The organism is Streptomyces sp. NPDC001410, from assembly GCF_042895235.1.
Classification (GTDB): domain Bacteria; phylum Actinomycetota; class Actinomycetes; order Streptomycetales; family Streptomycetaceae; genus Streptomyces.
Window position 1 is genome coordinate 168,079 of sequence record NZ_JBIAWE010000013.1, and the last position, 55,574, is coordinate 223,652.

Here is a 55,574-nt window from a genome sequence, read left to right on the forward strand (position 1 = left end):
CGGCCGTCGACGCCCTGGGCGCACCCGACGCCGAGTTCCAGGTCACCGAGCTGCCCGGCTTCCCGCCGCCGGCCGTCGAGGGGCACGGCGGCAAGATCCGCTCGTACTCCTTCGGTGACAAGCGCGCCCTGGTCTTCCTGGGCCGCACGCACTACTACGAGGGCCGCGGCGTGGCCGCCGTCGCGCACGGCGTCCGCACGGCCGTCGCCGCCGGCTGCAAGACCGTGGTCCTCACCAACGGCTGCGGCGGCCTGCGCGAGGGCATGCGCCCCGGCCAGCCGGTCCTGATCAGCGACCACATCAACCTGACGGCCACGTCCCCGATCGTCGGCGCCAACTTCGTCGACCTGACGGACCTCTACTCCCCCCGTCTGCGCGCCCTGTGCAAGGAGATCGACTCCTCCCTGGAGGAGGGCGTCTACGCGCAGTTCCCCGGCCCGCACTACGAGACCCCGGCCGAGATCCGCATGGCCCGTGTGATCGGCGCGGACCTGGTCGGCATGTCCACGGTCCTGGAGGCGATCGCCGCCCGTGAGGCCGGCGCCGAGGTGCTGGGTATCTCCCTGGTCACCAACCTCGCGGCGGGCATGACCGGCGAGCCCCTCAACCACGAGGAGGTCCTCCAGGCGGGCCGCGACTCGGCGGCGCGAATGGGACAGCTTCTGACGCAGGTGCTGGGCAGGCTGTAAACGCCGCTGAGCCCATCCGCCTGCTTTCCAACAGATTCGGGGGGCGGGTGGGAAACAGGGGTCTGGGGGCGGAGCCCCCAGTGGACGAGGCAAACACGGAGAGGTTGATCCCAAGGTGCACGACGATCTCATCGCCAAGGCCAGCGCATGGCTCGCCGAGGACCCGGACCCGGAGACCCGCGACGAACTGGCCAAGCTGATCGAGGCCGGGGACGTCACCGAACTCTCCGCCCGCTTCAGCGGCACCCTCCAGTTCGGCACGGCCGGCCTGCGAGGTGAACTCGGCGCCGGCCCGATGCGCATGAACCGCTCGGTGGTCATCCGCGCCGCCGCCGGCCTCGCCGCCTACCTGAAGAAGAACGGCCAGACCGGCGGCCTCGTCGTCATCGGCTACGACGCCCGCCACAAGTCCGCCGACTTCGCCCGGGACACCGCCGCCGTCATGACCGGCGCCGGCCTGCGCGCGGCCGTCCTCCCCCGTCCCCTGCCGACCCCCGTCCTGGCCTTCGCGATAAGGCACCTGGGCGCGGTCGCGGGCGTGGAGGTCACCGCCAGCCACAACCCGCCCCGGGACAACGGCTACAAGGTCTACCTCGGCGACGGCTCCCAGATCGTCCCGCCGGCGGACGCGGAGATCGCCGCCGAGATCGACGCGATCGTCTCGCTGAACGACGTCCCCCGCCCGGACACCGGCTGGGAGACCCTGGACGACGCGGTCCTGGACGCCTATCTGGCCCGTACGGACGCGGTCCTCGCCCCCGGCTCCCCCCGCACCGCCCGCACGGTCTACACGGCGATGCACGGTGTCGGCAAGGACGTTCTGCTGGCCGCGTTCGCCCGCGCCGGCTTCCCCGAGCCGGTGCTGGTCGCCGAGCAGGCCGACCCGGACCCGGACTTCCCGACGGTCGCCTTCCCCAACCCGGAGGAGCCGGGCGCGATGGACCTGGCGTTCGCGCAGGCCCGCGCGACCGACCCGGACCTGGTCATCGCCAACGACCCCGACGCCGACCGCTGCGCCGTGGCCGTCAAGGGCGGGGACGCCTGGCGGATGCTGCGCGGCGACGAGGTCGGCGCGCTGCTCGCCGCCCACCTGGTGGCCCGCGGCGCCACCGGCACCTTCGCGGAGTCGATCGTCTCCTCCTCCCTCCTCGGCCGCATCGCCGAGAAGGCGAACCTCCCGTACGAGGAGACCCTCACCGGCTTCAAGTGGATCGCCCGCGTGGACGGCCTGCGCTACGGCTACGAGGAGGCCCTCGGCTACTGCGTGGACCCGGAGGGCGTCCGGGACAAGGACGGCATCACCGCCGCGCTCCTGATCACCGAGCTGGCCTCGGCCCTCAAGGAGCAGGACCGCACCCTCCTCGACCTGCTGGACGACCTGGCCGTGGAGCACGGCCTGCACGCCACCGACCAGCTGTCGGTCCGCGTCCAGGACCTCTCCGTCATCTCGGACGCGATGCGCCGCCTGCGCGAGCAGCCCCCGACCGAGCTGGCGGGCCTGTCGATCACGCGGGCCGAGGACCTCACCAAGGGCACGGACAAGCTGCCGCCCACGGATGGCCTGCGCTACACGCTCGACGGCGCCCGGGTGATCGTCCGCCCGAGCGGCACCGAGCCGAAGCTGAAGTGCTACCTGGAGGTCGTGGTACCGGTCGCGGACCACGCCGGCCTTCCGGCAGCCCACACCCGCGCGGCCGAGCTGCTCGCGGCCATCAAGTGGGACCTGTCCGCCGCCGCCGGCATCTGAGTTCACCTACGACGTTCACCTGCGACGGAGGGGTGCCCCTGACTCCAGGGGCACCCCTCCGTCGTACGTGGGCACCGGCCTGCGGGAGGAGCACGATGGCCGCGGTCCACACCACGGCCGGCACCACCGCGAGCGGCCACAGCGGGCAGCCCCGGCCGCTCTCCTCGCTGCGCGGCGCGTACGCCGACCACTGGGTGAAGGCTGCCTGCCGACTGCCCAGCGTCAGCTCGGTGCCCACGCACTCGACCTTCCTCAGGTCGTCCCAGTTGTGCCGGATGCCGCGCAGCCCGTTGAACCACAGCCCCTCGCTGTCGTCTCACCGGCGCGCCCGCTCACCGTCCCAGGAAGGCCGGCCGTCGGGAAGGCGGGACTCGGGCAACGGCAGGGGCTGCCCAGGGCTGGGGTTCTTGGACTTCCAGACGGTCGGACGGCACGGCGGGTTGCGGTCCCGGCGGTTGCGCGCAGCGGTAGCCGATGATGACCCGTACGACTGTGAGTGGGCTGGGGGTCAGGCCCCGGCGGCCGCCCTCACCCGATCGCCAGCAGCACCGCCAGCAGCACCGCCCCGGCGGCCACGGGCGCGATCACCTCGTAGGCCCAGCGCACGGTCACCTCGCCCTGCGCCGACTTGGCCTGCCCGCGCCGCTCCTGGGCGGCGCGCAGGTCGTCCATGATCTGGTCGGTCTCGGCGCGGGTCGGCCCGTCGTGGCCGCCGAGGCCGCCGAAGAGGCCGAAGCCGCCGGGCCCTGGGCCCATGGAGCTCCCCTCGCCCTTGGCCGCCGCCTTTGCCCGGCTCTGCTGGCGCGCGGCCTTCTTACGGGCGCGCAGCGACACGGGGATGGCCCACAGCTGGTACTTGGTGCCGGAGTTGTCGATGACCTCGTTGGTGTAGCCGGAGCGCAGGGAGGCGACCTCCCCCCAGGGCAGGGTGATCACCCGGAAGGGGTTACGCACCCGCAGCCGGTCCTCGCCCGAGAAGACCGCCGGCCGCAGGGTGAAGGCGATCACCAGCGGGACGACCAGGATCAGCGCGGCGAGTGCGATCCAGGGGGTGCGCCCGGCGCCGCGGACCAGTGCGTCGAAGCCCAGCCAGGCGGCCAGCGCGAGCAGCAGCACACCGGCCATGAGCGCCATGGGCGAGCGGTAGGTCAGGTCCTTGGCGGTGGCCGACTGGTGGTCCGGGGTCGTCATGCTCCCGATTCTGCACGACGCCGCCGCAAGCGCAGCTACGCGCCCCCGTACCGGCGCTCATCCGTGATCGACAACCAGGCAATGAGCACCCGGGGCTATACAGCCGCTACGCGCGTAGATATGCTCGTCTGGTGACCATGCCCACTGCACCCACAGCACACGCTCTCGCTGACGTCACCGCGTCCGACAGCACGCTGCGCCGCTTCCTCCACGGGCTGCCCGGCGTCGACGCGGTCGGCCTGGAGGCGCGCGCCGCGTCTCTCGGCACCCGTTCCATCAAGACCACCGCGAAGGCGTACGCCATCGACCTCGCCATCTCGATGGTCGACCTGACGACGCTGGAAGGCGCGGACACCCCGGGCAAGGTCCGGGCGCTCGGCGCCAAGGCGGTCCACCCGGACCCGACGGACCGGACGACCCCGACCACGGCGGCCGTCTGCGTCTACCCCGACATGGTGGCCGTCGCCAAGGAGGCCGTCGCCGGTTCCGGCGTCAAGGTCGCCTCGGTCGCCACCGCCTTCCCGGCCGGCCGTGCCGCCCTCGACGTGAAGCTCGCCGACGTCCGTGACGCCGTCGCCGCGGGCGCCGACGAGATCGACATGGTCATCGACCGGGGCGCGTTCCTCGCGGGCAAGTACCTGAAGGTGTACGACGAGATCGTCGCCGTGAAGGAGGCCTGCGGTACGAGCGCCCGCCTGAAGGTCATCTTCGAGACCGGCGAGCTGTCCACGTACGACAACATCCGCCGGGCGAGCTGGCTGGGCATGCTGGCGGGCGCGGACTTCATCAAGACGTCCACCGGCAAGGTCGCCGTGAACGCGACCCCCGCCAACACCCTGCTGATGCTGGAGGCGGTGCGCGACTTCCGCGCCCAGACCGGCGTCCAGGTCGGCGTGAAGCCCGCCGGCGGCATCCGCACCACCAAGGACGCCATCAAGTTCCTGGTCCTGGTCAACGAGACCGCGGGCGAGGACTGGCTGGACAACCACTGGTTCCGCTTCGGCGCCTCCTCGCTCCTGAACGACCTGCTGATGCAGCGTCAGAAGCTGGCCACCGGCCGCTACTCCGGCCCCGACTACGTGACGGTGGACTGATCACCATGGCCAAGGAAAAGATGACCACCGCATTCGAGTACGCACCGGCGCCCGAGTCCCGCTCCGTCGTCGACATCGCCCCTTCCTACGGCCTGTTCATCGACGGCGAGTTCGTGGAGGCGGCCGACGGCAAGGTCTTCAAGACGGTCTCGCCGTCCACCGAGGAGGTCCTCTCCGAGGTCGCCCAGGCCGGCGAGGCGGACGTCGACCGTGCGGTGAAGGCCGCCCGCAAGGCGTTCGAGAAGTGGTCGGCGCTGCCGGGCTCCGAGCGCGCCAAGTACCTGTTCCGCATCGCCCGCATCATCCAGGAGCGCAGCCGCGAGCTGGCCGTCCTGGAGACGCTGGACAACGGCAAGCCGATCAAGGAGACCCGCGACGCGGACCTCCCGCTGGTCGCCGCGCACTTCTTCTACTACGCGGGCTGGGCGGACAAGCTCGACCACGCGGGCTTCGGCGCGAACCCGCGCCCGCTGGGCGTCGCGGGCCAGGTCATCCCCTGGAACTTCCCGCTGCTGATGCTGGCGTGGAAGATCGCCCCGGCATTGGCGACCGGCAACACGGTCGTCCTCAAGCCCGCCGAGACCACCCCGCTCTCCGCGCTGTTCTTCGCGGACATCTGCCGCCAGGCGGGCCTGCCCAAGGGTGTCGTCAACATCCTTCCGGGCTACGGCGACGCGGGCGCCGCGCTCGTCGGGCACCCGGACGTCAACAAGGTCGCCTTCACCGGCTCCACGGCCGTGGGCAAGGAGATCGCCCGCACGGTCGCGGGCACGAAGAAGAAGCTCACCCTCGAACTGGGCGGCAAGGGCGCCAACATCGTCTTCGACGACGCCCCGATCGACCAGGCCGTCGAGGGCATCGTCACGGGCATCTTCTTCAACCAGGGCCAGGTCTGCTGCGCGGGCAGCCGCCTCCTGGTCCAGGAGTCGATCCAGGACGAGCTGCTGGACTCCCTCAAGCGCCGCCTGTCGACCCTGCGTCTCGGCGACCCGCTGGACAAGAACACCGACATCGGCGCGATCAACTCCGCCGAGCAGCTCTCCCGCATCACCTCGCTCGTCGAGCAGGGCGAGGCGGAGGGCGCCGAGCGCTGGTCCCCCGCCTGCGAACTGCCGACCTCCGGCTACTGGTTCGCCCCGACGCTGTTCACGAACGTCACCCAGGCGCACACCATCGCCCGCGACGAGATCTTCGGCCCGGTGCTGTCGGTCCTGACCTTCCGCACGCCCGACGAGGCCGTCGCCAAGGCCAACAACACCCAGTACGGCCTCTCCGCCGGCATCTGGACCGAGAAGGGTTCCCGGATCCTGGCCGTCGCGAACAAGCTGCGCGCCGGCGTCGTCTGGTCCAACACGTTCAACAAGTTCGACCCGACCTCGCCGTTCGGCGGCTACAAGGAGTCGGGCTTCGGCCGCGAGGGCGGTCGTCACGGCCTGGAGGCGTACCTCGATGTCTGAGAAGACGGAAAAGACCGACGTGCGGCTGTCGGTCTTCAAGACCTACAAGCTGTACGTCGGCGGGAAGTTCCCGCGTTCCGAGAGCGGCCGGGTGTACGAGGTGACGGACTCCAAGGGCAACTGGCTGGCCAACGCTCCCCGGTCCTCCCGCAAGGACGCCCGTGACGCGGTCGTCGCCGCCCGCAAGGCGTTCGGCGGCTGGTCCGGCGCGACCGCGTACAACCGCGGCCAGATCCTCTACCGCATCGCGGAGATGCTGGAGGGCCGTCGCGAGCAGTTCGTCCGCGAGGTCGCCGACGCGGAGGGCCTGTCCAAGTCGAAGGCCGCCGCCCAGGTGGACGCCGCGATCGACCGCTGGGTCTGGTACGCCGGCTGGACCGACAAGATCGCCCAGGTCGTGGGCGGCGGGAACCCGGTGGCGGGCCCGTTCTTCAACCTCTCCTCGCCGGAGCCGACGGGCGTCGTGGTCGTCCTCGCCCCCCAGGAGTCCTCCTTCCTGGGCCTGGTGTCCGTGATCGCCCCGGTGATCGCGACCGGCAACACGGCGATCGTGATCGCGAGCGAGAAGTCCCCGCTCCCCGCTCTGTCGTTGGGCGAGGTGCTGGCCACCTCGGACCTGCCCGGCGGTGTGGTCAACGTCCTCTCCGGCGGTACGGCGGAGATCGCGGCCCCGCTGGCCGCGCACCAGGACGTCAACGCGATCGACCTCGCCGGCGCCGACGGCGTCCTGGCGAAGGAGCTGGAGATCGCCGCGGCCGACAACCTGAAGCGCGTCCTTCGTCCACAGCCTGTGGACGACTGGTCGGCAACTCCTGGCATCGACCGCATGACGGCGTTCCTGGAGACCAAGACGGTCTGGCACCCCACGGGCTCGCTGGGCGCGTCGGGTTCGTCGTACTGACGACCTGACGACCTGACGACCTGACGGCCCCGCAGAGCCGGAGAGCCGCGCCACCCCTCCGTCCGGGGGCGGCGCGGCTCTCCTCGTGCCGGTCGGAGTTCAGCCCAGCGGGGCGCCCGTACCGCCGCCCAGCAGACCGGTCACCAGACCCACGCCCGGCACCGCGCTCAGCGACTTGGCCTGCGCGACCGGACCCGTCAGCATCTGCGTGCCGACCGGCTTGAAGTCGGCGACCTGGGTGCCCACGCCGTTGTTCAGCGGGTCGACGCCGGTACCGGCGAGCGGGTTGGGCTTGAGGTCGGCGACCGGGCCGGTGACGTAGCCGACCGTCCCGGTGAGGGCCGTCAGGCCCGCGTCGGGGTCGACGTTGCCGAGCGAGGTGGGACGCCACGGCACGTCGAGGACCGGGGCGGCGGCCGCGTGCGCCGTCGCCGCGCCCGCGCCCAGGGCCGCGCCTGCGGTCGCGAGGGCGATCAGGGCGCGCCGCGCGGTGGGGTGCTGGGGGGAAGCGTGTCGGGCCATCGCTGGTGCCACCTTCTGGTGTGCAGGGTAATGAGGTCAGCACACAGGGTAGTTGAGGTGAGGGTCACGCTCAAAAGCCGACCCGCGGGGTCGGCAGGCGGCCCACCATGCGTCAAACTGGTGTTCCGTGAGCATTCATCCCCCGTCCCCCGCCCGCGTCGTGCTGCTGTGCGGCCCCTCGGGCTCGGGCAAGTCACTCGTCGCCGCCCGTTCCGGGCTCCCCGTCCTGCGCCTCGACGACTTCTACAAGGAGGGCGACGACCCGACGCTGCCGCTGGTGGACGGAAGTTCGGACATCGACTGGGACCACCCGGAGTCGTGGGACGCGGACGTCGCCGTCGAGGCCATCACCCGCCTGTGCGCCTCCGGGTCGACGCCGGTACCGGTGTACGACATCTCGCTGAGCGCCCGTAGCGGCGAGGAGACGCTGCACATCGGGCGCACCCCGCTGTTCATCGCGGAGGGCATCTTCGCCGCGGAGATCGTGGAACGCTGCCGTGAACTGGGCGTGCTGGCGGACGCGCTGTGCCTGACCCGCGGCCCGGCCACCACCTTCCGCCGGCGTTTCCTGCGCGACCTCAAGGAGGGCCGCAAGTCGGTCCCGTTCCTGCTGCGCCGCGGCTGGCGGCTGATGCGCGCGGAGCGGTCGATCGTGACCCGCCAGGTCGCGCTGGGCGCTCACCCCTGCGACCGGGACGAGGCGCTGGGCCGGCTGGCGGCCGCCGCCGCGGGGCGGCACGCGCGGCAGCAGACGGCGGCGTAACAGAACACGCGAGCACGCAAAGCGGGACTGGACGGACCCCCGGCCCTCCAGTCCCGCTTCTCGGTACTCCCCCGTGCTCCCCCCTGTTTCCCCGTTTCCCCCGTGGGCCCACCCCCCAGTGGTCCCCCGTTGGTCCCCCGTCGTTCCCCCCGAGCCTTCAGGCGACCAGTTCGCCGAAGGCGTCCTCCTCGTCACGGCCGAAGCTGAGGACCTCGTCCTCGCGCAGCCGGCGGAGCGACCGCCAGATGCTGGACTTCACCGTGCCGACACTGATGTCGAGGATCTCCGCGATCTCCGGGTCCGTGCGGCCCTCGTAGTAGCGCAGGACCAGCATGGTGCGCTGGAGTTCGGGCAGCCGGGCCAGCGCCTGCCACAGGACCGCGCGCAGCTCGGTGCCGCGCATCGCGTCCGTCTCGCCGACGGTCTCCGGCAGTTCCTCGGTCGGGTACTCGTTGAGCTTGCGGCGCCGCCAGGCGCTGATGTGCAGGTTGGTCATGGTGCGGCGCAGGTAGCCGCCGACCGCCGCCTTGTCGCTGATCCGGTCCCACGCCTTGTACGTCGAGAACAGCGCGCTCTGCAGCAGGTCCTCGGCCTCGAAGCGGTCACCGGTCAGGTGGTAGGCGGTGGCGTACAGGGAGGCGCGGCGCTCCTGGACGTAGGCGGTGAACTCCGCCTCGGTCAGCGAGCGGCGCTCCCCCGAGTCCTCCCTGTACGCGGATCCCCCGTGCGTTTCCCCCGTGTACGCGTCAACCACCGTCATGTAACCGGTGTGCTGACGCCCGGCGCCGCGAGCGCACCCCCGCCCGCTCACGGCGCCGGACTTCTCGGAACCCCGGTGCACGTCGTGCAGACGCGTGACCACTGCGCTGGTGCTGATGCTGTGCAGCGTGTTCATCTCGCGCTCCCCCGTCGTGGACTTCCGGTGTCCGGCTTGCTCGGCGTTACTTCCTTGCCTGTGCCGAAAAGCTTGCCGAGCGACCTTCATGGCCGTGTCCGCCGACTGTCACAGACCTGTCACAGGGGTCCGGCCCAGGGCCGTCACAGAGCGCGCACAGGAGGTGGCGGTAGGGAGAGCATGGTGTCGGCAGGTCGTACGGGAGCCCGTCCATGGGCCAGAATGAGCCCGTGCCTTCCCTGTTGCTGATCGAGGACGACGACGCCATCCGCACGGCCCTGGAGCTCTCACTGACGCGCCAGGGTCACCGGGTGGCCACCGCTGCCAGCGGTGAGGACGGTCTGAAGCTGCTGCGTGAGCAGCGACCGGATCTGATCGTGCTGGACGTGATGCTGCCCGGCATCGACGGGTTCGAGGTGTGCCGGCGCATCCGGCGCACCGACCAGCTGCCGATCATCCTGCTGACCGCCCGTAACGATGACATCGACGTGGTCGTGGGACTGGAGTCCGGCGCCGACGACTACGTCGTGAAACCGGTGCAGGGCCGCGTGCTGGACGCCCGGATCCGGGCCGTACTGCGCCGCGGCGAACGCGAGTCCAGCGACTCGGCGGCCTTCGGCAGCCTGGTCATCGACCGGTCCGCGATGACCGTCACCAAGAACGGCGAGGACCTGCAGCTCACGCCGACCGAGCTGAGACTGCTGCTGGAACTGAGCCGGCGGCCCGGTCAGGCGCTGTCCCGGCAGCAGCTGCTGCGGCTGGTGTGGGAGCACGACTACCTGGGCGACTCGCGCCTGGTGGACGCGTGTGTGCAGCGGCTGCGCGCCAAGGTGGAGGACGTGCCCTCGTCCCCGACCCTGATCCGTACCGTCCGTGGTGTCGGCTACCGCCTGGACGCTCCTCAGTGACCGATACGCAAGGGGGGCTGCGCGGCTGGGCCGCAGGGCGCAAGGGAAGTCTGTCGCGGCTGCGGTTCACCAGCCTCAGGCTGCGACTGGTCGTCGTCTTCGGTCTGGTCGCGCTCACCGCCGCGGTGTCGGCGTCGGGCATCGCGTACTGGCTGAACCGGGAGGCCGTGCTCACCCGCGCCCAGGACGCGGTGCTGCGCGACTTCCAGCAGGAGATGCAGAACCGGGCGGGCGCACTGCCGGTGCACCCCTCGCAGGACGAACTGCAGCACGTGGCGGGCCAGATGGCCGGCAGCAGCCAGCGCTTCAGCGTGCTGCTGGTCGCCCAGGACCCGAGCGGCGACACGGTGTACGGCAACTCGGGCGGCATCAACGGCTTCGCGCTGGAGGACGTGCCGAATTCGCTGCGCACCGCGGTGAACAAGCGGCAGCAGGTGACCGGCTCCAACGAGTCGCCGTACCACCTGTACTGGCAGCGGGTCGACAACCACGGCACGCCGTATCTGGTCGCCGGCACCCGGCTGATCGGCGGCGGTCCGACGGGCTACATGGCCAAGTCGCTGGAGCCGGAGGCCAAGGACCTCAACTCGCTGGCCTGGTCGCTGGGGATCGCGACGGGTCTCGCGCTGATCGGCTCGGCGCTGCTCGCGCAGGCCGCCGCCACGACCGTGCTGAAGCCGGTGCACCGGCTCGGGGTGGCCGCCCGGCGGCTCGGCGAGGGCCGGCTGGACACCCGGCTGAGGGTCTCGGGCACGGACGAACTCGCCGATCTGTCACGGACGTTCAACAACGCGGCCGAGGCGCTGGAGAAACGGGTCGCCGACATGGCTGCGCGGGACGACGCGTCCCGGCGCTTCGTGGCCGACATGTCCCACGAGCTGCGGACGCCGCTGACCGCCATCACCGCCGTCACGGAGGTGCTGGAGGAGGAGCTGGACGCGGACGCCGGGAGCATCGACCCGATGATCGAGCCGGCCGTGCGGCTGGTGGTCAGCGAGACACGGCGGCTGAACGACCTGGTCGAGAACCTGATGGAGGTCACCCGCTTCGACGCGGGCACCGCCCGACTGGTCCTGGACGACGTCGACATCGCCGACCAGATCACCGCCTGCATCGACGCCCGTGCCTGGCTGGACGCCGTGGAGCTGGACGCCGAGCGCGGCGCCCACGCCCGCCTCGACCCGCGCCGCCTGGACGTCATACTGGCCAACCTGATCGGCAACGCGCTCAAGCACGGCGGGTCGCCGGTGCGGGTGTCGGTGCGCATCGACGGGGAGGACCTGGTCATCGCGGTGCGCGACCACGGGCCCGGCATCCCCGAGGACGTCCTGCCGCACGTCTTCGACCGCTTCTACAAGGCCAGCGCCTCCCGGCCGCGTTCGGAGGGCAGCGGCCTGGGCCTGTCCATCGCCCTGGAGAACGCCCACATCCACGGCGGTGAGATCACCGCGGCCAACTCACCCGACGGGGGTGCGGTGTTCACGTTGCGGTTGCCGCGGGACGCCTCGCGGCTGACGGAGGAGAACGGCGAGGGCACCAAGGACGACGAGGTCGGGAATTCCGGGAAGGAGGGGTCATGAGAGCAGGGACCGTACGCAGCCTGCTGGCGGCGCCCCTCCTGGCCGCGCTGCTCACCGGGTGCGGGATCCGGCCCACCGAGGTGCCGACGGACTTCGGCGGGGCGCCCTCGCGGGTGCCGTGCACGCCGTCCGGGCCCGGTGTGTCGACGCAGTCCTCGCAAGGGGTGGCCGTGCAGGTCTTCCTGCTGTGCGGCTCGTCCCTGGTCGCCGTCGACCGGACCGTCCGGGTCCCGGAGGGCACCCCGGACGAGCGGCGCCGGGTGATCGTGGCGCAGGGCCTGCTGGACCAGCTCGCCGCGTCCCCGTCGGCCGGGCAGAAGGCGGCGGGCTACACGACGTACGTGCCGGGCGGCCTGAGCGTGACCGGGCCGGGCCGGAAGGACCCGGGCGACACGCTCAGGCTGAGCACCGCGCCGGAACAGCTCACCTCCTACGCCCTCGCCCAGCTCGTGTGCACGCTGTCCGACTCGGCGGCGACCGAGGGCGACGGTTCGGTCGTCCTGGGCGGCCCGGGCACCGCCCCGCTGCGCCGCTACGAGTGCACCGACGACGTCCGCAACCGCCCGGGAACGACCGAGCCGCCGTCCAGCGAGGTCACGGCGGGCTAGGTCCTGTCGGCCGCGCACGGGTGGGTGTGGCGGACACCTCATGTGCATCCGCGTGACGGATGCGGAACCGATCGTGCACAGGGGTGCGTCTTGGGGGGCGTGCAGCGTCATGGCTCCATCGGCGGCAGTGCCGCGATCCGCATCCGTGTGACAGGGGGTGTCCTCCTCGTCGCGCACCTCGGGCTCGTCGCCTGGCTGATGCTGCGCCCCCTGGACGTCCCCTGGGTGATGCCCGCCAACCTGCGCCCGCTGGCCGGTATCCGGGCCGATCTGGCGCTGGGCTGGCCCGAGGCCGCCAGACGCCTCGGCGAGGGGCTGGCGCTGCTCGCGCCGCTGGGTGTGCTGCTGCCGATGTCCGGCAGGCTCGACGTCTCCCCGCTCACCTCCCTGGTCCGTACGGCGGCCACGGGCGCCCTGATCTCGCTGGGCATAGCCCTGCTGCAGACGGGGGTGCCCGGCAGGGTCGTGGACGTCGACTCGCTGCTGCTGAACACCGTGGGCGTGATCCTGGCCCACTTGGCCGTGGTGCCGGCGGGCCGGGCCTGGCTGCGGCGCCGGGGCGAGCGCGAACCCCACGAGGCGGAGCCGGTCACCGTCCAGGAGGACCTCCCTCAGGGTCGTACCCCGACGATTCCCAGGGTCGGGATCGCCCCGTAGAGCGACGCTTCGTCCCCTTCGTCTCCGTACCGTGGAAGACAGTTGAGGCGATCGACGGAGAGCCTCACCCGACGCTCACGAAGGAGCCGCAGATGTCCAGCCTCGCCCGCCCCACCCACGGCCGCATGATCGGCGGAGTGTGCGCCGCGCTGGCCCGGCGCTTCGGCACCTCCGCGACGACGATGCGGGTCGTCTTCCTGCTCTCCTGCCTGCTCCCCGGCCCGCAGTTCCTGCTCTACATAGCGCTGTGGATCCTGCTGCCGGCGGAGGACAAGGCCAAGGCCACCGCCTGGTGAGTCCGGGCACGCGAACGCCGCTGGGGCGCCCCGGACCTCTCCGGGGCGCCCCAGCGGCGTCGTGCGCGCGACGGATGTCAGCCGAGCGGGATGCCGTTCACCGGCACGCCGTGCGTGGGCAGGCCCTGCAGCGGCAGTCCGCCGAGCAGGCCGGCGGCCGGCGCGGTCGGGCCGTCGGCGAGGACCTTCTGGACGGTCGGCTGCGCGGCGGCCAGCCCGGCACCGAGGGCACCCTGCCCCTGGGCGAGCGCCTGACCGGCGCCCGGCAGCGCCTGTCCGACGTTCTGGGCCGGCAAGGTTTGGGTGACGGAGTCCAGGGCCTGCGTGGCGTCGGGGACGGCCGGGGCCGCGTTGGCCGCGCCCGCACCGACGGCGGCGAAGGCGGCACCGAGGGCGGCGACACCGAGGGTCTTGGCAGCAGACTGCTTCATGGTGAATGCGTCCTTGAATGCGGAGACAGGAGATAACAAACGCTCTGAGCGGTCCACGACCGTAAACATGCCGGACCGCCGCCCGCAAACACCGAAATGCGGACGACTTGTGAAAGCCCGTCCGCATTCCGTGCCGCCGTTCGCCTCGCCGCTACCCCTCAGATCCGGAAGAACCGCTGGTGGAGGCGGTCTGCTGGAACAGCCACTCGGATTTCAGCTCTGCATATCCGGGCTTGACCACGTCATTGATCATCGCCAGCCGTTCATCGAAAGGAATGAACGCTGATTTCATCGCATTGACGGAGAACCATGCGAGGTCGTCGAGCGTATAACCGAACGCGTCGACGAGATGCTCGAATTCCCGGCTCATGCTGGTGTGCGACATCAGCCTGTTGTCGGTGTTGACCGTCGCCCGGAAGTGCAGGCGCCGCAGCAGCCCGATCGGGTGCTCGGCATAGGAGGAGGCGGCCCCGGTCTGCAGGTTGGAGCTGGGGCACAGCTCCAGCGGGATGCGCTTGTCGCGGACGTAGGAGGCCAGCCGCCCGAGCCGCACCGAGCCGTCGTCACGGACCTCGATGTCGTCGATGATCCGCACCCCGTGCCCGAGCCGGTCGGCGCCGCACCACTGCAGCGCCTGCCAGATGGACGGCAGCCCGAAGGCCTCGCCGGCGTGGATGGTGAAGTGGTTGTTCTCGCGCTTGAGGTACTCGAACGCGTCCAGGTGCCGGGTGGGCGGGTAGCCGGCCTCGGCGCCGGCGATGTCGAAGCCGACCACGCCCAGGTCCCGGTAGCGGTTGGCGAGTTCGGCGATCTCCAGGGAGCGGGCCGCGTGCCGCATGGCGGTCAGCAGGGCGCCGACCCGGATGCGGTGGCCGTTCTCCCGGGCGAGCCGCTCGCCCTCCCGGAAGCCCTCGTTGACCGCCTCGACGACCTCTTCGAGGCTCAGCCCGCCCTCCAGATGCTGCTCAGGGGCGTACCGCACCTCCGCGTAGACGACCCCGTCCTCGGCGAGGTCCTCGGCGCACTCCCGGGCGACCCGGACGAGCGCCTCCCGGGTCTGCATGACGCCGACGGTGTGCGAGAAGGTCTCCAGATACCGCTCCAGCGAGCCGGAATCGGCCGCTTCGCGGAACCAGATGCCCAGCTTGTCGGGGTCGGTCTCGGGGAGCTGGGAGTAGCCGGCCTCCTGGGCGAGTTCGACGACGGTTCCGGGGCGGAGCCCGCCGTCGAGATGATCGTGCAGCAGAACCTTGGGGGCCCGGCGGATCTGGTCCGGCGTCGGGACGTGCGTCGGGACGGTCCCAGTCGGTGCAGTCTGGCTCGTCATTTCCGCACTGTAGCGCCTACGCGCGTAGAGAGCCGGTGTACGGCATGTACTTTTCCGTCGATATTTAACGGTGACCGCACGGACGGGTTTCGTACACCGTCGCTTCTGACACTGTTCTGTCATGGGACAGCAAGCGACGCCGGTCCGAACGGCCAGGCTGGGAAAGGCAGTCGGCCCGGAGCCGACGTCGGTGAGCGGAGCGGTGCTGCTGCTCCCCGGGGGCGAGGAGGTCTCCGCCCGCAGGCCGTCACCCCTCCAGGCGACGTCCTTCGTCCGCTCCCTCGGCCGCAGGTTCGCCCGCGCGGGCCGCGCGGAGGGCTTGGCTGTCCATACCGTCCACTACCGCTACCGGGGCTGGAACGGCAGCGAAGCGCATCTCGCGGGGGACGCGGAGTGGGCCGCCGACGAGGTCGTACGGCGGTACGGGGACGTTCCCGTGTGTCTGGTCGGACTCGGCATGGGCGGACGGGCGGCGCTGCGGGCCGGCGGGCACGAGGCGGTGAACTCGGTCGTCGCGCTCGCGCCCTGGCTGCCGGAGGAGGACGTGGCCGCGGCCGCCGAGCCGGTGAAGCAGCTGGTGGGGCGGCGGGTGCTGGTCGTGCACGGCACGAACGACGAACGCACCGATCCCGAGCTGTCGTTCCGGCTGGCGGCTCGGGCGAAGAAGGTGAACCGGGATGTGTGCAGGTTCGAAGTGCACTCCGATGGTCATGGGTTGCACCAGCACCGGGACGAAGTGCTGAGTCTTGCGGTGGACTTCGTGATGGGGGCGTTGTTCGGGTGTTCGGTGTCGCGGCCTGTGGAGGACGCGCTGGCTGCTCCGCCGCCGATTGGTTTGCGGATGCCCTTGGCTGCGGGGTTCGGTAAGTCGCTGAGACGGTAGGGGGTGGGGGCTTCGGTTGTGTTCGGTCTGCGGGTGCTTTGTGGCTTGTCGCGCCCACGCGGCGGAGCCGTAAATCCAACGCAGCCCCGCGCCCCTAGGTGGGGAGCAGATTCCCTCTTCTGGAAAGCAGGAACTTCTTGAAGGCTGCCACAGGGGGTGTGTCCGGGCGGTCGGCCAGCCATGCGACGCCGATTTCGCGGGCCGCTCTCGGCGCCGTCACCGTCAGTTCCACGACGCCCGGTCTCGGGACCGTCGGCGGGGGCAGGAGGGCGACGCCCAGGCCCGCTGCCACCAGGCCCCTCAGGGTTTCTGCCTCCTCGCCCTCGAAGGCGACTCTCGGGCGGAAGCCCGCCTCTTTGCACAGGTCATCGGTGATGCGGCGGAGGCCGTAGCCGGGTTCCAGGGTGACGAAGGTTTCGTCCGACGCCTCGGCCAGGCGGATGCGGCGGCGGGCGGCCAGGCGGTGGTCGGCGGGGACGACCAGGCGGAGTTTCTGCTCGTCCAGGCGGCGGGCGACGAGGTCGGGCGCGTCGGGGACCGGAGAGGTGAGGCAGAGGTCCAGCTCTCCTGCGCGCAGGCGCTCCAGCATCGCCTCGCCGTAGTTCTGGACCAGGCTGAAGCGGATGCGCGGGTGGTCGGCGCGGAAGGCGTGCAGCAGGCCCGGTACCGTCTCGGCGCCCATGGTGTGCAGGAAGCCGAAGGCGACCTTGCCGGTGGCCGGGTCGGCGTCGGCGCGGACCTCCTCGGCGGCGCGCTCGACCTCGGCGAGGGCGCGTTCGACGGAGGCTAGGAAGGTGCGGCCGGCGGTGGTGAGGGAGACCGTACGGCCGTGGCGGGCGAACAGGTCGACGCCCAGGTCCTGTTCCAGGCGGGCCATCGCGCGCGAGAGGGTCGACTGGGGGACGTTCATCTCGTGGGCGGCGCGGGTGACGTGCTCCGTACGGGCGACGCCGGCGAAGTAGGCGAGGCGGGGCGCGAGCAACCTCGACATCTCAGCCATGTCTTCTGTGTCACTGGACGGTGACAGTCGCGCCTGTGAGCTTTGCTGATGCACCATGGGAACGATTATGGCGAATCCATGCATTGGACGGATGAGCGCAGCCGAACGTAGCTTCGAGGCATGTCTCCCGCCAGTACCGGGGCGTCCACCAGCGTGGACGCCGTTTCGCCCGTCCGTTCCTCCGACTCCGCGTCCGACTCCCGCATGGCGCCGGGCGGCCCCGGCTACCGCCGGATGAGCTTCGCCCTCTTCCTCGCCGGAGTCGCGACCTTCGCTCTCCTCTACTCCACGCAGGCCCTGCTGCCGCTGATCTCCGGGGAGTTCGGGGTCGCGGCGAGCGAGGCGAGCTGGACGGTGGCGGCCGCGACCGGCGGTCTGGCGTTGTTCGTGCTGCCGATGAGCGCCCTGTCGGAGCGCTTCGGCCGCCGTACGGTGATGACGGCCTCGCTGGCGGTCGCGGTGAGCGTCGGGCTGCTGGTGCCGTTCGCGCCGTCGATCGGCGCGCTGGTGGTGCTGCGGGCTGTGCAGGGCGCGGCGCTGGCCGGTCTGCCGGCCTCGGCGACGGCGTACCTGGCCGAGGAGGTCCGGCCGAAGGCGCTGGTCACGGCGATCGGGCTGTTCGTGGCGGGCAACAGCGTCGGCGGGATGAGCGGCCGGGTGATCACCGGCTGGGTCGCGCAGGAGTGGGGCTGGCGAGTGGCCGTCGGTGTGATCGGCGCGATCGCGGTGGCCTGCGCGGTGGCGTTCCGGCTGCTGCTGCCGGCACCGAAGCACTTCAGGCCCGGCTCGCTGCGCCCGCGCGTCCTGCTCGGCACGGTCCGCGACCACCTCTCCGACCCGCTGCTGCGCCGCCTGTACGCGATCGGCGCGCTGTTCATGACGGTGTTCGGCGGCGTGTACACGGTGATCGGGTACCGGCTGACGGAGGCCCCCTTCTCCCTCCCGCAGGGCATCGTCGGCTCGATCTTCCTGGTGTACCTGGTGGGCACGGTGTCGGCGTCGACCGCGGGCCGTCTGGTGGGCCGACTCGGCCGCCGGGGCGCGCTGTACCTGGCGGGCGGTACGACGGCGGCGGGCCTGCTGCTCTCCCTGGCGGACTCCCTGCCCCTGGTCCTGCTGGGCCTGGTCCTGATCACCGCGGGCTTCTTCGCGGGGCACGCGGTCGCCTCCTCGGCGGTCAGCAAGACGGCGACCCGCGGCCGCGCCCAGGCCTCGGCCCTCTACCAGTCCGCGTACTACGTCGGCTCCAGCGCGGGCAGCACGGTCGGCGCGATGGCCTTCCACTCGGGCGGCTGGGCCGGCACGGTCGGCGTCGGGCTGCTGGCGGTGCTGGGCGTCGTGACGATCACGGTCCTCGGCTCGCGGGCGGCCCAGGTGGCGGCCCGGCGGCAGCTGGTGGCGGCGCACTGAGTCGGCGCCAGGTCCGCTCAACTTCATGAAGCAACCGGTCTGAACTGCGCTTTTGTGCGCTCGGGGGGCCATTGTCAGTGTGCTGCGGTAGCTTCCGAAGTGCTGGAGCGCGAAGGCGCGTGAACAGAACGGCCACAGGGGTGGGTGGACGATGGGCGACAGCACGGCGACGGCGGACCTGGACGTCGCACTGGAGAAGCACCGGACCGAGCTGACCGGGTACTGCTACCGCATGCTCGGCTCCTCCTTCGAGGCCGAGGACGCGGTGCAGGACACCCTGGTGCGGGCCTGGCGGAGCTACGACAAGTTCGAGGGCCGTTCCTCCCTGCGCTCGTGGCTGTACCGGATCGCGACGAACGTGTGCCTGGACATGCTGACGGCCGGGAACAAGCGGGCCCGACCCATGGACCTCACGGACTCGACTCCCCTCGCCCAGGCGGCCCTCGCCCCCCGCCCGGACAACACCTGGCTGGAGCCGGTGCCGGACGCGCGCGTGCTGCCGACGGTCGAGGACCCGGCGGAGGCGGCCGTCGCCAAGGAGTCGATCCGGCTGGCGTTCATGGCGGCCCTGCAGCAACTGCCGCCCAAACAGCGGGCGGTGCTGATCCTGCGCGAGGTGCTGGCCTGGAAGGCGAGCGAGGTCGCCGACCTGCTGGACACCACGGTCGCCTCGGTCAACAGCGCGCTGCAGCGGGCCCGGGCGACGCTCGCCGAGCGGGAGCAGGCCGGTGCCGAGGCGGCGGTCTCCGACCCGCTCGACGAGGAGCAGCAAAAGCTCCTGGAGCGCTATGTGAAGGCCTTCGAGGGCTACGACATGACGGCGCTCACGGCGTTGCTGCACGAGGACGCCGTCATGACGATGCCGCCGTTCGACCTGTGGCTGACCGGGCACGACGACATCACCGGCTTCATGACCACGCTGGGCGCCGCCTGCGCCGGCTCCCGCCTGCTGCCCGTGCAGGTCAACGGGCTGCCGGGCTTCGCCCAGTACAAGCCGGACCCGGAGGCGGGCGGCTTCACACCGTGGTCGATCCAGGTCCTGGAGATCTCAGACGGCCGGCTGACCGGGTTCCACTTCTTCCTCGACACCCAGCGCTGGTTCCCGCTGTTCGGCCTCCCCCTCCATCTGGAAGCGGAGCCCGACGAGATCGAGGAGGGCGTGTAGGGCGGGGTCCGGGTCGCGCAGCCGTATCCGGCCCCCGGCCCGCCGTGCGGCCAGCTCCAGCCGCGCGAGCAGATCTACCACCGCCAGGCCGGGCGGCCCCAGCCCGCCCACGTCGCAGACGACGACTCCGGCCCCGGTGACCTCCAGCAGCGCCCGTACGTCGTCGCACAGCCCCGTCACTTCGTCCCTGGTGACGGGGCCGGGCAGCACGAGCACGGCAGGTGTCCTCTCATCCACGTGCGGTAGACCGGCAAGCCGCCCGTAACTCATCGCGTCGGCCCGCACCCGGGCGGAGATCACATTGACCCGCCCCCCTGCTCCGCCGGAGGGTGGGCTCCGTGCAGGGGGTGCTGAGCGGGTTCGCGGTGATCGCGGTCGTCATCGGGATGGGTTATGTACTCGGGCGGCGCGGCTCGCTCGGCGACCAGGGCCGTGAGGTCCTGACCGGGCTGGCATTCACCGTGGCGGGCCCGGCACTCCTCTTCACGACCCTGGCCCGGGCCGACCTGTCGGTGCTGTTCTCCAGCCGGCTCCTGGTGACGGCCCTGAGCACGGCCGCGGTCTCCGGGCTCTTCGTGGCGATCGGCGCGCTGCGCCGCTGGGGCGTGGGCCGCACCACGATCGGCGCCCTGTGCTCCGGCTACGTCAACTCGGGCAACCTCGGCATCCCGATCGCCGCGTACGTCCTGGGCGACGCGTCCCTGGTGGCACCGGTACTGCTCTTCCAGGTCGTCCTGGTCACCCCCGTCGCCCTGACGGTCCTGGACCTGTCGGGGATGGGCGAGAAGGGCACGCTCTGGCGCCGCCTGCTGACCCCGCTGCGCAACCCGATAGCCGTCGGCTCGCTGTCGGGCGTCGTGGTGTCGGCGGCAGGCTGGAAGGTCCCCGACCCGGTCCTGGACCCCCTCACCCTGATCGGCAACATGTCCGTCCCGGCGGCCCTCCTGGCCTTCGGCATGTCCCTGCACGGCAGCGCGGCCCCTGGCCGGGGGCGGGACCGCCAACTGGTCCTGCTGTCAGTGGCGTTGAAGTCGCTGGGGCAACCGCTGGTGGCGTGGGTCCTGGCACGGGGCGTCTTCGACCTGCACGGCGCCCCACTCCTGGACGTGGTGGTGACCTCGGCCCTGCCCGCCGCCCAGAACCTGTTCACCTACGCCAGCCGTTACCGGGTGGCCGAGTCCCTGGCCCGGGAGTCGGTCCTCTTGTCGACGGTGGTGTCAGTACCGGTGTTGGTGGGGGTGGCGGCGGTTCTGGGGTGAGGGTCACCCCACCGGGAGTGTGAGGTGGAAGGGCCCGGGCAACCCGACTGACGCGCCGAACTCCACCGACTCCAGGACGCGGTGGGTCCCGCCCTTGGCAACGCCGTACAGCGTGACCGTCGGTCCTTCCGGGGCCAGACAGTCGACCAGGAGGTACAAGGGGACGCCTGCCTCGGCGTAGCCCGCCGCCTTCGTCGTTCGGTCGTTCTGCGCAGTGGCGGCCGAGGTGATCTCGACGACGAGTTCGGCCACGCCAGCAGGGGCGAAGTACTCGTCCCCTCCCAGCAGCGCTTTCCCCGGCACCACGCACAGATCGGGCACATACAGTTCCAGCCGCGAGGGAACGGCCAGGGGCAATCGTTGGTAGACGCCCCAGGACTTGGCCCTTGCGGGCGTCGGTCTGGACGAGTTCCTCCCAGGCGTCATCGGTCAGGAGGTAGTCGCCCTCGCACACGTCCATGGGGTCATCCAACATGCCGAACGGGACCGGCAGTGGTCCACCGATCCCGTTCACCCGAAAGATGAATCCCCAGGTCAGGCAATACGTTCCAGCACCACCGGCGAAGCCGTGAAGTCCGTCCCCGGCGCCGCGATGTCGTACGAACCCTCGACCGCCTGCAGCGCGTACTCGAAGCGCTCCGGGGTGTCCGTGTGCAGGGTCAGCAGCGGCTGGCCCTCGGTGACCGTGTCTCCCGGCTTGGCGTGCATCTCGATGCCCGCCGCCGCCTGCACCGGGTCCTCCTTGCGGGCGCGGCCCGCGCCGAGGCGCCAGGCGCCGACACCGATGTCGTAGGCGTCCAGGCGGGTGAGCACGCCGGAGGACGGGGCCTTGATGACGTGCTGCTCACGGGACGTGGGCAGCACCGCGTCCGGGTCGCCGCCCTGGGCCGCGATCATCCGGCGCCAGACGTCCATCGCCGAGCCGTCGGCCAGGGCCTTCGCCGGGTCCGCGTCCTTCACTCCGGCGGCGTCGAGCATCTCGCGGGCGAGCGCGATCGTCAGCTCCACGACGTCCGCCGGGCCGCCGCCCGCCAGGACCTCGACCGACTCGCGGACTTCGAGGGCATTGCCCGCGGTGAGGCCGAGGGGGGTGGACATGTCGGTCAGGAGGGCGACCGTCTTCACGCCGTGGTCGGTGCCGAGGCCGACCATCGTGGAGGCCAGCTCGCGCGCGTCCTCGATCGTCTTCATGAAGGCGCCCGAGCCGACCTTCACGTCCAGGACCAGGGAGCCGGTGCCCTCGGCGATCTTCTTCGACATGATCGAGGAGGCGATCAGCGGGATCGCCTCGACCGTGCCGGTGACGTCGCGCAGCGCGTACAGCTTCTTGTCGGCGGGGGCGAGGCCGTCACCGGCCGCGCAGATGACGGCGCCGGTGGTGTCGAGGACGTGCAGCATCTCCTCGTTGGAGAGCAGCGCGCGCCAGCCGGGGATCGACTCCAGCTTGTCCAGGGTGCCGCCGGTGTGGCCGAGGCCGCGCCCGGAGAGCTGGGGGACGGCCGCGCCGCAGGCCGCCACCAGGGGCGCGAGCGGAAGGGTGATCTTGTCGCCGACGCCACCCGTGGAGTGCTTGTCGGCGGTCGGGCGGGACAGTGAGGAGAAGTCCATGCGCTCGCCGGAGGAGATCATGGCCGCCGTCCAGCGGGCGATCTCGCGGCGGTTCATGCCGTTGAGCAGGATCGCCATGTTGAGCGCGGCCATCTGGTAGTCGGCGACCTCGCCGCGGGTGTACGCGTCGATGACCCAGTCGATCTGCTCGTCGGTCAGCTCACCGCGGTCCCGCTTGGTGCGGATGACGGTGATGGCGTCCATGGCCATGGCTGAAGGCTTCCTTCCGGGAGGTGCGAAGTGCACGGCCCCCCTGCGCAGGTCAGGGGGGCCGTACGGGAGTTACTTGGTGAGATGGTCCGGGCCGAAGGCCTGGGGCAGCATCTCGGAGAGCGGGAGGATGCCCGCGGGGGTGTCCAGCAGCAGGCCGGGGCCGCCGAACTCGTAGAGCAGCTGGCGGCAGCGGCCGCACGGGACGAGCAGCCCGCCCGTGCCGTCCACGCAGGTGAAGTGCGTGAGGCGGCCGCCTCCGGTGCGCTGCAGCTGCGAGACCAGACCGCACTCGGCGCACAGGCCGAGGCCGTAGGAGGCGTTCTCGACGTTGCAGCCGGTGACCGTGCGTCCGTCGTCGACCAGGGCCGCCACACCGACCGGGAAGCCCGAGTAGGGGGCGTAGGCGTGGGACATGGCCTCCCGCGCCTCGGCGCGCAGCGCCTCCCAGTCGAAGTCGGCGGCCGCGGAGGTCACTTGCCCTGTCCCTTCCGGTACGGCAGGCCGTCCGCCTTCGGCATGCGCAGCTTCTGCGCGGACAGCGAGAGGACGAGCAGCGTGACGATGTACGGGGTCGCCGTCACCAGCTGGCGCGGAACCTCGTTCGTCGAGGCGTACCAGAGGAACATCAGGGCCGCGATGACGACCGTGATGACGGCGGGGACGTACTTCTTCTTCCACGCCTGGTAGGCGGCGCCGAACACCAGCAGGATCGCCAGCAGCAGGATCAGCGCGTGCACGTTGGTCGTACCACCGCGCAGGTTGAGGCTGTCGGTGTAGCCGAACAGGCCGGCGCCGAGGGCGAGGCCGCCCGGCATCCAGTTGCCGAAGATCATCGCGGCGAGACCGATGTAGCCGCGGCCGGCCGTCTGGCCGTCGAGGTACACGTTCGAGGCGACGATGGACAGGAACGCGCCGCCGAGGCCGGCGAAGCCGCCGGAGATGATCACGGCGATGTACTTGTACTTGTACACGTTGACGCCGAGGGACTCGGCCGCCACCGGGTTCTCACCGCAGGAGCGCAGGCGCAGACCGAAGGAGGTCCGCCACAGCACCCACCAGGTCAGCGGGACCATGGCGACCGCGATCACGGTCAGCGGCGACAGGTCGGTGACCAGACCGCCGAGCAGGCCGGCGATGTCGGAGACCAGGAACCAGTGCTTCCCGTTCAGCGTGTTCAGCCAGTCCGACAGACCCGGGATGCTGAACTCGCCGAGGGAGTCGATCGGCGGGGACTGCTTGGTGGAGCCCTGCGGGGCGTTGGCGAAGGTGAACTTCGACAGGTAGCGGGTCACGCCGAGGGCCAGGATGTTCAGCGCCACACCGGAGACGATGTGGTTGACGTTGAACGTGACGGTGGCGATGGCGTGCAGGACGGCGCCGAGCGCGCCGCCGACGATGCCGAAGACGACACCCACCCACGGGCCCCACTGGTAGCCGGCCCAGGCGCCGAACCAGGTGCCGAGGATCATCATGCCCTCGAGGCCGATGTTGACGACGCCCGCGCGCTCGGCCCACAGGCCGCCGAGGCCCGCGAGGCCGATCGGGACCGCGAGCTGCAGCGCGGCGGACATCTGCCCGACCGAGGTGATGCCGTCCGCGCCGGTGATGATGCGGACGATCGAGGTCAGCACCAGCACGCCCGCGATGACCAGCAGGAGTACCGGGAGGGACATACGGCGGCCGCCCTTGCCGGGCTGCTTCGCCTGCGGCTTGGCGATGGTCGCGGTGGACATCAGGCAGCCACCTCCTTGTTGGTGTTCTTGGCGGCGGCCGCGGCCAGCTCGGCGCCGACCTTGTGCTGCTGGCGGCGCAGGGCCCACTGCTGGACGAACGCGTACGAGATGACGACCGCGAAGACGATCAGGCCCTGCATGATCGTCGCGATCTCCTTGTCGTACGCCACGGGGGTCGCGTAGTCGAGGGCGGGCGAGGCCTTGTCGAGGAAGGCCCACAGCAGGGCGGCGAGCGCGATGCCGCCCGGGTTGTTGCGGCCGAGCAGAGCGATACCGATGGCGGTGAAGCCGAGGCCCACGGGGAAGCTCAGGCTGTAGGTGTGGCTTTCGCCGAGCAGCAGCGGCAGGCCGGCGAGGCCCGCGATGGCGCCGGAGATCAGCATCGAGACCAGCACCATGCGCTTGGCGTCGACGCCGGAGGCCGCGGCGGCGGTCTCCGAGGCGCCGGTGGCGCGCAGGTCGAAGCCGAAGCGGGTGCGGTTGAGGACGATCCAGTAGCCGATGCCGAGGAGGACGGCGAGGAAGACCAGGCCGTAGATCTCACCGACGTCCGAGCCCAGGTTGATGCCCGGGAACCAGCCGGACTTCTTCATGATGCCGGTGGTCGAGTTGTTGCCGACCTGCACGCCCCACACGTCGGTGAGGGTGACGTAGCCGATGACGGCGGTGGCGATCGCGTTCAGCATGATCGTCGCGACGACCTCGCTGACGCCCCGGGTGACCTTCAGGACACCGGCGATGCCGGCCCAGAAGGAGCCGGTGGCCATGGCGACCAGCAGCAGCAGCGGGATCTGCAGGAAGCTGGGCAGGGCCACGTGCGCGCCGACGACGGCGGTCATCACCGCGGCGAGGCGGTACTGGCCGTCGACACCGATGTTGAACAGGTTCATGCGGAAGCCGAGGGCGACCGCGATGGCGGCGATGTAGTACAGCGACGCCTGGTTGATGATCAGCACCTGGATGTCCGAGTACGGCAGCTGCTGGAGCATCAGGGCGTACGGCTCGATCGGGTTCTTGCCCGAGGCGAGCAGGACCACGGAGGTCAGCACGATCGCCAGGACGAGCGCGATGACCGGGCCGGCCACCGCGACGAGCACCCGCTCCTTGTCGAACTTCTTCATCGGGCCTCGTCCTCCGGACCGGCGTTGTCGTCGCCCTCGGGGGCGGTCTCTTCGTGCTCCAGGTGACCGGACGCGGCACCCGTCATGGCCGAGCCCAGCTCCTCCGGCGTGATGGTGGCCGGGTCGGCGTCGGCGACCAGCCTGCCGTCGTAGATGACGCGCAGGGTGTCCGACAGGCCGATCAGCTCGTCCAGGTCGGCGGAGATCAGCAGCACGGCCAGGCCCTCGCGGCGGGCCTCGCGGATGCGGTCCCAGATCTGCGCCTGGGCGCCGACGTCCACACCACGGGTGGGGTGGGCGGCGATCAGGAACTTCGGGGCGTGGCTCATCTCGCGGCCGACGATCAGCTTCTGCTGGTTGCCGCCGGACAGGGAGGCCGCGGTGACGTCGATGCCGGGGGTACGGACGTCGTACTCCTCGACGATCCGGCGGGTGTCGTCCTGGGCGCCCTTGGGGTTCAGCCAGAAGCCCTTGGCGTTGGGCTTCTCGGTGACGTGGCCGAGGATGCGGTTCTCCCAGAGCGGAGCCTCCAGCAGCAGGCCCTGGCGGTGGCGGTCCTCGGGGATGTAGCCGACGCCGGACTCACGGCGCTTGCGGGTGGGCCAGGGGGTGATGTCCTCGTCCAGGAAGACGATCGAGCCGGAGTCGGCGTTCTTGGTACCGATCAGCGCGTCGATCAGCTCGGTCTGGCCGTTGCCCTCGACACCGGCGATGCCCATGACCTCGCCGGCGTGGATGGTGAAGGAGACGTCGTCGAGGACACGCTTGGCCGCGCTGGGGCTGGTGGCCTCGGTGAGGATGTCGGCACCCGGTGCGGCGCCGGCCGAGCCGGTCGTGGCGGTCTCGGGCTGTGCGCCGAGCTCCCCGAGGGATGCGCCGCCGCGGGCGTACACGGTGAGGTTCCTGACCTCCAGCACCGCCCGGTCGGTCACGGTGGACTCGGCGGTCTCCGGGGTGGGCAGCTCGCTGCCGACCATCAGCTCGGCCAGCTGGCGCGGGGTGGTCTGGGAGGGGATCGCGGTCCCGACCGTCGTACCGCGCCGGATGACGGTGATGTCGTCGGCGACGGACAGTACCTCGCCCAGCTTGTGGGAGATGAAGATGACGGACAGGCCCTCGGACTTCAGCTCGCGCAGGTTGTCGAAGAGCGCGTCGACCTCCTGCGGGACCAGCACGGCGGTCGGCTCGTCGAGGATCAGGGTGCGGGCGCCGCGGAAGAGGACCTTGAGGATCTCCACGCGCTGACGGTCGGCCACACCGAGGTCCTCGACCAGCACGTCCGGGCGGATGCCCAGGCCGTAGCGGTCGGAGATCTCCTTGATCTTCTTGCGGGCGCCACCGCCGATGCCGTACAGCTTCTCGCTGCCGAGCACCACGTTCTCCAGCACGGTCAGGTTGTCGGCCAGCATGAAGTGCTGGTGGACCATGCCGATGCCGCGGGCGATGGCGTCGGCGGGGCTGGAGAAGCTCACCTGCTCGCCGTCGATCTGGATGGTGCCCTCGTCCGGCTTCTGCATGCCGTAGAGGATCTTCATCAGGGTCGACTTGCCGGCGCCGTTCTCGCCCACGAGGGCGTGGACGGTGCCCTTGCGGACCGTCAGGTGGATGTCGTGGTTGGCCACGACACCCGGGAATCGCTTGGTGATGCCCGCGAGCTCGACCGCGACTGTCGACGGAGCGGTGAGCGGAGGGCTGCTGGACGCGTCGATGGCGCACTCTCCTCGGGAAAGGGGCCGCTCTACGCGCGTAGCGCCCCTGCTTTAAATAGTGCCCGGATCTGACCGACCTTGATCGAGAGCTTCGTCTCGATCAAAAATCCGATCCGTTCCGAGCATTCTGCCGCGCGAACGGGGTGCGGGCAGGTCATCCTCTCCGCACCCCGTTCCGTGGCCGTAACGCTGCCATTACAGCGTTCTGTTGGCCAAGGCTTCTGACCTAGATCGTCAGGAGGTCTTCACCGTGATGCTGCCGTTCTTGATGCCTTCCTCGGCCTTCTTGATGGCGGCCTGGATGGCGGCGTCCTTCGCGAAGGCCGGGTTGGACTGGGCGATGCCCACGCCACCCGACTTCAGGTCACCGCGGATCTCGCCGGAGAGCGGCTTGTTGTCCTTGATGACGGACGTGGAGAGGTCGTAGACCGCGCCCTCGACGTTCTTCAGGGCCGAGGTCAGGATGTAGTTCTTGTACTTGGCCAGCGCGGCCTGCTTGTACTGGTCGGAGTCGACGCCGATGGCCCACACCTTGTGCTCGGCGGCGGACTTGATCACGCCCTGGCCGGAGAGGCCGGCGGCCGCGTAGACCACGTCGGCACCCGCGTCGATCTGACCGTTGGCCGCGTTCTCACCCTTGTCCGGGCTGGAGAAGCCGCCCTCCTGCGGAGTCTGGGTGAGGTACTGCGACTCGATCTTGATCTTCGGGTTGACCGACTTGGCGCCCTGGATGTAGCCGGCCTCGAACTTGTGGATCAGCGGGAGGTCCACGCCGCCGATGAAGCCGATGTGGTTCTTCTTGGTGGCCTTGGCCGCGGCCACGCCCGCCAGGTACGAGGACTGCTCCTCGTGGAAGACCATGTCGGCGACGTTCTTCGCCTGGATCGTGTTGTCGTCGACGATGCCGAAGGTGACCTTCGGGTACTTGCCGGCGACCTGCTTCACGGCCGGCGCGTAGGCGAAGCCGACGCCGATGACCGGGTTGTAGCCGGCCTTCGCCAGGGTCTCCAGGCGCTGCACCTTGTCCGCGTCCGTCTCGTTGTCCTGCGGCTCGACGTCCCGGCCGCTGACGCCGAGGTCCTTCTCGGCCTTCTGGAGGCCCGCGTAGGCGGCGTCGTTGAAGGACTGGTCGCCCTTGCCGCCGACGTCGTACGCCAGGCCGATGCCCTTGGACTTGCCCTCGCTGGAGGAGGAGGTGGACGAGCTGCCACAGGCAGAAACGGTGACGGCCAGCGCTGCGGTCGCAACGCCTGCAATCGTGATACGGGACACCCGGCGCATGGAACGTGACTCCTTTGTGCAAGCGCCCAAACCAGGCGCTGGTTCCGCCGCAGCGTAACGCGCGTAGACCTGACGGAAAACCCCCAATGTCCGGTCCGTTATCTAGCTGTGGCCACCGTCACTGCCAAGGTTACGGACAGCAGTACGCCCCTTGCGGGAGGCAAGGGGCGTACGGGGTACGACGGCGCCCGGTCGGGCGCGGAGCCGGGGGTCAGATCACTTGGTGTTGACCGTGATCTTGCCGCCGACGATGTCCTGCTTGGCCTTGTCGACCGCGGCGACGACGTCCTTCATGGCCTGGTACTTCGGGTTGGAGTCCGCGAAGCCGACACCGCCGGACTTCAGGTCACCGCGGACCTCGCCGGACAGCGGCTTGCCCTCGTACACGGACTTGGACAGGTCGTAGACCGCGCCGCCGACGTTCTTCAGGGCCGAGCCGAGGATGTAGTCCTTGTACTTGGCCAGCGCGCTCTGGGAGTACTGGTCGGAGTCCACTCCGATGGCCCACACCTTGTGCTCGGCGGCGGACTTGATCACGCCCTGGCCGGAGAGGCCGGCCGCGTGGTAGATCACGTCGGCACCGGCGTCGATCTGGCCGTTGGCCGCGTTCTCACCCTTGTCCGGGCTGGAGAAGCCGCCCTCCGCCGGGGTCTGGGTCAGGTACTGCGACTCGATCTTGATCTTCGGGTTGACGGACTTGGCGCCCTGGTCGAACCCGGCCTCGAACTTGTGGATCAGCGGGATGTCGACGCCGCCGATGAAGCCGATGTGGTTCTTCTTGGTGGCCTTGGCCGCGGCCACGCCCGCGAGGTACGAGGACTGCTCCTCGTGGAAGACCATGTCGGCGACGTTCTTCGCCTGGATCGTGTTGTCGTCGATGATGCCGAAGGTGATCTTCGGGTACTTGCCGGCGACCTGCTTCACGGCCGGCGCGTAGGCGAAGCCGACGCCGATGATCGGGTTGTACCCGGCCTTGGCGAGGGTCTCCAGGCGCTGCACCTTGTCGGCGTCGGACTCGTCGGCCTGCGGCTCGATGTCCTTGCCGCCGATCTTGAACTCGTCCTGGGCCTTCTTGAAGCCGGCGTAGGCGGCGTCGTTGAAGGACTGGTCGCCCTTGCCGCCGATGTCGTAGGCGAGGCCGATGCCCTTGGCGGAGTACTTGCCGTCCTTGGTGGAGGTATCGGTGGACTCGGTGCTGGACTTGCCGCATCCGGCAGCCGCGAGGGCGACGACCGCGACGGTCACCGCAGCTTGGGAGAACCTCGTTCTCCGGGAGATCTTCCGAGAGAGCAGACGCACAGCAAGCACTCCTTCATCCCCACGGCGCCGTCACGGGCCGCTGTCCCCAATGTGCCGCCAGTGGTGGCGATTCGGCGCACAGTAACGCGCGTAGAAGGGGAGGGGAACGGGGTTTTTCCCGGCCGTTATCGATTCGTGCCGACTCCGGGTTACAGCTGTGCGCCGCCGGTTACGCCAGCATGACACAAGGGGACGAAGAGGCACCGAACGGGTGCCCCTCCCCCTCCGGGCGGCCTACAGCTCGTCGAGCAGTACGGCGGCCGTGAACATCTCCACGCCGACCGTGATGGCGCGCTCGTCGGCGTCGAAGTCGCCCTGGTGCAGGTCACGGGACGTGCGGTCGCCGGGGGTGCGGACGCCGAGGCGGGCCAGGGCGCCGGGCACCTGCTCCAGGTACCAGGAGAAGTCCTCGCCGCCGAGGCTCTGCTGGGTGCTCTCGACGGACCGCATGCCACGCCGGGCGACCATGGACTTGCGCAGCAGCTCGGTGGACTCCCGGTCGTTGACGACCGGCGGCACGCCCCGCACGTAGGTGATCTCCGACTTGGCCCGGTGCAGGGTGGCGATCTCGTCGATGGCCGCGTGCACGATGTCGGGCGCCTCGCGCCAGGCATCCAGGTCCAGGCAGCGGACGGTGCCGGACAGCTCGGCGTGCTGCGGGATGACGTTCGGGGCGTGGCCCGACTCGATCCGGCCCCAGGTCAGGGCGAGGCCGCTGCGGGTGTCGACGCGCCGGGCGATCAGCGCGGGCACGTCGACGGCGACACGGGCGGCGGCGGTGACCAGGTCGGTGGTCAGGTGGGGACGGGCGGTGTGGCCGCCGGGCCCGTCCAGGGCGATCTCCAGCCGGTCGCAGGCGCTGGTGATGGGCCCGTGCCGCAGCCCGATCCGGCCGACGTCGACCTTGGGGTCGCAGTGCACGGCGAGGATCCGGCCGACCCCGTCGAGCACCCTGTCCTCGATGGCGCCGAGGGCGCCGCCGGGCATGACCTCCTCGGCGGGCTGGAAGAGCAGCCGCACCGGGCGGGACAGCAGCCCCTTGGCGTGCAGGTCGGCGAGGACGAGCCCGGCGCCGAGCACGACCGAGGTGTGCACGTCGTGGCCGCAGGCGTGGGCGCGGTCGGGCACCGTGGACCGGTACGGGCAGTCGGTCTTGGTGTCCGGGATGGGCAGGGCGTCGATGTCGGCCCGCAGGGCGATCAGCGGGATGGCGGGCCGCTCTCCCTCGGCGAGCTGATGTCCCTCTGGAAGCCCGATGTCACAGATGAGCCCGGTTCCGGTGGCGAGCACGCGGGGGCGCAGCCCGGCCTGCTCCAGCCGCTCCTTGATCGCGGCGGTCGTACGGAACTCCTGGTTGCCCAGCTCCGGGTGCATGTGCAAGTCGCGCCGGAAGGCTACGAGTTCGGCGTGCAGGGACTCGCTGAGCACGCCGGGGAGAACATCCCCGGGGACATCGGCCTCATACTCTAGGGACATCAATTGGTTCACCCTCTGAAGGGTAGGACGCCCAACCGGTCAACTGAGCCTCGATCAACAAAACTTCAGCCCGTTAGGTGAAGAAAATCTGACCGGCGGACGCATGGCGGCGGACTCTGGTGGGTAAAACCTCTGTTTCCTCCTTCCACGGATACCACGCCCACCCATACTCCCGCTCTACAAGTCCACGGACCGGACCAAGCCCGGGCCAGTAGGCTCCGCGCTCGTGAGCGACTCGACCGTGAGCTTCCTGCAGACCACCCGCTCCTCCTACGACGCGATCGCCAAGGACTACGCGTCCCGCTTCCCGGACGGCCTGTTCCACCCCCTGGACCGACAGCTGGTCACCGCCTTCGCCGAGCTGGTCACGGCGAACGGCCCGGCCCCCGTGGCCGACCTCGGCAGCGGCCCCGGTTACGTCACCGCCCGCCTGCATGCGATGGACGTCCCGGCCTTCGGGGTTGACGTCTCCCCGGCGATGGTGGCTCTGGCCCGCGAGGCACACCCCCAACTCCGCTTCCACGTGGGCTCGATGACGTCCCTGGACCTCCCCGAAGCCACTCTGGGCGGCATCCTCGCCCTGTACTCCACCATCCACGTCCCCGACGATCACCTCCCGACCGCCTTCGCCGAGTTCCACCGCACCCTGGCCCCCGGCGGCCCCGTCCTGCTCGCCTTCCAGTCGGGTCCGGAATCCGGCCACCTCCATCTGGCGGAACGCTTCGGCCACGAGATCGACCTGGACTACTACTGGCGCACCCCGGAGCAGGTCACGGCACTGCTCACAGAGGCGGGCCTGGAGCTGGTGGCCACGGTGGTGCGCGAGCCGGACGCGGAGGAGACCCGCCCGAGGGCGTTCCTGCTGGCCCGAAAGCCCTAGCCGTCCGTCGCCGGCACCGCGTCGCGCCAGATCGTGACGTCCAGGGTGACGTAGCGGCTGGCGCTGGTGCTGGGCGACTGGCCCTGGAACGTCGCGAGGGCGATGACGCCGTCCGGTGTGGTCACGCAGAACTGCCTGCCCTTGGACAGACGGCTCACGGAGATCCCGTCCCCCTGGCGGATGTACCGCGTCTCGTGCCTGCAGACGTCCAGCGAGCCCTTGGCGCCCTGGTCGAGCAGGGCGAGTTCGTTGCCGACGGTGCTGACCGAGCAGGTGCCGCTGCCGCACACCAGGTCGAGGTCGTGGTAACCGCCGTCGTGGCGCGGCACCGGCGGTCTGTCCGCGAACTTCAGGGCGTAGCCGTCGGCCAGGTCGATGTTCTTGTAGACGGTGGGCTCGGGCGCGCTGCCCGAGGCCGCGCCGGACGGCGAGCCCGTCTTCTTCCCCCCGCTCTTCGCACCTCCCGTGGCCTGCGCACCGGAGGTGCCGGCCCGCTTCGCGTCGCCACCGTTGCTGGAACTGGAACCGCCGCCGAGGTTGCCGAGGTAGCCGACGACTGCGGCTATGAGCAGGACGGCTCCCGCGACACAGCCGAGGACGACCCCGGCCTTCGGGCGTCGGACGGGGCGGCTCACCGGCTGAAGGGGCTGAACGGGGTGGGCGGCCTGGGTCGGCGCGTAGTGGGGGTGCGAGGAGACCGCCGGAGGCTGCTGACGGGCCATGGGCGGCTGCTGGGGCACCGGAGCCGACGGGGACACGGCCGTCGGCTGGTACGGGTCGGGCGCCCCCGACGCGACCGTCGGGGGGTGCTGCGGCGCGGCGGGTACGAATGTCCCGCCGGGCCCTGTCGGAGGCTGCTGGGGTGGCACAGGCGCGGGCAGAGGCGCGTCGTAACGGCCGGCGATGACGGTGGTCACCGCGCCCGGCAGCCAGTCCTCGGGCCGGCGCAGCTGTGTGGCGCCGGAGGCGGCGTTGCACAGCGCGAGGACCTCGCTCAGCGACGGCCGCGAGTCCGGATCCTTCGCCAGGCACCGGCGTACGAGTTCGGTCAGCTCGGCCGGCAGTCCGGTGAGGTCCGCCTCCTCGTGCACGATCCGGTAGAGCACGGCATGGGACTGCCCGTCCCCGTGGGCGGACCTGCCCAAAGCAGCGAAGGCGGCGACCTGGCCGAGGGCGAACACGTCGGACTGCGGACCCACGGCCCGCCCCGCCGCCTGTTCCGGCGACATGAAGGCGGGCGTACCGACCGTGACCCCGCTACTGGTCAGCGCGGTGGTGTCGGCGGCGCGGGCGATGCCGAAGTCGATCACTCGCGGGCCGTCCGCGGCCAGCAGCACGTTGGACGGCTTCAGGTCGCGATGCACGATACCGGCGCCGTGCACGACCTGGAGAGCCTCGGCCACGCCGGCGGTGAGCAGCAGGACGGTGGAGGCGGGCAGCGGCCCGTGCTCGGCGACCACCGCGGCGAGCGTGGGCCCGGAGACGTAGGCGGTGGCCAGCCAGGGCTGCGGGCCATCGGTGTCACTGTCGATCACCGGCGCCGTGTACAGCCCCTGCACCCGCTCGGCCGCCCGCACCTCCTGCGCGAACCGCCGCCGGAACTCCGGATCCTCCGCGAACTCCGGCCGGATCACCTTGATCGCGACCGGACGCCCGCCCGGCGTGTGGGACAGATACACCTTGCCCATGCCTCCGGCCCCGAGCCGGGCGGCCAGCCGATACCCGGCGATCACCCGCGGATCATCCTCGGCCAGCGCCTGAAAAGCTCCTTCGGGCATGCCGGTGCCGTCCATCGATCCCCCGTGTCACTCAACTCGTCTGCGGCGCAGGGATCTTAACGTGGTGCCTGATCCTGGGACCCCGTCAGCCTCTCCCGTCACACGAGGGCGGTGATTGGTGGATCTGCGCCACCCTCACCCCGAGCCACCAGCCTGACCTGCGAGTCTTGCCCACCCCGCCCCGCCCAAATCCACCACTCGCCACCTCCCAGCCAACCATCGCCCCCACTCCCTGGGACGAATCCACCACCCGCAGGCCGCCAATCCCACCCGGCATGCCGCCACAGCGCTGCCGCGCCCCTCAGCCAACGGCACGAACGCAGCTGGCCCCAGGGGCCGACAGAGCCAAGCCGCCCAGTTTCCCCCGGCCGCCCGCTCGCTTCTTCCCCGTGCTGGAGCGAGCCGTGTCAAGGGTCGGCCGCAGGCCGATCGCCGAAGGCGACGCGGGAGCGCCCTTGACTCGGCTCGCGGAGGCACTGGCCAAGAAGCGGGCGGCCCACCCCAGCCCCGCTCACTCCTCGGCGAACAGCTCCGCCGCGTCCGTGGCGGCCCGCTGGGCCCAGGCCTCGAGTTGGTCCAGATCAGTGCAAGCCTCCACGCGTTCGCGGGCAGTGTCGGTCACCGAGAGGCCGCGCCATTCCAGGATGTGGAGGATCATCTCGGCCTTGGCCTCGGCCCGACCTTCTTCGCGGCCTTCCTCGCGCACCTGCTCGGCCAGCGGGTGTCGCCAGAAGTACTGGATCGCCGTCATCAACGGATGGGCTGCGAGGCCCAGCGTGCCGTGGCGCTGCTCTGGGTGATGACGATGAGCACGGGCTCGCAGCGGTACTTCTCGTACAGGTAGGACAGGTAGCACGGCCAGCTGCCCCGCTTGCGGTCGTCCGCCTTCCCCTGCGACTCCACCGCCAGGAGATACGTGCCCTCGTCCGTCTCCGCCCGCAGCAGCGTGTCCACCCGCCGCTCGACCGGTTCGATCTCCGTCAGGTCCACGTTCAGCGCGGCGATCTCCCGAGGCTCGGGGAACGGCACGTCCAACACACTCTGTAACGCCCGGGTCAGCAGCGCCGGATCCTTCTGGAAGATCCGGTGCAGCGCCTCACGCGAAGAACCCACCATCACGCAGCCCCCAGCTCACACCACACGAACTTCCCCCGGTTCCCGAACCTGGCCGACGGCTGCCAACCCCAGAAGTCCGCGCACGCCCTGACCAAGCCCAGCCCCCGCCCCTCCTCCAACTCCTCAACCTGCTCCAGCGGCCGCGGAGGCTCCGGCGGCCCGGGGTCCGTGTCCCACGCCCCGATCCACACCACCCCCTCCGGGGAGCGACGAACCCTCAACGCCGCCGGCCCCTTCGTGTGCCGTACGGCGTTGGAGACCAGCTCCGTCGCCAGGAGTTCCGCCATGTCCACCAGCCCGATCAGGTCGTGCATCGTCAGGATCAGGCGCAGGGTCCGGCGACAGATGGTGACCGCTCTGAGGTCGTTCGGGATGTACAGCGTGTAGTCCCAGGATTCAGGCATGCCTCAACTCCGTTCAGTGAAAGCGCAATTCACGCGCGGTGGCATTGCCGCAGCCGTCATGGCACGGCGAAGCGGTGCGCTTCCGCTGCGTGTGCGTCGCGTCACTGACGGTAGGTCTTTCATGTAAGACAGAGCAAGCCGATCGCGTAATCTGCCCCCGAACGAGCCGCACTGGCGGACACGTTGAACCAAGGAGCAACTGATGGTCCTCAGGCGCGAGCCAACCGCACGTCAGATGCGACTGGGGGTCGAGCTGCGCAGGCTCCGCGAGGCGGCAGGGCTCACCGCCATCGAGGCGGCGGCGCTGCTTGGCACGAATCGGGTCCAGATCAGCCAGATCGAAGCCGGGTTCGCGGGAGTGAGCGAGCAGCGACTGCGTCGCCTTGCCTCGCACTACGCCTGCACGGACGAGGAGTTCATCGACGCACTGGTGGCGATGGCCACCGATCGGACACGCGGCTGGTGGGAGGAGTACCGGGGCCTGCTGCCCACGTCGTTCCTGGACCTGTCCGAACTGGAGCACCACGCCCGGTTCCAGCGCAACGTGGCGATTCTGTACGTGCCGGGCCTGTTACAGACGGAGGATTACGCGCGTGCCGTCTTCTCGTCCAGGCTGCCTGAACTCACCCGGGATGAGCTTGAGTTGCGCATCCAGCATCGAAAGGCACGCCAGGAGATCACCATCCCGTACGAGGCGGTGATCCATGAGGCTGCACTTCGGATCAGAGTCAGCGACCGCGCCACCTCAAGGGCCCAACTCGCGCGGCTCCTCGAACTCTCCGAAGCGGACCACATCACCTTGCGCGTCATTCCCTTTGACCTGGACGGCTTCGCCGTGGCCTCCAGCACAATGAGGTACGTGGGCGGCCCCCTGCCCAAGCTGGACACAGTGGTGCGGGACGCGCCTCATGGCTCAGTTCTCATCGACTCCGAGGCTCAGCTCAAGACTTATCGAACGCGCTTCCGTAGGGTGGAGGCCGTATCACTCGAACCGGACCAGTCCCGTGACTTCATCCACCGGCTGACAGAGGAACTGTGAGGCACCGCATGGAAAACTGGCGGAAGTCGTCCTACTCCGGCGAGGGCGACGGCAACGACTGCGTGGAGATCGCGAACTCCCCCAGCCACGTCGCCGTCCGCGACACGAAGGCCCCGAGCCGAGCCACCCTGACCTTCCCGGCCGAATCCTTCGCCCCCTTCGTCGAGGCACTGAAGGCATCAAGCTAGGCCAACCCCACAGCCGCCAGCCGATGCACATCCTTCGCCGTCCCCGTAACCCCCGACAGGAACCCCTGCGCCCGAGGTGAGGCGTTCTCCGTCAGCCAGCTCGGGTCGATGTCGCAGACGGCCACACGGACGCCCGTGCCCGCCAGCGCCAACGGAAGGGTGTGCACGACCGTCGAGGGGAAGCTGAGGATCGTACGGCCGATCGGACCACGGCGGGCGATCAGCTCCAACGGCAGATCCGGGCGGACTATCTCCAGGCCCGTCTCGGTGGCCAGGCGGTGCAGCTTGTCGGTGTGCTCGCGGCGGTGAGCGAAATACCGCGTCGCGCCGTGGGCCCTGGCCAGGGATCGCACCGCCTCCAGGTAACGGTCGCCGTCCACCACGCCCGTCTCGACCAACGACGTACCCACCATGTCGGCGCCCTTGGTGATGCGCGGCGGGCCGAAGCGGGCGCGGGTCCAGGCGAAGTCGTTGGTGGTGACCGTGACGCCCTCGGGGGTCTCCGTCACGGGCATGGAGGAGAAGACCTCGACGCGGCGGCGGTCGCTCGGTGTGAGGCGGCGGCGGGCCGAGGAGGAGACGGGGGCGAAGAGCAGGTCCCTGGCTCCGGGGCGGCCGCCCTTGCGGTGCCAGCGGACCAGGCGCTCGCCGCGGGCGAGCTGGGCGACGAACTCCATCGTCGCCGTGCCGTCGTCGACCACGACCAGGTCACGGGCCCGGGTGATCGTCAGCAGCAGTTGTACATAGCGGGAGAACGGGTCTCCCATGACGATGCGGTCGGCCCGGCGGAGGGAACCCGCCAGGCCGCCGATCGTGTGGAAGGGCGCGGTCGTCCCGCCCCGCGCCTCCTCCCAGCGCACCCGGTACCCCTCGTCCCGGGCCAGGTCCGCCATGCGGCGCAGCTGGCCCCGGGTCATGGGGTCGGTCGGGGACAGGACGACGACGGTGAGCTCCGCGCCGGCGTGCGCCTGGGCACCGTCCGGCGACCGCCGTGCCTGTGCGGGCACGGACAGCCGGGCCGGCTCGGGCGCGCCGCGCAGGCCGTGGAGGTGAGCCCACTCCAGTACGTTCAGCAGCTGTACCGGGCTCTCCACGAAGGCGAGCGTGTGGGCAGGGTGGCCGGCCTGACCGGCGCGGGGGCTCATCGTCGTACGACCGTCCCGTCGTAAGGCACGTAAGGCGAGTAAGGCGGGTAAGGCGATCTGGTGCTCAGACCGCTACCGGCTCGCCCGCCGCCGCCGCGATCTCCGCCTCGGCGACGACGCCGGCGACACGGCGCAGCTTCTTCATCGGGCCCAGCTCGGAGTCGTAGACCTTCTTGACGCCGTCACCGAGGGAGGCCTCGATGGTGCGGATGTCACGGACGAGGCGCGTGAGGCCCTGCGGCTCGACGGAGGCGGCCTGGTCCGAGCCCCACATGGCGCGGTCGAGGGTGATGTGGCGCTCGACGAAGGTGGCGCCGAGGGCGACCGCGGCGAGGGTGGTCTGCAGGCCGGTCTCGTGGCCGGAGTAGCCGATCGGGACGTTCGGGTACTCGTCCTGCAGGGTGTTGATGACGCGGAGGTTCAGCTCCTCGGCCTTCGCCGGGTAGGTGGAGGTGGCGTGGCAGAGGAGGATGTTGTCCGAGCCCAGGACCTCGACCGCGTGCCGGATCTGCTTCGGGGTCGACATGCCGGAGGACAGGATGATCGTGCGGCCCGTGGCGCGCAGGGCGCGCAGCAGCTCGTCGTCCGTCAGGGAGGCGGAGGCCACCTTGTGGGCGGGGACGTCGAACTTCTCCAGGAAGGCGACGGCCTCGGTGTCCCACGGGGAGGCGAACCAGTCGATCCCCTTCTCCTTGCAGTACTCGTCGATCTGGCGGTACTCGTCCTCACCGAACTCCACGCGGTGGCGGTAGTCGATGTAGGTCATCCGGCCCCAGGGGGTGTCGCGCTCGATGTCCCACTGGTCGCGCGGGGTGCAGATCTCCGGCGTGCGCTTCTGGAACTTCACGGCGTCACAGCCGGCCTCGGCGGCCACGTCGATCAGCTTGAACGCGTTCTCCAGCTCACCGTTGTGGTTGATGCCGATCTCGCCGCAGATGTAGACGGGGCGGCCCGGGCCGGCCTCACGCGTACCGAAGGTGCGGATACGGGAGTTGGTGCTCATCAGGAGATGTCCTTACTTGGGGAGGGAATCGAGAGAGGGGCCGAGGATCCAGCTGGCGATCTCTCGGATCGCGCCGTCACCGCCGGGGACGGTGGTGACCGCGCGTGCGGCGCCGCGTACGACGTCGTGGGCGCTCGCGACCGCCACGGGCCAGCCGACGAGGGCGAAGCACGGGAGGTCGTTGACGTCGTTGCCGACGTAGAGCACGCGCTCCGGCGCGATGCCCTGCTCCTCGCACCACTGCTTGAGCGCGAGGTCCTTGCGGTCGATGCCGTGCAGCACCGGGAGCTTGAGCTTCCGGGCGCGGGCGGCGACCACCGGGTTCTGTTCCGAGGACAGGATCAGCATCTCCAGCCCGCTCTTGCGCAGGGCGGCGATGCCGAGCCCGTCTCCGCGGTGCACGGAGACGAACTCCCGTCCGTCGGAGTCGATCAGCACCCGGTCGTCGGTCTGGGTGCCGTCGAAGTCCAGTACGACTGCGTCCACATCGGCGGCAGTCGGCAGCGAACCGGGGCGGTCCGCGTCGAAGAGGGGGGCCAGCGCACGCGCGCGGGCCAGGTCGTGCGGGTCGTCGATCTCCAGCACCCGGGCCGGGTCGGTGCGGACCAGCTCGGTGTGGCCGAAGAAGCGGTGGCGGTGCTCACGGAAGCCGGCCGCGTCCATCGCGTACGCCGCGCCGGTCTCCAGCAGGTCCTGGGGGCGGTCCTGGCGGCGCGGGCGGAAGGACTTGTCGTGGTTCACGCCGTAACCGCCGCTCACGGAGGCCGAGTCGGCGTCCTCGGTGACCGAGCCGGTGGCGACCGGCACCGGCACCGGGGCGTCCGCCTCGTCCCGCCAGATGAAGCCGTGGAAGGGCGCCACGGTCACGGCCGTGTCGGCGCCGTTCTCGACGATCGCGCCGGCCACCCCGTCGATGTCCTCGCGGATGATGAACGGGCTGGTGCACTGCACGAGCAGGACGACGTCGACGGCCGCGCCGTGCAGGGCCTCGTGGGCGTCCATGGCGTGCAGGACGGCGGCCTCGGAGGTGGCGGTGTCGCCGGCGATGGCGGCGGGGCGCAGCACGACCTCGGCGCCGGCCTGGCGGGCGGCGGCCGCGATGGTCTGGTCGTCGGTGGAGACGACCACGTCGGTCACCAGCCGGGCGGCGCGGCACTCGCGCACCGCGCGGGCCACCAGCGGGACACCGCCGACGGGGGCGAGGTTCTTGGCGGGGACACCCTTGGAGCCGCCGCGCGCCGGGATCACCGCGAGCACGCGGCGCACCGCGGGTGCGTCGGGGTTGGCGTCGGTCATCTGCTCCACTCCTTGGCGGGGGATCCGGTCGCTCACAGCTCTCCCATTCGTCGGATCACGGGGGCCACGCGCTGCACGCCGTGGCGGTAGGCGCCGCGCGCGGCCCGGCGCACGATCTGGCGGACGGGTCCTGGCTCCTTGTCGGCGGCGGGCGCGCCGGGCAGCGGTGCGCCGTCGGGGCCGAGGTGGTGGCGGGCGAGGATGCCGGGCAGGTAGCCCGGCGCGGTCTCGGGTGTGTAGTAGGGGGTGAGGGGCGGCAGCCCCCCTGGCCGGTCGAGCAGCTTCGCGATGCGTTCGCGGGCCGCGTCGAAGGCGGTGTCGTAGGAGCCGTCGGCGGCCACGCCCTGGCGGGCCACCCACTCCTCGTTCGGTGCCGGGCGGTGTCCGGCGTCGAGCTGGTCCCAGGAGGCGAGGCACCCGGAGCCGGTGAAGTGGTGGTTGCCGAGCACCTCGCGCACGCCGAGGTCGGTCAGGACGACCGTCGGGATGCGGCGGTGCAGGGCTTCGAGGGCGGCCGTGGAGCTGACCGTGACCAGCAGGTCGGTGCGGTCGAGTACCTCGCCCATGTGGCCGTAGACCAGGCGGAAGTTGGCGGGCACGTCCTTGCCCTGGACCAGCTTCTGGTACGGCAGCTCCTCGATGTGGGTGGTGTGTTCGCCCGGCTTGGAGCGCAGCTTCAGCAGCACCTCGCGCTCGGGGTGCCTGCGGGCGTGCTCGATCAGCCGGTTGAGCAGGTACGTACGGTCCTTGCGGCTGTCCGGGACGGAGGGCTGGGCGGCGAACACGACCGTGTAGGGCTCGTGTTCACCGGTGTACGGCTCTCCGCCGAGGAACGGCAGCGCGACCTCGGTCACCGCGGAGGCGTCGGCGCCGACTCCCTCGTACACGGCGCGGAAACGGTCCGCGTCGTGACGGGAGTTGGCGAGGACGAGGTCCGCGCCGTGCCGCAGCAGCAGGCCGTCGGCGAGCTTCTCGTAGACGACTCCGACATAGCCGGTGACGACGACGGGACGCTTCCCGGAGGCCCAGGCGCCTCGCAGCCCGTGCAGCATCGCCTGCACACCGCCGCCGACCAGGGCGATGACGAGGACGTCGTACGACTGCTCGCTCATGGCGCGCAGGAACTCGACGCCGGTCACCTCGCGGAGGGAGTCCGCTCGGACGCCGACTTCTTCGAGTTGACGGGCGGTGGGGGTGGCTCGTCCCCGCAGGAGGTAGCCGTCGAGCCGGATCTCGGCGCCGGTGGGGGTGACGCGCTGCGCGGTGAGCGCGCCCCACTTCCACCGGGTGTCGGAATCCGCGAGGACGGCGACCCGCAGGGACTTCGTTGCACTGGCTGGCACGTCGAAGACGCTAGGAAGGCATTCCGAGGTTCCGCCCAACCCGAATGCAACAAACGGTTAACAGCACATCGCCGAATGGCGAATCAGGCCATGATCGGGCCGGAAAACAGCCCGGTTCACAGCTTCGCCACGCGTCGTTCACCTGGTATCAAGCCGACGGTCAAGACTAATGACGGGCTTCGCCCTAACGTCCGTGACGTGGTCAAGCTCTCCGTCATCGTGCCGTTCTACAACGTGCAGCAATACGCGCCCGACACCCTGAGGAGCCTCAGTGCGAACGCGCGTGAGGACTTCGAATTCATTCTCGTCGACGACTGTTCCCGCGACGGGACACCAGACATTCTCGCGCGCGCGGAGCGCGAGCTGCCAGGCGCGGTCTTCGTCCGGCACGAGCAGAACGGAGGGCTGGCGACCGCCCGCAACACCGGCATCGACCGGGCGCGCGGCGAGTACCTGACCTTCCTGGACGGCGACGACTGGCTCGCCCCGGGCTACTACCCCGAGCTGGTTCGCGCCATCGAGGATCTTGGCTGCGACTTCCTGCGCGCCGACCATGTGCAGTGCACGGCGCGGTCGCGCACCGTGCACCGGGTGCCGGTCGGCCGGCGGAACGTGGTGCTGAACCCGCGCGAGGCGATCCTGCCCGCGGACCGCTCCACCTCCGTGGACTACGCCTACGCGTGGGCAGGGATCTACCACCGCCGCCTCGTGGACAAGGGTCTGCTGCACTTCACCGACGGGCTGCGCACGGCCGAGGACCGGCCGTGGATCTGGAAGCTGCACCGGGAGGCGGAATCCTTCGCCGCGGTCAGCATGCTCGGTGTGTTCTACCGGCGCGGCGTGGCCTCGTCACTCACCCAGATCGGTGATGTCCGGCAGCTCGATTTCATTCGCGCGTTCGATCAGGTGATCGCGGAAACCGCCGCCGACCCGGACGCCGACGCGCTCCTGCCGAAGGCCGTGCGTACCTATTGCGCGATCATTTCCCATCACCTGGGATCCATCGAAAGGTTCGAGCCCGCGGTGGCGAAGAAACTGAAATCCCTGAGCGCCGGGGCACTGCGGCGCATGCCGCAGGACGTGCTGGACGAGGCGCTGGACTCCATGGACCTGCAGCGCGCCACCAAGCTGCGCCGGCTGCGCCGCCGTCCCGCCTCGACGGGGGTCGCCGCGTGACCACCCAGATCTTCCAGGCGTCGACGCTGTACGGCACGGCCACGCTCGCCGCCGCCCTGGACTCGGGCTGCTTCGGCCCGGCGGGCCGGCGCGTCCTGCTGGTCTGCAACAACGCCGCGACGCCCGAGACCACGCCCGGCCTGGACGAGATGCCCGGCTTCGAGCGGCTGCGCGAGCGCTTCGACGACGTGATCTCGTACAACGAGACGATCTTCCCCTTCCACCCCGGCGGCTGGGCGCCCCGGGGGGACGACATGCCGCTCTGGGAGCGGTATCTGCGCCACGAGTGGCAACTGGGCGACGACGACGTGGAGCTGGCCGTCGAGTCGATCCAGGTCAACCCGTCGCTGGCGCTCGCCCAGATCTTCACCGGCGCCCCGGTCACCGTCTACGCCGACGGTCTGATGAGCTACGGCCCGACCCGCAACAAGATCGACCCGCTGGTCGGCACCCGGGTGGACCGGGTGCTCCACCTCGACCTGGTGCCGGGCCTGAAGCCGCTGCTGCTCACCGAGTTCGGCGTCCCGGGCGAGATCGTGCCGACCCAGGCTTTCACCAAGGTGCTGGCCGAACTCGCCCCGCTCGGCGACGACCTGCCGGAGATCGAGGAGCCCGCGCTGCTGCTCGGGCAGTACCTCTCCGCGCTGGACATCCTCACCGCCGAGCAGGAGGAGAACCTGCATGTGCGGATGCTGAAGGGCGCGGTCGCGCTCGGGCACACCAAGGTGGTGTTCAAGCCGCACCCGACCGCCCCGGCCCGCTTCACCCGCACCCTGGAGCAGGAGGCGGAGAAGCTCAAGGTGGAGCTGACCGTGCTGGACACGCCGGTCCTCGCCGAGGTGGTGTACCAGCGGATGCGTCCCGCGCTGGTCGTCGGCTGCTTCTCCACCGCGCTGCTCACCGCCTCCGCGCTGTACGGCCTGCCGGTCGCCCGGGTCGGCACCGATCTGCTGCTGGAGCGGCTGACGCCGTTCGAGAACAGCAACCGGATGCCGGTCACCGTGGTCGACGCGCTGCTGCCCGAGCTGGGCGACCGTGAGGCGGTCACCGAGCAGCGCCGGGGCATGGACGTGGAGGCGCTGGGCGCGCTGGTGCGTGCGGTGGGCTTCGCGATGCAGCCGAAGATCCTGCCGAGGCTGCGCGAGGAGACCGAGCAGTACCTCGCCCGGAACCTGAACCCGCAGACCCTGCGCTACTTCAAGCGCAAGCGTCTGACCTCGCTGGCGCTGCCCGGCGGGGTGCCCGCCCAGCTGTCGTTCATCCCGCGCAACGCCACGGTCCGCCGGGTGGCACGCAAGGCGCGCAATCTGCGCCGGGTCGTACGTCGCTGAACCCACCCCCTCTCGACCCACCCCCCTCTCGCCGACCGCCCGGGGCGGGCCTGTCACAGGCCCGCCCTTCCGGCTTTTCAGCGGCCCAGGATCGTGCGGATCCGGGTCGCGTTCTCCTGCGTGGCCTTCCACAGCAGCTCCTGCCGGTCGTGCACGTCGGCGACGGTCCGGCTGTGGTGGTCCAGGATGTCCAGCGCACGCTCGGTGAGCACCGCGCCCAGGTTCCTCTCGTGGACGGAGACACCCCACTCGGGGCGCTCGATGTCGCTGAGGAAGTACGCCATCTTCGGGTGCGAGATCAGGCTGATGATGGGCGTGCCGACCCCGAAGGGGATCATTCCGGCGTGCCCGCGCATGCCGATGACCAGGCGGGTCTTGGCGTACGTCTCACGGATCTCGTCGTTGGAGAAGTCGTACATCGGGATCACCGGCAGCGAGATCCCGTGCTCGCGGCGCAGGTCGAAGGCGATGCGCTCGTCGTCCAGCGAGTGGGCGACGCACCGCACCTCGGTGTGGGCGCCGATCCCCCGGACCGCCTTCGCGATCTCGGCGAGGAAGTGCCCGTAGTCGTGGCCGAAGCGCAGGCCCGCGCGGTCGTAGGCCGCGTTCAGCAGGACGGTGTCCTCGCGGTGCAGCGGGTCGCTCCAGCCGGGGACCAGCTGGCGCATGACCGTGGTCGGGCAGGGCTGGAAGACGACCTTGTCGTGCAGCTCGGGCGGGAGCAGCGAGCGGACCTTGGCGATGGAGCCGTGGTTGCGCAGGCCGAAGAAGGAGGCCTTCTCCACCAGCAGGCGCAGGCTCTCGTTGAACCGCTGGGCCCGGTAGGACTGCCCGTCGAAGGCGTTGAAGCCGACGGCGAACACGACGATCGGCACGTCGATGGCGCGCAGGTGCTCGTCCGGGACGTTCCACTGCCAGGCGCTGTTGCCGTTGGGCATGGTGTCCGGGATGAACAGTCCGCCGCCGCCGATGACCAGTCCGCGCCGGGCGTTGACCCGCTCCAGGGCGGCCTTGTCGAACAGCCGGTGGGCGTGGACTGAGTGCCAGCGCCGGGAGGTGAAGTCGGGGCCGAAGGCGAGCCGGACCGACTCGGGCAGCAGCTTGTCGCCCGCGTTGCCCTGCCGGTCCATGTAGAAGGCCACGTGCGCGAGCTGGTCCTCGGCGGCACCCTGCTCCTGGGCCGGTACGGCGGCCGCGCGCTGCGCCCACAGGCGGCTGGAGCGGTGGGTGGGGTCGACGGTGAGACCGGCGGTGGCGTACTTCAGGGCCTCGGCGTTGTCTCCGTGCACCCAGGCCATCTGGGCGAGGCGGGCGTAGGCGGTGGCGGCCCGGTTGGGGGCGGCGGTGGCCAGCAGCAGCTGGGTCTTCGCCTCCTCGTGGCGGGAGACGCTCATCAGGGCGTGCCCGAGGATCTCGTGCGGCCAGGCCTCGTCCAGCGGGATGCGGACACCGCTGAGGATGTCGACCGCGTCCTGGTACTCGCCCGCCGCAATGTGGGCGGCGGCGACCTTGCGGGCGGCCTCCACGTCACCGGTGCGCCGCACGTGCGGGGTGCCGTAGTGCACGAGCAGGTCGTGGTGGAGATTGCCCTTGGACAGGTAGGCGGCGTGGAACTCGGCGTCGCCCATCTCGAACTCGCGCCAGCGGTCCTCGGCCTGCGCGTACCCGGCCTCGCCGCCCTGCCATGGCTTGTGCCGGCCGGTGAAGTGCAGGATCGCGGTGTCGTCGGGGACCGGCAGGTCGCCCGAGAGCCGCCGCTTCACGAAGTTGTAGCGGGAGTCCAGGCGGACGAAGTCGCCGTCGAGGACGGCGTTGAGGATGCCCTGGTCGTGCTTGTCCAGCTCGTAGCCGCCGCTGCGCCCGACCTGGTCGATCTTCGCGCAGAACGCGTCGGACAGGTACTCGCGCTGGATGACCAGCAGCCCGGAGTTGAGCTTGTGCTGCCCGTAGAAGAACTGCGGCACGGCCGCGAGACCCTCGCGCAGCTGGAGGAGTTCACCGAGGTCGCCGAGGACGACCATGTCGGTGTCCAGGGTGATGACGGTGTCGTAGTCGCGCAGCTTGAAGATGTCGAGGATGAAGTACGCCTTGCGGACCAGGTAGTTGTCCTGGTCGCCCTTGACGTAGGAGTCGTAGTGCTCGGCGTCGACGCGGCGCAGCACGATGCGCGGGTGCAGGGCGCGGATGCGGGCGATCGAGGAGGGCTTCAGGTCGTCGTGGAGGACGACGAAGTCCTCGCAGACGCCCGGGTTGGACAGGGCGAGGCTGCGCAGCAGGGCGAGGAAGCCGGGCAGGTAGTTCTCGTCGACGAAGCTCGCGAAGGCGATGCGCCGCTTGCCGGTCAGGACAGTGCCAGAAGAGGGGGCGGTCTCCGGTGCTACCGGGGTGAAGGTCGTCATCGCAGGGATATCCTCATGTCGGTCACGCTCTGGGCCCGCTCCATGACCCATGCCTTCTCGCTGGTGTATTCGTGCACGGAGGTGATGGCGAGCTTCATGGCTTCCTGGACGCGGTAGGCGCCGCTCTCGTAGAAGTCGAACCCGATCAGGTCCAGGGTCGGGCTGACGTCCAGGAAGTCCAGCAGCCACAGCATGTTGAAGCCGGTGGTCGGGATGCCGGACCAGACGTCGTTGCCGAGCCGGCCGATGTTGCGGACGGGCCAGCGCAGCGACTCGTCGCCGAGGTACCGCTGGGCGCCGGGCACCAGGCGGTTGCGCAGCGAGTGCTTCCAGTCGCCGGAGACCCCGCCGAAGACGAGCCGGGTGGTCACCGGCCGGTCCCAGTTGAAGCCGTGCTTGTGGATGGCGGCGTGGATGTCGGTACGGCTGCCGGTGTGCTTGGGGTCGATCCGGTACGAGTTGAAGCGGACGACCAGGTCGTAGCCGTCGATCTGGGCACCCATCGAACTCTCGCCCACGCGGCCGGAGTTGGCGATCAGGCAGATCGACTTGCCGGCGATCTGGTTGCGGAACTCGCCGAGGCTGATCCACTCCACTCCGCCGACGGTGGGGTCGGCGACCGGGCCCCGCATGCGGATGCGGCGCTGCTCGGCGTAGAGGGCGACGGCCTCGGTGAGGGCGGTGGGGTCGGCGGTGGCCCCGGTGCGCAGGTCGAGGTACTGGCTGAGCAGTTCCTGCCGGTCGGCGACGGGGGCCTCGTCGGCGGCGAGCGTGAGCAGGGCACCGACCAGCCGGGGCTCGGCCGCGTCCCAGTCGCCGAGGGCGTGCAGGGCCAGGCCCTCGGCCCACACGTCGGTGGCGGGGCCGCGGGCGAAGTCGGCGGCGCGCGGGCACTGGCGCTGCAGCAGGGCGAGCAGCTCGCGCTCACGCTCGGCGGCCCGGCGCAGGCCCGTGATCCGGGCGGCCACGCCGAAGCCGTCCTCGTCGGTCAGCTCCAGGTAGCGCTCGTAGGCCTGGACGGCCTCGCGCTCCTCGCCGAGGACCTCCAGGACCCGGGCGCGCAGCCGCCAGCCGGCCCGGGAGTTCTTGCGCTCGGCGAGGACGGTGTCGCTGATCTGCAGGGCGAGGTGCAGCTCGTCGTCGTAGCCGCACTCGAGGGCCTTGTTGCCGACGGCCAGCAGGGCGTCCAGCAGGTCGCCCGGGATGCTGCCGGTGGGCGCGGCGGCCCCCTTGACGGCACGCTTGAGCAGGGCGGTTGCGCCACCGGCCGGGGCGGGAGCGGGAGCGGACGTACCGGTGGTGCTGAACACCACGAGCAACTTGCGCAGCTGCTCGGCCAGTTCCGTGCGACGGCGGTCGAGACTGCCCACGAGTTTGCCGCTGTGCACGGCGCAGGCTCGCAGGCAGTCCTCCAGCTCCCCTCCACGCGCAGGTGCCCGCCGGTTCTGGACCCTCGTCATAGCTCTCCTGATTTTGCCAAGCAAATACGGTGTTTACGGCGGCATGCCGCAGATTTGCGAAAACGTGGGGGTGGATGGAGAAACTAGGAAGCCAAAGCGACCACCGGGTTAACGAATCCGGACAGGTAAGAGAATGGTTAGACCGTCAATCACATCTTTCCTGTGATTCCGCCAGGTGACGGCGGAGCGGCTCCCTCGTGCCGGGGACTTTCACAAAAGAAGCCGAGATGATCAGCGCATCGTCGGGTAGGCGCCGAGCATCATGGCTGCTTCCTCCCCCACCCTCACCACCGCTCCCGCTCCCCCCACACCCGCGCCGGCTCCCGCCCCGTCGCGCCGGGGCCGCCTGCTCGCCCTGGACGGCCTGCGGCTCGTGGCCGCGCTGATGGTCTGCCTCTACCACTACGCCGGACGCGGCGGCACGGTCTCCGCGTCCTGGCACCAGACACCGGCCCACGTCTTCCCGACCCTGTCCCAGGTGGCCACCTACGGCTGCCTGGGCGTCCAGTTCTTCTTCGTCATCAGCGGTTTCGTCATCTGCATGAGCAGCTGGGGCCGCACCCTCGGTGACTTCTTCCGCTCCCGCGTCGCCCGCCTCTACCCCGCCTACTGGGTCGCCCTGGCGCTCGTCACCGGCGCGGCCCTCGCCCTGCCGGCCGTCGTGCACCCGGTCCGCCTCGACGAGTTCCTGGTCAACCTGACGATGCTGCAACAGCCCATGGGCGCCCCGCGTGTGCTGGGCGTGTGCTGGACACTCTGGGTCGAGGTCCGCTTCTACGCGCTGTTCGCCCTCCTCGTCGTCCTGCGCGGGGTCACCTACCGCCGGGTGGTGCTCTTCTGCTCCGTGTGGACGCTGGCGGCGGTGGTGTGCCGCACGTCCGGCAACGCGCTGATCGACCAGCTGGTCATGCCGGACTACGCCCCGTTCTTCGTCGGCGGTCTCGCCCTCTACCTGATCCACCGCTTCGGCAGTGACCTGCTGCTCTGGGGCATCGTGGCCGTCTCCTGGCTGCTCGGGCAGAGCAACGCCACGCGCGGGCTGTGGCACGCGGGCGCGCACGGCGACTTCGTGCGCGACCCGTACGTCATCCTGCTGGTCGTCACCCTCGCCTTCGCCGCCGTGGCGGCCGTGGCGCTGGGCTGGACCCGCCGTGCCGACTGGCCCTGGCTGGCCACGGCCGGCGCGCTGACGTACCCGTTCTACCTGGTCCACGAGCATCTGGGCTGGTTCGTCATCCGGGTGCTGCACCGGGGCCTGGGCCTGCTCGCGTGGCCGACGCTCGTGACGACAGTGCTCGGCATGCTGCTGCTGGCGTGGCTGATGCACCGGTTCGTGGAGAAGCCGCTCGGCCCGAAGCTGAAGCGAGCGCTCCGTGGCCGGAAGTTGGGCAGTCGTTCATCTCGCCTTGGGTTTTGAACCGGCCCCGGGGGCAGGCACCGTAGTGCCCCGCCCCCCGCGCCACAGGCTTTCCGCAGCAAACCCACAGACTGCCGTACCGAGGGAGTGCCCCCGCCTCATGGCCACCATCCAGGAAGCGACCCGACCGCCTCACCGTCTCGACGACGTGCCCGGCTGGTTCCCGGTGCTCGACCAGCTGCTCTTCGACTGGTTCCTGAACCGGCAGGAGGGCGGGGGAACCCACGGCGACCTCCTGGAGGTCGGTGTCTACATGGGCAAGAGCGCGATCTTCATCGGCCGGCACCAGCAGCCGGGCGAGAAGTACACCGTGTGCGACCTCTTCGAGGGCGACGCCCCGGACGACGCCAACCGGGCCGAGTCGACCAAGTCCTACAGCGCGCTGACCCGGCGCGTCTTCGAGGACAACTACCGCTCCTTCCACGACGAGCTGCCCCGGGTGCTGCAGGGGCCCAGCTCCGTGGTGCCCGACGAGGTCGAGGCCCGCTCCTGCCGGTTCGTGCACATCGACGCCTCGCACCTGTACGAGCACGTGCACGGCGACATAGGAGCGGCCCACGACCTGCTGCTGCCCGACGGCATCGTCGTCCTCGACGACTTCCGCTCCGAGCACACGCCCGGCGTGTCCATAGCCACCTGGGAGGCCGTGCTCAACCGGGGCCTGCACCCGATCTGCCTGAGCACGCAGAAGCTCTACGGCACCTGGGGCGATCCCGAGCCGGTCCAGGAGGCGCTGCTCGCCATGGCGCGGGAGCGGTCCGACTGCCATGTGAGCGTCCAGGAGGCCGCGGGGCACCGGATCGTCCGCCTGAAGTCCAAGGGGATGGCCGCGCCGGCGTTCCCGCCCTCCAAGCACGCGGTGCCGGCCGAGGCGCCGGTGCCGACGCCGGCCGCGGTGTCCGCGCCGGCACCCGCTCCCGCGGCACGGCCCGCCCGGCCCGCTCCCCGCCACGGCAGCCGGGTCCGCCGGGTCGCCGTGGACCTGTTGCCGCCAATCGTCACGCGGGCGATCCGCAAGGCGCGCGCGGCCCGGAGCTGACCGCCCGCTCAGCCGATCCCGTAGCGGGCCTGGATGCCCGCGATCACCAGCGCCAGCCCTTCCTCGAACTGCCCGTCGTAGTCGTCGAAGAGCATCTTCCCGGCCTCGGCCGCGAGCGGGAAGTCGGCCATGCGCCGGGCGCGTTCCTCGATGTCGTACCCCTCCCGGCGCTCGCCCGGGAGGGGCTGCACACCCTGTTCCTCGGTGACGAACCCGATGGTGAACATGCTCGCGGTCCGCGCCGCGCTGACCGCCTGCGCCAGGGTGAAGCCGGCGTCCGTGAGGACGCGCAGGTGCGCCTCCATCTCGTGGGCGTGGTCCGTGCCCGTGAAGCGTGAGCCGCTGAAGACCTTGGCGCCGTCGCGGTAGCCGAGCAGGGCGGCGCGCAGCCCGCGGCTCGTCCCGAGCAGCCGCTCCTGCCAGCTGTCGGCGGGATCGAGCGCCGTGTCGGCGACCATCCGCCGGTACATCTCCGTCGCCATCTCGTCGAGCAGCGCCTGCTTGTCCTTGAAGTGCCAGTACAGCGCCGGGGCCTTGACGTCCAGCTCCTTGGCGATGGCACGCAGGGTCAGCCCGTCGAGGCCGACCTCGTTCAGCAGCCGCAGCGCCGTGTCCGCGACCCGTTTGCGGTCCAGGGGCGCGCGTCGTTCCGTACTCACGCTTGACAGCTTAACAGCGTTAAGGGCACCCTCATGAGCGACGGCACTTAACAGCGTTAAGGAGAATCGTGATGGATGTCCTGATCGTGGGGGCCGGCCCGACCGGCCTCACCCTCGGCATCGACCTGGCCCGGCGTGGCGTGGACGCGCTGGTCGTGGAGCGGGCGGAGGGGCTCTTCCCCGGCTCGCGCGGCAAGGGGATCCAGCCGCGCACCCAGGAGGTCTTCGACGACCTCGGCGTCCTGGACGCGATCCGCGCGGCCGGCGGCCCCTACCCGGCTCGGATGATGTGGAAGGACGGCGAGCGGCTCGGCGAGCAGCCGATGTTCGAACCGGTGGAGGCGGACGAGGGCGCGCCGTACACCGAGCCGCTGATGATCGCGCAGTGGCGGACCCAGGAAGTCCTGTACGCGCGGCTGGTGGAGGTGGGCGGCCGGGTGGACTTCGGGCGCGAGGTCACGGACCTGGAGCAGGACGCGGAAGGTGTGAGCGTGCGGTTCGCCGACGGCAGGACCGTCCGTGCGCGCTACGTCGTCGCGGCCGACGGCGGGCGCTCGGCGGTACGGCGCGCGGTGGGCGTGGGCATGGCCGGGGAGACGGTCGACCCGAGCCCGTTCCTGGTGGCGGACGTGCGGGTGAAGGGGCTCGACCGGGAGTACTGGCACACGTTCCCCGGGGCCGACGGCACCGGCGTGGCGCTGTGCCCGCTCGCCGGCACGGACGTCTTCCAGCTGGCCGGGAAGCTCCCCGAGGGCACGGAGATCGACCTGTCCCTCGACGGCATCCGGGGGCTGGTCGCCGCGTACACGCACCTCGACGCCGAGGACGTCACCGAGCTGCACTGGGCCTCGGAGTTCCGGCCGCGCACCGGGCTGGCCGACCGGTTCCGGGTGGGCCGGGTGTTCCTCGCGGGCGACGCGGCCCACGTCCACTCACCGGCCGGCGGGCAGGGCCTGAACACCAGCGTCCAGGACGCGTACAACCTGGGCTGGAAGCTGGGCGCGGTGCTGCGCGACGGGGCTCCGGAGTCCCTCCTCGACACCTACGAGGAGGAACGGCGCCCCAACGCCGCGGCCATGCTGGGCCTGTCGACGGGCGTGCACCGCGGGGAGGTGCAGCGCGGGAAGGCAACGGTGCAGCTCGGGCTGGGTTACCCGCAGTCGTCCCTGAGCGAGGAGCGGCGCACCGCCCCGACCGGGGTCCGTGCGGGCGACCGGGCCCCCGACGGCACGGTGGCCGGCGTACGCCTCTTCGACGCGTTCAGGGGGCCGGGCTGGACGGTGCTGGGCGCGCCGGCACCCGTCGCTGGGGTCCACACACTCCCGGCGGCCCCGGAGTCGTACGGCCCCGGTGTCTTCCTGGTCCGCCCGGACGGGTACGTCGGCTGGGCGGGCGAGTCGGCGGAAGGGCTCAAGGCGTATCTCGGGCGCTTCGTGGGGTGAGACGGTCAGTCGTCGCCGTCGAGGAGGGTGTCTACGGAGAGGTCGAGGGTGATGCCGACGGACTCGGGGACGGCGATGGACTGGCCTCGCTTGTAGCGGACGGGGGCGGGGTACTTGCCGTCGACCGGGTCGATGTAGAGGAGGACCTCGTCGTGCTTGCGGTCGGCGATCAGGTAGGCGGGGATATTGGCGCGAGCGTAGATATCCACCTTGGTCGCAGTGTCATTGGTCCAGTTGGAGGAAGTGATCTCCATGACCAGACGGAAGACATGCGGTGCGTAACAGCTCTTCTCGACCAGGGCGTCATGGAAGTCGGCATCCACGATCGCCAAGTCGGGTACGGCGTAGTCGTCCGGCCCCGTCGGCAGCCACAGGCCGATGCCCGCCACGCTTCTGAGTCCAGCCTGCCGGGCACCCGCTTGGTGGCATGCCACGATCAACCAGGACAGTGTCACTTGATGCGGCCCATCCGGCGGCGGTGTCACGACGATGCTCCCGTTGAGGATCTCGACCCGGTGGCCTGGCAGCTCCTCCCAAAGCCGGTCGGCAGCATCGGCAAGCGACGACTCGTGCAGCATCACAGCCACGGCCCCCTCCTTTCGGGAACACTCTCCACGAGCGTAACCGCGGCCGGACAGATTCCGCTCATGATCACCCATATGAAGTAATCGCCCAGCTCAGAACGCATCCGCCGGCACATAACTCCCCCAAACCTCCCGCAGCGCGTTGCACACCTCCCCCACCGTCGCCCGCCCCCGCAGCGCCTCCTTCATCGGATACAGCACGTTCTCCTCGCCCTCGGCCGCCTTCTTCAGCGCGGTCAGGGCCGAGTCGACCGCGCCCTGGTCCCGTTCGGAGCGCAGCCTGGTCAGGCGTTCCCGCTGGCGCACCTCGATGCCGGGGTCCACGCGCAGGGGCTCGTACGGCTCCTCCTCGTCGAGCTGGAAGCGGTTGACGCCCACGACCACCCGCTCGCCGGAGTCCGTCTCCTGGGCGATGCGGTACGCGTTGCGTTCGATCTCGGCCTTCTGGAAGCCGTGCTCGATCGCCGCCTCCGCGCCGCCGAGATCCTCGACCCTCCGCATCAGGTCCAGCGCGGCCGCCTCGACGTCGTCGGTCAGCTTCTCCACGGCGTAGGAGCCCGCGAACGGGTCCACGGTCGCCGGTACGTCCGTCTCGTACGCCAGGACCTGCTGGGTGCGCAGCGCGAGGCGGGCGCTCTTGTCCGTCGGCAGGGCGATCGCCTCGTCGAAGGAGTTGGTGTGCAGCGACTGGGTGCCGCCGAGGACGGCCCCGAGGGCCTGCACCGCGACCCGGACCAGGTTCACCTCGGGCTGCTGGGCCGTGAGCTGGACCCCGGCCGTCTGGGTGTGGAACCGCAGCATCCAGGACTTCGGGTTCCGCGCGCCGAAGTCCTCCTTCATCACCCTGGCCCAGATCCTCCGTGCCGCGCGGAACTTGGCGATCTCCTCCAGCAGCGTCGTACGGGCCACGAAGAAGAAGGACAGCCGGGGTGCGAAGTCGTCCACGTCCATGCCGGCCGCGACCGCCGTGCGGACGTACTCGATGCCGTCGGCGAGGGTGAAGGCGATCTCCTGCGCGGGGGACGCGCCCGCCTCGGCCATGTGGTAGCCGGAGATCGAGATCGTGTTCCACTTCGGGATCTCGGCCGTGCAGTACTTGAAGATGTCGGCGGTCAGGCGCAGGGAGGGCTTCGGCGGGAAGATGTACGTTCCGCGCGCGATGTACTCCTTCAGGACGTCGTTCTGGATGGTGCCGGTCAGGCGGTCCGCCGGCACGCCCTGCTCCTCGGCCACCAGCTGGTAGAGCAGGAGCAGCAGGGCCGCCGGGGCGTTGATCGTCATCGACGTCGAGACCTTGTCCAGCGGGATGCCGTCGAACAGCACCCGCATGTCCTCGATCGAGTCGATCGCCACGCCCACCTTGCCGACCTCGCCGTGCGCGAGGGGCGCGTCGGAGTCGTGGCCCATCTGGGTGGGCAGGTCGAAGGCGACCGACAGGCCCGTGGTGCCGTGCGCGATCAGCTGCCGGTAGCGGGCGTTGGACTCCACCGCCGTACCGAAGCCGGCGTACTGGCGCATGGTCCAGGGACGGCCGGTGTACATGCTCGGGTACACCCCGCGGGTGTACGGGTACGACCCCGGTTCGCCCAGTTTCCCGGCCGGGTCCCAACCGGTGAGATCCGCCGGCCCGTAGACCGGCTCGATCGGCAGCCCCGACTCCGACTCACGCGCCATGGATGCCTCCGCATTACGGTTTGTCCCTCCTCACCATGCCCCGTAGTTCGGCGGCGGTCACGCGGGGAAACATCCACGGCATGAGGATCCCGGGCAGACCAGCCGTCCTACTCGTCTCGGCCGCCGCCCTCGCCGCGCTCTGCGGCTGCACCGTGCAGCCCCAGGACGCCGACGGCAAACACCGCCTGCCGGTGCAGGTGCGGCTGCCCTCCAGCCACGCCCCAGAACCCACCCGTACGGCCCAGAGCACGCCCGCGGCCAAGCCCGCACCCCGGGTGCTGTGGTCGCGCGGGGACAGCGGTCCGGCCGTACGCGAGCTGCAGGCCCGGCTCCGTCAGGTCGCCTGGCTGTTCGACGGACCGACGGGGACGTACGACGATCTGACCGAGCGGGCCGTCCGGGGCTTCCAGGGCAAGCGCGGGCTGCCGCGGACCGGAGAGCTGGACACCGTCACCTGGCAGCGGCTGCTGGCCATGACGCACCGGCCGGGCCGGTGGGAGCTGTACCTGATGGGCGGTCAGCCGGCCGCCGCGCCCGACCGGCGCTGTCTGACCGGCCGGGTGCTGTGCGTCAGCAAGACCAGCCGGACGCTGCGCTGGATGATCGACGGACGCACGGTCGAGACGGTGTCCGTCCGCTTCGGCACCCAGTACACCCCCACCCGCGAGGGTGAGTTCCACGTCTACTGGAAGTCACGGCACCACGTGTCGACCCTCTACCACTCCCCGATGCCGTACGCGATGTTCTTCAGCGGCGGCCAAGCGGTGCACTACTCCTACGACTTCGCGGCGCGGGGGTACGCGGGCGGTTCGCACGGATGCGTCAACGTGCGGGACGAGGCGGCGATCGCACGGCTGTTCGCGCAGGTGAGGATCGGCGACAAGGTCGTCGTGTCCTGGTGAGGAAGTTTGGGGCGCGGGCGGGACCGGGGGAACGTGTCCCGCCCGCGCCAGGTGCACGAGCCGCGGGTACGGGGGG

General features: G+C 70.6%; 51 protein-coding genes and 1 pseudogene (1 of these 52 running past the window's edge). 24 read left to right on the forward strand and 28 right to left on the reverse strand.

Translation table 11 applies throughout. The annotated features are described in order from the left end of the window. Both ACFY3C_RS28160 and ACFY3C_RS28165 read left to right on the forward strand, forming a co-directional pair. Positions 1–689: the 3' portion of a purine-nucleoside phosphorylase gene (locus ACFY3C_RS28160; RefSeq protein WP_386579150.1), read on the forward strand. The gene continues 136 nt to the left of window position 1, outside the view; only the last 689 of its 825 coding nucleotides appear in the window; the start codon falls outside the window, past its left edge; the stop codon is at positions 687–689. 115 nt (positions 690–804) lie between these two features. Beyond that, the gene (locus ACFY3C_RS28165) at positions 805–2,436 is read left to right on the forward strand and encodes a phospho-sugar mutase (protein ID WP_390772701.1); all 1,632 of its coding nucleotides are present in this window, start codon (positions 805–807) and stop codon (positions 2,434–2,436) included. 528 nt (positions 2,437–2,964) lie between these two features. On the opposite strand, the gene ACFY3C_RS28170 is transcribed toward ACFY3C_RS28165, so the two are convergent. Beyond that, positions 2,965–3,627: a PH domain-containing protein gene (locus ACFY3C_RS28170; RefSeq protein ID WP_390772702.1), complete on the reverse strand. Its 663-nt coding sequence runs from the start codon at positions 3,625–3,627 to the stop codon at positions 2,965–2,967. A 137-nt stretch (positions 3,628–3,764) separates the two neighbouring features. Here ACFY3C_RS28170 and deoC point away from each other — a divergent pair, with 137 nt between their 5' ends. From deoC to ACFY3C_RS28185, 3 genes are read left to right on the forward strand one after another with little or no spacing between them, the layout of a single operon-like run. After that, positions 3,765–4,721 (forward strand): deoxyribose-phosphate aldolase, encoded by a 957-nt coding sequence (deoC, locus tag ACFY3C_RS28175; RefSeq protein ID WP_386579375.1) that lies wholly within the window; start codon positions 3,765–3,767, stop codon positions 4,719–4,721. A gap of 20 nt (positions 4,722–4,741) precedes the next feature. Then, the gene (locus ACFY3C_RS28180; protein ID WP_389186504.1) at positions 4,742–6,178 is read left to right on the forward strand and encodes an aldehyde dehydrogenase family protein; all 1,437 of its coding nucleotides are present in this window, start codon (positions 4,742–4,744) and stop codon (positions 6,176–6,178) included. After that, positions 6,171–7,079, forward strand: coding sequence for an aldehyde dehydrogenase family protein (locus tag ACFY3C_RS28185; RefSeq protein WP_390772703.1), 909 nt, complete (start codon positions 6,171–6,173; stop codon positions 7,077–7,079). The genes ACFY3C_RS28180 and ACFY3C_RS28185 overlap by 8 nt, the downstream gene beginning before the upstream one ends. A 99-nt stretch (positions 7,080–7,178) precedes the next feature. On the opposite strand, the gene ACFY3C_RS28190 is transcribed toward ACFY3C_RS28185, so the two are convergent. Further along, positions 7,179–7,601, reverse strand: coding sequence for a hypothetical protein (locus ACFY3C_RS28190; RefSeq protein ID WP_390772704.1), 423 nt, complete (start codon positions 7,599–7,601; stop codon positions 7,179–7,181). Between the two features lie 127 nt (positions 7,602–7,728). Here ACFY3C_RS28190 and ACFY3C_RS28195 point away from each other — a divergent pair, with 127 nt between their 5' ends. Continuing rightward, a complete protein-coding gene (locus ACFY3C_RS28195) occupies positions 7,729–8,364 on the forward strand; it encodes a uridine kinase (protein WP_390772705.1) in 636 nt (211 codons plus the stop codon). 157 nt (positions 8,365–8,521) lie between these two features. Here ACFY3C_RS28195 and ACFY3C_RS28200 read toward each other — a convergent pair whose 3' ends face one another. Beyond that, positions 8,522–9,259, reverse strand: coding sequence for a SigE family RNA polymerase sigma factor (locus ACFY3C_RS28200; protein ID WP_386579134.1), 738 nt, complete (start codon positions 9,257–9,259; stop codon positions 8,522–8,524). A gap of 230 nt (positions 9,260–9,489) precedes the next feature. Here ACFY3C_RS28200 and afsQ1 point away from each other — a divergent pair, with 230 nt between their 5' ends. From afsQ1 to ACFY3C_RS28225, 5 genes are all read left to right on the forward strand, one after another. Continuing rightward, a complete protein-coding gene (afsQ1, locus tag ACFY3C_RS28205; RefSeq protein ID WP_179851543.1) occupies positions 9,490–10,167 on the forward strand; it encodes a two-component system response regulator AfsQ1 in 678 nt (225 codons plus the stop codon). Then, positions 10,164–11,747 (forward strand): ATP-binding protein, encoded by a 1,584-nt coding sequence (locus tag ACFY3C_RS28210; RefSeq protein WP_390772706.1) that lies wholly within the window; start codon positions 10,164–10,166, stop codon positions 11,745–11,747. Before afsQ1 ends, ACFY3C_RS28210 begins: the two co-directional genes overlap by 4 nt. Then, positions 11,744–12,355 carry a hypothetical protein gene (locus ACFY3C_RS28215; protein WP_390772707.1) on the forward strand — a complete coding sequence of 204 codons (612 nt, stop codon included), beginning with the start codon at positions 11,744–11,746 and terminating at the stop codon, positions 12,353–12,355. The genes ACFY3C_RS28210 and ACFY3C_RS28215 overlap by 4 nt, the downstream gene beginning before the upstream one ends. Positions 12,356–12,454: 99 nt before the next feature. Next, the gene (locus ACFY3C_RS28220; RefSeq protein WP_390772785.1) at positions 12,455–13,012 is read left to right on the forward strand and encodes a VanZ family protein; all 558 of its coding nucleotides are present in this window, start codon (positions 12,455–12,457) and stop codon (positions 13,010–13,012) included. 92 nt (positions 13,013–13,104) lie between these two features. Next, complete coding sequence (locus tag ACFY3C_RS28225; RefSeq protein ID WP_389186524.1) at positions 13,105–13,308, forward strand: PspC domain-containing protein; 204 nt, start codon at positions 13,105–13,107, stop codon at positions 13,306–13,308. Positions 13,309–13,385: 77 nt separating this feature from the next. Here the strand turns inward: ACFY3C_RS28225 and ACFY3C_RS28230 are convergent, their stop codons facing one another. Then, positions 13,386–13,739, reverse strand: a complete 354-nt coding sequence (locus ACFY3C_RS28230; RefSeq protein WP_390772708.1) for an ATP-binding protein — start codon at positions 13,737–13,739, stop codon at positions 13,386–13,388. A 151-nt stretch (positions 13,740–13,890) separates the two neighbouring features. Next, on the reverse strand, positions 13,891–15,066 hold the full coding sequence (locus tag ACFY3C_RS28235; RefSeq protein ID WP_390772709.1) for an adenosine deaminase: 1,176 nt from the start codon (positions 15,064–15,066) through the stop codon (positions 13,891–13,893). 121 nt (positions 15,067–15,187) lie between these two features. Here ACFY3C_RS28235 and ACFY3C_RS28240 point away from each other — a divergent pair, with 121 nt between their 5' ends. Further along, positions 15,188–15,949, forward strand: a complete 762-nt coding sequence (locus ACFY3C_RS28240) for an alpha/beta hydrolase (protein ID WP_386579122.1) — start codon at positions 15,188–15,190, stop codon at positions 15,947–15,949. A gap of 94 nt (positions 15,950–16,043) precedes the next feature. Here the strand turns inward: ACFY3C_RS28240 and ACFY3C_RS28245 are convergent, their stop codons facing one another. Continuing rightward, positions 16,044–17,006 (reverse strand): LysR family transcriptional regulator, encoded by a 963-nt coding sequence (locus ACFY3C_RS28245; RefSeq protein WP_390772710.1) that lies wholly within the window; start codon positions 17,004–17,006, stop codon positions 16,044–16,046. Between the two features lie 63 nt (positions 17,007–17,069). Here ACFY3C_RS28245 and ACFY3C_RS28250 point away from each other — a divergent pair, with 63 nt between their 5' ends. After that, positions 17,070–18,359: an MFS transporter gene (locus ACFY3C_RS28250; RefSeq protein WP_390772711.1), complete on the forward strand. Its 1,290-nt coding sequence runs from the start codon at positions 17,070–17,072 to the stop codon at positions 18,357–18,359. A 151-nt stretch (positions 18,360–18,510) separates the two neighbouring features. After that, positions 18,511–19,524, forward strand: coding sequence for a sigma-70 family RNA polymerase sigma factor (locus ACFY3C_RS28255; RefSeq protein ID WP_386579117.1), 1,014 nt, complete (start codon positions 18,511–18,513; stop codon positions 19,522–19,524). Here ACFY3C_RS28255 and ACFY3C_RS28260 read toward each other — a convergent pair. Continuing rightward, entirely contained in the window at positions 19,408–19,794 is a 387-nt protein-coding gene (locus tag ACFY3C_RS28260) for an STAS domain-containing protein (RefSeq protein WP_390772786.1), read from the reverse strand. The two genes, ACFY3C_RS28255 and ACFY3C_RS28260, sit on opposite strands and share 117 nt — an antisense overlap. 68 nt (positions 19,795–19,862) lie before the next feature. On the opposite strand from ACFY3C_RS28260, the gene ACFY3C_RS28265 reads away from it, so the two are divergent. Continuing rightward, on the forward strand, positions 19,863–20,783 hold the full coding sequence (locus ACFY3C_RS28265; protein ID WP_390772712.1) for an AEC family transporter: 921 nt from the start codon (positions 19,863–19,865) through the stop codon (positions 20,781–20,783). A gap of 3 nt (positions 20,784–20,786) precedes the next feature. On the opposite strand, the gene ACFY3C_RS28270 is transcribed toward ACFY3C_RS28265, so the two are convergent. From ACFY3C_RS28270 to ACFY3C_RS28310, 9 genes are all read right to left on the reverse strand, one after another. Further along, complete coding sequence (locus ACFY3C_RS28270) at positions 20,787–21,104, reverse strand: Uma2 family endonuclease (RefSeq protein ID WP_390772713.1); 318 nt, start codon at positions 21,102–21,104, stop codon at positions 20,787–20,789. 213 nt (positions 21,105–21,317) lie between these two features. Continuing rightward, positions 21,318–22,601: a thymidine phosphorylase gene (locus tag ACFY3C_RS28275; RefSeq protein WP_386579113.1), complete on the reverse strand. Its 1,284-nt coding sequence runs from the start codon at positions 22,599–22,601 to the stop codon at positions 21,318–21,320. A 72-nt stretch (positions 22,602–22,673) separates the two neighbouring features. Continuing rightward, the gene (locus tag ACFY3C_RS28280; protein ID WP_386579111.1) at positions 22,674–23,078 is read right to left on the reverse strand and encodes a cytidine deaminase; all 405 of its coding nucleotides are present in this window, start codon (positions 23,076–23,078) and stop codon (positions 22,674–22,676) included. Then, on the reverse strand, positions 23,075–24,337 hold the full coding sequence (locus ACFY3C_RS28285) for an ABC transporter permease (protein ID WP_386579110.1): 1,263 nt from the start codon (positions 24,335–24,337) through the stop codon (positions 23,075–23,077). Before ACFY3C_RS28285 ends, ACFY3C_RS28280 begins: the two co-directional genes overlap by 4 nt. Continuing rightward, positions 24,337–25,458, reverse strand: coding sequence for an ABC transporter permease (locus ACFY3C_RS28290; protein ID WP_390772714.1), 1,122 nt, complete (start codon positions 25,456–25,458; stop codon positions 24,337–24,339). The genes ACFY3C_RS28285 and ACFY3C_RS28290 overlap by 1 nt, the downstream gene beginning before the upstream one ends. Next, positions 25,455–27,167 (reverse strand): ABC transporter ATP-binding protein, encoded by a 1,713-nt coding sequence (locus ACFY3C_RS28295; RefSeq protein ID WP_390772787.1) that lies wholly within the window; start codon positions 27,165–27,167, stop codon positions 25,455–25,457. The genes ACFY3C_RS28290 and ACFY3C_RS28295 overlap by 4 nt, the downstream gene beginning before the upstream one ends. Positions 27,168–27,401: 234 nt before the next feature. Continuing rightward, positions 27,402–28,448, reverse strand: a complete 1,047-nt coding sequence (locus tag ACFY3C_RS28300; protein WP_390772715.1) for a BMP family protein — start codon at positions 28,446–28,448, stop codon at positions 27,402–27,404. Between the two features lie 216 nt (positions 28,449–28,664). After that, a complete protein-coding gene (locus ACFY3C_RS28305) occupies positions 28,665–29,693 on the reverse strand; it encodes a BMP family protein (RefSeq protein ID WP_390772716.1) in 1,029 nt (342 codons plus the stop codon). A 288-nt stretch (positions 29,694–29,981) separates the two neighbouring features. Further along, positions 29,982–31,223 carry an amidohydrolase gene (locus tag ACFY3C_RS28310; protein WP_386579103.1) on the reverse strand — a complete coding sequence of 414 codons (1,242 nt, stop codon included), beginning with the start codon at positions 31,221–31,223 and terminating at the stop codon, positions 29,982–29,984. A gap of 226 nt (positions 31,224–31,449) precedes the next feature. Here ACFY3C_RS28310 and ACFY3C_RS28315 point away from each other — a divergent pair, with 226 nt between their 5' ends. Beyond that, the gene (locus ACFY3C_RS28315) at positions 31,450–32,103 is read left to right on the forward strand and encodes a class I SAM-dependent DNA methyltransferase (RefSeq protein WP_390772717.1); all 654 of its coding nucleotides are present in this window, start codon (positions 31,450–31,452) and stop codon (positions 32,101–32,103) included. Here the strand turns inward: ACFY3C_RS28315 and ACFY3C_RS28320 are convergent. From ACFY3C_RS28320 to ACFY3C_RS28330, 3 genes and pseudogenes are all read right to left on the reverse strand, one after another. Next, on the reverse strand, positions 32,100–33,881 hold the full coding sequence (locus ACFY3C_RS28320; RefSeq protein WP_390772718.1) for a protein kinase: 1,782 nt from the start codon (positions 33,879–33,881) through the stop codon (positions 32,100–32,102). The two genes, ACFY3C_RS28315 and ACFY3C_RS28320, sit on opposite strands and share 4 nt — an antisense overlap. A gap of 511 nt (positions 33,882–34,392) precedes the next feature. Further along, positions 34,393–34,997: pseudogene (locus ACFY3C_RS28325) on the reverse strand (hypothetical protein). Beyond that, positions 34,997–35,401, reverse strand: coding sequence for an ATP-binding protein (locus tag ACFY3C_RS28330; RefSeq protein WP_390772719.1), 405 nt, complete (start codon positions 35,399–35,401; stop codon positions 34,997–34,999). The pseudogene ACFY3C_RS28325 and the gene ACFY3C_RS28330 overlap by 1 nt, the downstream one beginning before the upstream one ends. A gap of 202 nt (positions 35,402–35,603) precedes the next feature. Here ACFY3C_RS28330 and ACFY3C_RS28335 point away from each other — a divergent pair, with 202 nt between their 5' ends. Continuing rightward, positions 35,604–36,440: a helix-turn-helix domain-containing protein gene (locus tag ACFY3C_RS28335; protein WP_390772720.1), complete on the forward strand. Its 837-nt coding sequence runs from the start codon at positions 35,604–35,606 to the stop codon at positions 36,438–36,440. Positions 36,441–36,448: 8 nt separating this feature from the next. Further along, complete coding sequence (locus ACFY3C_RS28340) at positions 36,449–36,628, forward strand: DUF397 domain-containing protein (protein ID WP_390772721.1); 180 nt, start codon at positions 36,449–36,451, stop codon at positions 36,626–36,628. Here ACFY3C_RS28340 and ACFY3C_RS28345 read toward each other — a convergent pair. The 4 genes from ACFY3C_RS28345 to ACFY3C_RS28360 form a co-directional block, all read right to left on the reverse strand. Next, on the reverse strand, positions 36,625–37,773 hold the full coding sequence (locus tag ACFY3C_RS28345) for a hypothetical protein (RefSeq protein ID WP_386578484.1): 1,149 nt from the start codon (positions 37,771–37,773) through the stop codon (positions 36,625–36,627). The genes ACFY3C_RS28340 and ACFY3C_RS28345 overlap by 4 nt on opposite strands. A gap of 64 nt (positions 37,774–37,837) precedes the next feature. Then, a complete protein-coding gene (locus ACFY3C_RS28350) occupies positions 37,838–38,776 on the reverse strand; it encodes an N-acetylneuraminate synthase family protein (protein ID WP_386578483.1) in 939 nt (312 codons plus the stop codon). Between the two features lie 12 nt (positions 38,777–38,788). After that, complete coding sequence (locus ACFY3C_RS28355) at positions 38,789–40,072, reverse strand: cytidylyltransferase domain-containing protein (RefSeq protein ID WP_390772722.1); 1,284 nt, start codon at positions 40,070–40,072, stop codon at positions 38,789–38,791. A 32-nt stretch (positions 40,073–40,104) separates the two neighbouring features. Then, positions 40,105–41,415 (reverse strand): DUF6716 putative glycosyltransferase, encoded by a 1,311-nt coding sequence (locus tag ACFY3C_RS28360; protein ID WP_390772723.1) that lies wholly within the window; start codon positions 41,413–41,415, stop codon positions 40,105–40,107. Between the two features lie 198 nt (positions 41,416–41,613). Here ACFY3C_RS28360 and ACFY3C_RS28365 point away from each other — a divergent pair, with 198 nt between their 5' ends. Together ACFY3C_RS28365 and ACFY3C_RS28370 are read left to right on the forward strand one after the other, a co-directional pair. Then, the gene (locus tag ACFY3C_RS28365; protein WP_386578480.1) at positions 41,614–42,591 is read left to right on the forward strand and encodes a glycosyltransferase family 2 protein; all 978 of its coding nucleotides are present in this window, start codon (positions 41,614–41,616) and stop codon (positions 42,589–42,591) included. After that, positions 42,588–43,922 carry an alpha-2,8-polysialyltransferase family protein gene (locus ACFY3C_RS28370; RefSeq protein WP_390772724.1) on the forward strand — a complete coding sequence of 445 codons (1,335 nt, stop codon included), beginning with the start codon at positions 42,588–42,590 and terminating at the stop codon, positions 43,920–43,922. Before ACFY3C_RS28365 ends, ACFY3C_RS28370 begins: the two co-directional genes overlap by 4 nt. A gap of 77 nt (positions 43,923–43,999) precedes the next feature. Here ACFY3C_RS28370 and ACFY3C_RS28375 read toward each other — a convergent pair whose 3' ends face one another. Together ACFY3C_RS28375 and ACFY3C_RS28380 are read right to left on the reverse strand one after the other, a co-directional pair. Next, positions 44,000–46,321 carry a glycosyltransferase gene (locus ACFY3C_RS28375; RefSeq protein ID WP_390772725.1) on the reverse strand — a complete coding sequence of 774 codons (2,322 nt, stop codon included), beginning with the start codon at positions 46,319–46,321 and terminating at the stop codon, positions 44,000–44,002. Beyond that, a complete protein-coding gene (locus ACFY3C_RS28380; protein ID WP_390772726.1) occupies positions 46,318–47,781 on the reverse strand; it encodes a glycosyltransferase family 29 protein in 1,464 nt (487 codons plus the stop codon). Before ACFY3C_RS28380 ends, ACFY3C_RS28375 begins: the two co-directional genes overlap by 4 nt. Positions 47,782–48,043: 262 nt before the next feature. On the opposite strand from ACFY3C_RS28380, the gene ACFY3C_RS28385 reads away from it, so the two are divergent. Both ACFY3C_RS28385 and ACFY3C_RS28390 read left to right on the forward strand, forming a co-directional pair. After that, complete coding sequence (locus tag ACFY3C_RS28385) at positions 48,044–49,198, forward strand: acyltransferase family protein (RefSeq protein WP_390772727.1); 1,155 nt, start codon at positions 48,044–48,046, stop codon at positions 49,196–49,198. A 100-nt stretch (positions 49,199–49,298) separates the two neighbouring features. Then, positions 49,299–50,237 (forward strand): class I SAM-dependent methyltransferase, encoded by a 939-nt coding sequence (locus ACFY3C_RS28390; RefSeq protein WP_390772728.1) that lies wholly within the window; start codon positions 49,299–49,301, stop codon positions 50,235–50,237. Between the two features lie 8 nt (positions 50,238–50,245). Here the strand turns inward: ACFY3C_RS28390 and ACFY3C_RS28395 are convergent, their stop codons facing one another. Beyond that, entirely contained in the window at positions 50,246–50,896 is a 651-nt protein-coding gene (locus ACFY3C_RS28395) for a TetR/AcrR family transcriptional regulator C-terminal domain-containing protein (protein ID WP_390772729.1), read from the reverse strand. A gap of 71 nt (positions 50,897–50,967) precedes the next feature. Between ACFY3C_RS28395 and ACFY3C_RS28400 the strand changes: the two genes are divergently transcribed. Further along, positions 50,968–52,338, forward strand: coding sequence for an FAD-dependent monooxygenase (locus ACFY3C_RS28400; RefSeq protein WP_390772730.1), 1,371 nt, complete (start codon positions 50,968–50,970; stop codon positions 52,336–52,338). Between the two features lie 5 nt (positions 52,339–52,343). Here the strand turns inward: ACFY3C_RS28400 and ACFY3C_RS28405 are convergent, their stop codons facing one another. Together ACFY3C_RS28405 and ACFY3C_RS28410 are read right to left on the reverse strand one after the other, a co-directional pair. Beyond that, the gene (locus ACFY3C_RS28405; RefSeq protein ID WP_390772788.1) at positions 52,344–52,916 is read right to left on the reverse strand and encodes a Uma2 family endonuclease; all 573 of its coding nucleotides are present in this window, start codon (positions 52,914–52,916) and stop codon (positions 52,344–52,346) included. 99 nt (positions 52,917–53,015) lie between these two features. Further along, positions 53,016–54,596 carry a methylmalonyl-CoA mutase gene (locus ACFY3C_RS28410; RefSeq protein WP_390772731.1) on the reverse strand — a complete coding sequence of 527 codons (1,581 nt, stop codon included), beginning with the start codon at positions 54,594–54,596 and terminating at the stop codon, positions 53,016–53,018. Positions 54,597–54,676: 80 nt separating this feature from the next. Between ACFY3C_RS28410 and ACFY3C_RS28415 the strand changes: the two genes are divergently transcribed. Beyond that, on the forward strand, positions 54,677–55,498 hold the full coding sequence (locus ACFY3C_RS28415) for a L,D-transpeptidase family protein (RefSeq protein ID WP_390772732.1): 822 nt from the start codon (positions 54,677–54,679) through the stop codon (positions 55,496–55,498). The last annotated feature ends 76 nt before the right edge of the window (positions 55,499–55,574 follow it).

What these genes read in the sequence shown, in the direction of transcription:
- ACFY3C_RS28170 (WP_390772702.1), bottom strand. Translation starts at nt 3,627, where the DNA reads ATGACGACCCCGGACCACCAGTCGGCCACCGCCAAGGACCTGACCTAC.
- deoC (WP_386579375.1), top strand. Translation starts at nt 3,765, where the DNA reads ATGCCCACTGCACCCACAGCACACGCTCTCGCTGACGTCACCGCGTCC.
- ACFY3C_RS28180 (WP_389186504.1), top strand. Translation starts at nt 4,742, where the DNA reads ATGACCACCGCATTCGAGTACGCACCGGCGCCCGAGTCCCGCTCCGTC.
- ACFY3C_RS28185 (WP_390772703.1), top strand. Translation starts at nt 6,171, where the DNA reads ATGTCTGAGAAGACGGAAAAGACCGACGTGCGGCTGTCGGTCTTCAAG.
- ACFY3C_RS28190 (WP_390772704.1), bottom strand. Translation starts at nt 7,601, where the DNA reads ATGGCCCGACACGCTTCCCCCCAGCACCCCACCGCGCGGCGCGCCCTG.
- ACFY3C_RS28200 (WP_386579134.1), bottom strand. Translation starts at nt 9,259, where the DNA reads ATGAACACGCTGCACAGCATCAGCACCAGCGCAGTGGTCACGCGTCTG.
- ACFY3C_RS28215 (WP_390772707.1), top strand. Translation starts at nt 11,744, where the DNA reads ATGAGAGCAGGGACCGTACGCAGCCTGCTGGCGGCGCCCCTCCTGGCC.
- ACFY3C_RS28225 (WP_389186524.1), top strand. Translation starts at nt 13,105, where the DNA reads ATGTCCAGCCTCGCCCGCCCCACCCACGGCCGCATGATCGGCGGAGTG.
- ACFY3C_RS28230 (WP_390772708.1), bottom strand. Translation starts at nt 13,739, where the DNA reads ATGAAGCAGTCTGCTGCCAAGACCCTCGGTGTCGCCGCCCTCGGTGCC.
- ACFY3C_RS28235 (WP_390772709.1), bottom strand. Translation starts at nt 15,066, where the DNA reads ATGACGAGCCAGACTGCACCGACTGGGACCGTCCCGACGCACGTCCCG.
- ACFY3C_RS28240 (WP_386579122.1), top strand. Translation starts at nt 15,188, where the DNA reads ATGGGACAGCAAGCGACGCCGGTCCGAACGGCCAGGCTGGGAAAGGCA.
- ACFY3C_RS28245 (WP_390772710.1), bottom strand. Translation starts at nt 17,006, where the DNA reads ATGGTGCATCAGCAAAGCTCACAGGCGCGACTGTCACCGTCCAGTGAC.
- ACFY3C_RS28250 (WP_390772711.1), top strand. Translation starts at nt 17,070, where the DNA reads ATGTCTCCCGCCAGTACCGGGGCGTCCACCAGCGTGGACGCCGTTTCG.
- ACFY3C_RS28255 (WP_386579117.1), top strand. Translation starts at nt 18,511, where the DNA reads ATGGGCGACAGCACGGCGACGGCGGACCTGGACGTCGCACTGGAGAAG.
- ACFY3C_RS28260 (WP_390772786.1), bottom strand. Translation starts at nt 19,794, where the DNA reads ATGAGTTACGGGCGGCTTGCCGGTCTACCGCACGTGGATGAGAGGACA.
- ACFY3C_RS28275 (WP_386579113.1), bottom strand. Translation starts at nt 22,601, where the DNA reads ATGGCCATGGACGCCATCACCGTCATCCGCACCAAGCGGGACCGCGGT.
- ACFY3C_RS28285 (WP_386579110.1), bottom strand. Translation starts at nt 24,337, where the DNA reads ATGTCCACCGCGACCATCGCCAAGCCGCAGGCGAAGCAGCCCGGCAAG.
- ACFY3C_RS28290 (WP_390772714.1), bottom strand. Translation starts at nt 25,458, where the DNA reads ATGAAGAAGTTCGACAAGGAGCGGGTGCTCGTCGCGGTGGCCGGCCCG.
- ACFY3C_RS28300 (WP_390772715.1), bottom strand. Translation starts at nt 28,448, where the DNA reads ATGCGCCGGGTGTCCCGTATCACGATTGCAGGCGTTGCGACCGCAGCG.
- ACFY3C_RS28310 (WP_386579103.1), bottom strand. Translation starts at nt 31,223, where the DNA reads ATGTCCCTAGAGTATGAGGCCGATGTCCCCGGGGATGTTCTCCCCGGC.
- ACFY3C_RS28320 (WP_390772718.1), bottom strand. Translation starts at nt 33,881, where the DNA reads ATGCCCGAAGGAGCTTTTCAGGCGCTGGCCGAGGATGATCCGCGGGTG.
- ACFY3C_RS28330 (WP_390772719.1), bottom strand. Translation starts at nt 35,401, where the DNA reads ATGCCTGAATCCTGGGACTACACGCTGTACATCCCGAACGACCTCAGA.
- ACFY3C_RS28335 (WP_390772720.1), top strand. Translation starts at nt 35,604, where the DNA reads ATGGTCCTCAGGCGCGAGCCAACCGCACGTCAGATGCGACTGGGGGTC.
- ACFY3C_RS28340 (WP_390772721.1), top strand. Translation starts at nt 36,449, where the DNA reads ATGGAAAACTGGCGGAAGTCGTCCTACTCCGGCGAGGGCGACGGCAAC.
- ACFY3C_RS28345 (WP_386578484.1), bottom strand. Translation starts at nt 37,773, where the DNA reads ATGAGCCCCCGCGCCGGTCAGGCCGGCCACCCTGCCCACACGCTCGCC.
- ACFY3C_RS28350 (WP_386578483.1), bottom strand. Translation starts at nt 38,776, where the DNA reads ATGAGCACCAACTCCCGTATCCGCACCTTCGGTACGCGTGAGGCCGGC.
- ACFY3C_RS28355 (WP_390772722.1), bottom strand. Translation starts at nt 40,072, where the DNA reads ATGACCGACGCCAACCCCGACGCACCCGCGGTGCGCCGCGTGCTCGCG.
- ACFY3C_RS28375 (WP_390772725.1), bottom strand. Translation starts at nt 46,321, where the DNA reads ATGACGACCTTCACCCCGGTAGCACCGGAGACCGCCCCCTCTTCTGGC.
- ACFY3C_RS28380 (WP_390772726.1), bottom strand. Translation starts at nt 47,781, where the DNA reads ATGACGAGGGTCCAGAACCGGCGGGCACCTGCGCGTGGAGGGGAGCTG.
- ACFY3C_RS28385 (WP_390772727.1), top strand. Translation starts at nt 48,044, where the DNA reads ATGGCTGCTTCCTCCCCCACCCTCACCACCGCTCCCGCTCCCCCCACA.
- ACFY3C_RS28390 (WP_390772728.1), top strand. Translation starts at nt 49,299, where the DNA reads ATGGCCACCATCCAGGAAGCGACCCGACCGCCTCACCGTCTCGACGAC.
- ACFY3C_RS28400 (WP_390772730.1), top strand. Translation starts at nt 50,968, where the DNA reads ATGGATGTCCTGATCGTGGGGGCCGGCCCGACCGGCCTCACCCTCGGC.
- ACFY3C_RS28405 (WP_390772788.1), bottom strand. Translation starts at nt 52,916, where the DNA reads ATGCTGCACGAGTCGTCGCTTGCCGATGCTGCCGACCGGCTTTGGGAG.
- ACFY3C_RS28410 (WP_390772731.1), bottom strand. Translation starts at nt 54,596, where the DNA reads ATGGCGCGTGAGTCGGAGTCGGGGCTGCCGATCGAGCCGGTCTACGGG.
- ACFY3C_RS28415 (WP_390772732.1), top strand. Translation starts at nt 54,677, where the DNA reads ATGAGGATCCCGGGCAGACCAGCCGTCCTACTCGTCTCGGCCGCCGCC.